Genomic DNA, 57,671 nt, shown 5'->3' on the forward strand with positions numbered 1-57,671 from the left:
CCCACGGACTCGACGGATCCAGCGACGATCACGACCACGATGGGATAGCGAACCTCCTTGAGTTCTACCTCGACGGCGACCCGCTGGCTGCCGACGGCTCCATCCGTCCGCTCGCGACCGTGAATGACACACACCTGGTGCTGACCTTCAGGCGCCGCGACGATGCCGAGGCTCATGCTGGCACCGGGTTCGTCCAGTGGGGATCGGACCTTGCCGGCTGGACGGATGTCGTCCTCGGAGCATCCACTGCCGGACCCGATGCCCACGGCGTCATGGTGGAAGTGATCGAGAATGACGCGGTAGCAGATGACTTCACCGTGACCATTCCGCGGACTTTGGAGACCGACGGAATGCTCTTTGCCCGACTGAAGGTGAGCGAATGATTTCCTGGCTCGTCGAAACGGTCGGCCGGCGGTACGGATTTCGCCGGTCGACCCTCCCCGCGTTAGCAAGCGGGTTTCGCGGAAAGCCGGTCAGGAGAGTGTAGTCGCTCACGCTCTTCCGTCCGTGCCAGGATGGGCTTCCGTCCCTCGAAGGGTTCGGGCGATGTTCGCAATTCACCAGTGGCGATGATCGCACTCAACAACCGGCCTCCAGCCGCGTAGAATGAGGGCGATGAATATCGGTTGCTTTGCCTTGATCCAGCCCTTTGCCGGGATGCGCCGGCAGTTCGAATTGATCCGCGAGATGGGGTTCCGTTTTGCCGATCTCACGGACAATCATGACGGGGCTACCCTCGGCACCGAGTACGGCTTCTCTGCTTCGTTCAGCCTCGATTCCCACCCGGCCACGATCTTGGACATGGTGCGGGAAAATGGACTGACCCTCACCAGCGTCTGCGCGCACGCCAACCTCCTCGATCCTACCTCCCCGGATCGCTACGCGACGACCCAGATCATCAAGGCGATCAAGCTCGCGCATTTCCTGGGGGTGAAGCAAGTCATCACGACCGAGGGGGATCCCAAGACATCCTTCGGCCACAAGCTTACCGACGACGAACGCCTGTTCAGCATCCGCGAGAAGCTTCACGAGCCGATCCGCTGGGCCGAGCAGCTCGGGGTCGAATTGTTGCTGGAGCCTCACGGCATCCTGACCGACACGGTGGAAGGCATGAGCCGCATTCTTGATGCGCTGGGACACGAAGAGACCGTCGGGATCAATCTCGATACCGGAAACTCATGGCTCGGCGGCGGCGATCCGCTCGCCTTCGTCAAAACCTTCGGGTCACGCATCAAACATGTGCATTGGAAGGACATGCCCGCCGAGTGGATCCCGAAGCGGGGTACCCTGTTCGGCTGCGGCATGGGCCTCATTCCGCTCGGCGATGGGGTTGTCGGCATCGAGCCGATCGTCCAGGCACTGCAGGAGATCGGCTTCGACGGGCCGACCACGCTTGAGATCGCTGGCGAAGCGGCGGTAAAACTTTCCGCGGAGCGCTTGCAGGCATGGAGCCAACAGGAAGCATACGCATGAAAGCATTCCACCTGCTTGTCGTCTGGGTCGCTGCGCTGATCATGCCGCTTCATGCGGAGCGGCTGCCGGTGCTGATCATCGACGGTCAGGACAGCCATCACGATTGGAAAAAGGTCACTCCGACGCTCAAAAGCGCCTTGGAGGAAACCGGCCGTTTTTCCGTGGAGGTTTTCAGCGCCTCTAACGACGCAGCCTGGACGGCGGGCGCTCCGGATTTCAGCCGCTACCGCACGGTGGTTCTCACCTACTGGGGCACGGATTGGCCCGGTCCGGTGTGGGCGAGCTTCGAGAAATACATGAAAAACGGCGGCGGGCTCGTCGTGGTCCATGCCGCGCTGGCGACCTTCCCGAAAAATGAGGAGTTCAACCGCATGATTTCGGTAGGCTGGCGCAATGCGGGACAGGGCAAGCGTGTTGGTTTCGACCAAAACGGCCGGGCCATCTCCGATCCTACGGGAGGAAATTCCAGTCACAACGCGATCGGCAACTTGATCGTGGATACCCGCATCGCGACCCATCCGATCATGGCGGGTTTTCCCAATCACTGGCAGCACGGACCCGACGAGCTTTACCACACTCTCCGAGGCCCGGCGCGCAATCAGCAAATCCTTGCCACCGGCCTCTCGTCCTCCACCAAGGTCCACGAGCCGGTGTTGTGGACGGTGGCTTATGAAAAAGGCCGCGTGTTCTGCACCACCCTAGGTCACGACACCCGCTCGACTACCAGTCCCACCTTCAAATCCAGCTTCAGCCGCGGTGCCGAGTGGGCCGCCGCCGGCGCGGTGACCTTGCCCGTCCCTCCACAGCTCGCCGCGGCTGGCAAGGAACCAAGCCGTGCTACCATCGAGAGCCATATCGACCCGAAAGTCGCAGTCACCGGTCCTTATGCCGCGGTCAAATTGCCTATCAAAAGCGGTCCTTTGCTACACAACCCGACCGCCATCACCTCGACCCCGGAGGGGCTCCTGTTCGTGTCCAACTACACCGGTGAAATTCTCACCATCAAGGACACCGATAAGGACGGTCTTGAAGATACCACGACCCTATTCATCAATGCCGCGGAAATCGGCCTTCCCCGCGGCCAGACCGTGCCGAAACCCGGCATCGTCCCCCCTGGCCCCGGCCTGCGTTACCCCACCGGCATGACCTACAAGGACGGTTGGCTCTATGTCGGATTCACCCAGGAAATCCGCCGCTTCGAAGTGAAAAAGGACGGCACCTGCGGCAAGCATGAAACCTTTGCCAGCGGCTGGCCCTACACCATGCATGCCTTCGATTGGACCTTCGGCGTGAAGTTCGGCAAGGACGGCCACCTCTACGCCATCCTCTGCACCGATTACCTCAACGGCAAGCCCGCACCGGATCCAAAGGGATTGCGCGGCTCGATGTTGCGGATCAGTCCCGATGGCAAGACCATCGAGCGCTTTGCCTGCGGTTTGCGCTTCGCCTACGATCTCGCCATTAACGAGGCGGGCGACATCTTCTTCACCGACAACAAAAGCAGCGGCAACCCCACCGAAGAACTTAACCATGCCGTGAAGGACGGCAACTACGGCCACCACCCCAAGAAGCCCGTCAGCCCGCCAACGCTTCCGATCCTGGACGTCGCCTCCGACGCCTCGCCGGACGGTTGTGAATTCAACCCCACCACCAACACCCGTTTCGGCAACACCGCCGGCGACCTGTTCATCGCCTGTTGGGGCAATGACGGACGTTGGGAGAACGGCGGCATTGCCCGAGTGCGTCTGACCAAGGACGCCAAGGGAACGTATGATGCGGTGGAAGAAGTCTTTTCCAAAGGCCCCGGAAAAGTTTCCGATCTGACCTTCGCACCGTCCGGAGACATGTATGTCGCGCGTTTTGGCCAGGAAGCTCCTGCCGAGCACGCCCCCTTGGCCACGCCCACCGGCGACGTCTATCGCTACATCCATGCCCCGTGGGTGAATGCACAGCAAACCCAGCCGGCCACCAATCCTTTGGTCTCGCTTCCCGGCGTTCCAGAGAAAGGCAAGGAGATCTTCACCCAGCGCAGCTGCGCAACTTGTCACACCGTGGATGGCAGCGGCAACAAGCTCGGCCCGGATCTGCACAACCTCGGCCTCACCATGGACCGCGCTGGCTTGCGCGAATCAATCGAGAATCCTGCCGCGAACATCAAGACTGACTACGACACCGTTCAAGTGACGAAAAAAGACGGCTCGGAGCTTGTCGGTCGCATCGACTCCTCCGATGAAGAAAAGATCGTGTTCGTCACGGCTGGAAGCACGGAAAACATTCCTCGCAACCAGGTTCTCAAGACCGCCATCATTCCCGGCTCCTTGATGCCACCCGGTCTTACTGCCGGGCTGGATGAAGCCGCACAAAATGACCTGCTCGCCTACATCGAGTCGCTCGGACGGGAAACGGCCGTGCGCCTGCACGCCGGTGGTGAGTTGGTCAAAGTGGCTGACAAGACCTACTCCTCCGACACCGCCTACCACAGTGGCAGCTACGGTTTCATCGGGGGCCAGACCATCACTGGCAGCGAAATTCCGGAAATCAGCACCTGCCGCTATGGAGATTTCTCCTATCGCTTCGATGCCTCGGACGCCGAGTATGAAGTCACCCTAACCTTCGGTGAGTGGTGGATGCGAAGTCCGGGCCAACGGGTGTTCAGCGTGTCGGCGAACAAAAGGGAGGTCATCAGCGATTTGGACGTGGTCAAGGAAGCGGGGTTTGGCAAGCCGCTGACACGAACCTTCCGGGTCAAAGCCAGCGGCGGCGCCATTGTTTTGGACTTTCAAGCCAAAGCAAACAATCCGATGGTAAGCTTGATCGAGGTCAAAGCTGTCAAACCGTCCCCATAGGTCTCGTTGTCCCCATGCCTCACGCGCGCCCAATCCCGTCGTATGCCGATCAGGAGCGTGTCTATATTGCCGACCGCTGCGAGCCGCTCATCTTCGCGGCACGGGCGGGGGAACTCGAGTTGCATGCCGTGGGCCGCCATGATTATCCCGGCGAGAAGCTTTCCGATAACGAATTGGTCGGCCTGAGCAGCACCGGCTTCTGGAATGCCGAGCACGGCCAGCAGTGGGGATTGCCAGAGCACCGGAACGAGGGCATCGAGTTCACCTTCATGGACACGGGACAGGTCCCCGTGCGGGTCGAGGGGCAGTCCACCACGCTTCACTTCGGCGAGTGCCTCATCACCCGGCCTTGGCAGCCCCACCAGATCGGCGATCCCCATGTTCCCACCGGGAGACTGATCTGGTTGATTCTGGATGTCGGTGTGCGTCTGCCTCACCAGGAGTGGTCGTGGCCGTCGTGGATAGTCCTTCACCCACCCGATCTTGAGGAACTCACGCGCTGTCTGCGGCAGAACGAGCAACACTGCTGGAAGACCAGCCCGGAGATCCGACGCTGCTTCCAGTCCCTCGCGTACGCGGTGCAGCAGCCAATTCCCGCCGGACATTCGGCCATCATCGTCAGCGTCAATGCGCTGCTGCTCGCGCTCTTGGAAATGTTCCGCTCCAAGAGCATCACGCTCGAGGAGTCGCTGACCGACAGCCAGCGGGGGGTGCAGGTCTTCCTTGATGACTTGCGTCACTGCTGCGGAAAGTCATGGGGCATCGAAAGCATGGCAGAGAGTTGTGGGCTGGGTACCACCCGCTTCGCCCATCACGTCAAACTGCTCACCAACCTCACCCCTGCGGGTTATCTCACCCAGTGCCGCCTGGAGTATGCCCAGGCGCTGCTACGGCAGACGCCGCCGGTGCCGATCGGGAACATTGCCCGCGAATGCGGGTTCTCCTCCGGTCAGTACTTCGCCACCGCTTTCCGCAAATGGACCGGCCTTGCGCCCGAAGAGTGGCGCAAGACGCAAGCATAAGATCCCGGCCTGCGATCACTTGAGGCGACGGCGGCGCAGGAGCGCAAGCGCGCCCAACCCACCCAGCAGGCAAGGAACGGACGGCTCGGGAATCGGCGTCAGCGACATCGCGCTGATATACGGGCTCTTGTCGCCCGCGTCCGTGCCGCCGATGAGCGACAGGGAGATGCCGTTTGCGTCGGCCATCACGTCGAACTCCAGCACGCTGCTATAGTGGTTTGCGGCGTTGGTCACCACGTTCCAGTTGGTGACGTAGGGGGTGCCGTTCGCCGAAACGTTCATTATCCGGATGGAGTTGCCGGCGCCGATTCCGATCGACAAAAGTTCCACATGATAAATCTGGCCGGTGGTGGCGACGGAATTGGGAATGACTACCGTCAATGTCCCTAACAGGGAGAACAACCCGCCGCCGTCATTGGCGATCTCGTTCCTCTCCGCGAGGTCGGTACCCGAATAGCCATAGCCCCAGCTATACGCATTGATGTCCTGAACCCGGGCCACTCCGCCGTTTTCGGAATTGGAGATGTTGATCGTAGGTGCTGTGCCTGAGCCGGGGGATGCCGCGCCGGTATTGGTCACCGCCTCGACGCGCACGGTGGAAAGCGCGCCGGAGGAATTGATGATGTGATCCGCGCCCTTATTGAAGCCCCACGCCACGGTGCCAGCGGTCGTGTTGTCGAGGAAGGTGGTGAAGCCCGCGGTGCGGCTTTCGGTGGCACCGTTCAGCAGCACCATCGCGGCCGAAGCGGGCGAGGAGATCGCCGCGAACGAGGCCGCGATGATGGCAAGGAGTGGGAGGGTTGCTTTCGCTTTGGTCATGGATTTGGGATAGGTGGAATCTTTTAGCTGAAGACTTCGTTTGGTGATATTTCGATGTAGCCCAGTGGGGAAAATCGAACGTGAGCGTCCGCCTGACTTTCATGCGCGCGAAGAGCTTGGCCCTGTTACCCGCCAGCGCTTTCGGACTCCTCACGGTGACGAGATCGAGAGCGGCATCCAGTTCCTCGGCGGTGATCGTCACTTTCGACTCAATCATCAGGTTGGAACTCAAGCGCCGCGCGGATTGCTCCGCGCGGCGCTCCTTCTCCCTTCTTGACCTCGACGGGAATTCATTTCGTTCGCTGCCCGCGAACCGGAAGGCTCAAGGCGTCACTTCCACCCGAAGGCGGGCGAACTTCGCGGTGTCCGGTGTTTGCGGAACCGTGAGGGTCACCGTGTCGGTGCCATCGAGGTTATCGATTACGGTCACCCCGCCGCCGGTGACGTCTCCGACGGTGAAGTTCAGCGGCCATGCAGCAAGCGTGGTGCCCACGTCGATGAAGACGTCGGTGTCCGGGGTCCTCGAATCCCGATCACGCAGGAAGGTGAAGACGAGGTTGCCGCCGGAGACCGAAGCGGTCGGAGCCTTGCCCGCGTCCTGGCTGGTGGCCAATCCGCCTAGGACGTATTCCACACCGTTGGCGATGCCGTCGTTGTCGAAGTCCTGATCGGGGGTTTGCGATGGCGCGTTGATGCTGGCCCAGGAGCTGTAACCGGCGACAGGCGCGAGAGCTTCGATGGTGACGGCATTGCTGTCGTCATAGCGGATCTTGAAGGTGTTGCTGCCGATCACCACCGTGGCTTCCTCGGCAAGCCCGTCGAACGTGCCCGTGAGGTTGCCGGTGTAGGTGATGAGCGTCAGCTTGGTGCCGAGTGTGACGATCGCGGGGTTGCCAGCGATATCGGTCGCGACGAGGGGCCCGTCCAGGTCGACGTCGCCAGTGACCTCGACAAGGTCCGCAGTGGGGCTGCCGGATGAGTCAATCTCGGTGGCGAGTGTGCCGCCGGATATCGTGAGGGCTCCCGTTGCGAGAGTTCCGACGGATCCCCCTGGAGCGATTGTACCACCGGTTTCCACAGTGACATCCCCGCTGATAGTCCCCATGCCGCCGAGCGTGGCGGTGGAATGGACGGTTACGGCACCCGTTCCCGTGGCCGAGCCCGTGGTATTGTCCGCCAGCAGGGTGCCGGCATTGATCATGGTGCCGGCCCCGTAGCTATTCGCGCCGGAGAGCGTCAGGATGCCGGTGCCGATCTTGGTCAACGCCACCGTGCCACTGCCATTCTCGATGGTGCCGCCAAACGCATTGGTCGCATTTGATTGACCGAGCGTGAGGGTGACGTCTCCGGCGGTGTTGCTGGTGACAGTGCCGGTGCCAGTGAGGCGGTTGAGGCTTTCGCTGTGCCCGAACAAATCCAAGGTGCCGCCACTCATGTTCACGAGGCCGTAGCTGGTCCCGGCTGAGGTAAGGCCGTAGATCTGGTCCGTGCCGGATCCCGTCAGCTTCACGGTTGCGCCCGTGGCAATATCCGTGATGGCCGCCACCGCGCGGATTGAGGCACCCGTTTTGTCGAGGAGCAGGGTGCCCGCTGCCACGTTGACAACCAGAGCGCTATCGTCAGCGGTGCCCGTGAGATTCAGCGTTCCGGGCCCTTGTTTAGTAACGACTCCGGCACCGTTGCCGACGAATCCGCTGTTGATGGCCAGGGTCGTGCCGACATCGGTGATTTCGATGGCATTGCCTGCCGTGGTGTTGTTGGCACTGTAAGCGCGCGTCGTCGTGGTGGTAGCACCAACGGCCGTGTATTGGAGCTTGCCGCCATTGAGGGTGACACTTCCCGTTCCAAGGTTGCTGGTTCCAGCATCCGCGATTACGCCGACGCTCAGGATGCCGCCACTGACGGTGGTGTTGAGGTAGGAGTTGCTGCCGGTGAGGGTCTGCGTGCCGGTGCCGACCTTGATCAGATTGAGACCGCCGGTGGTGATCAGCGAAGGGCCCAATAAGGTCGCACCATTGGAATTCGACACGATATTGCCGCTGAAGGTTCCGGAGCCGTTGTTGACACCCACGGAGAAACTGTGAGTCAGGTAGCTGTTGCCCAGCGTGCCGGTGCCGGTGAGCGCGTCGAAGACGACATTCTGCCCGCGGATGTCAAAGGTGCCCCCGTTGACCACATCAAGGCCGGCAAGGTTGCCGGTATAGTTGGCGGTGAGTTGGTCGTTGCCGACTCTGCCGACACCTGAAACCCGCAGAGTCGTGCCGGCCGAACCGGTCATGGCTCGTTGAATCGTGAAGAAGGCTCCGGTGCCGTTATTGTTCAATTCCAACACGCCACCGGCGATGGCGATTGGCTGGAGAAAGTTCCGTGTGGCGACTGCGGATGACGAAATGGCCAGCGTGCCGGCACCGGATTTCGTAAAGGTACCAGGACTAGCACCACCACCACCAGTATGAGTCCCGCCGCCTCCCGCCAGGATCGTCAATTGGCCGTTCACCTCGGTGATGTCGACATTTGCCGCGCCATCATTGGTATAGAAATCACGGGTATTCGTGGTCGAGGTAGCCGTCGTGCCGGTGTAGCGGAGCGTGCCTCCCTTTTGGACCGCTATGTAGTTAGAACCGCCCGAGCCATTGCCCAGTTGCGCGCCATTATTGATGGAGACCGTGGTGGCACCACCGCTCTGCCCGATGTAGAAGAATCCAGTGTTGGTGTTGGTTCCGGTGAGAGTGACGGTTCCAGCGCCGTTGAAGTTCAAGCTGCCGGCCCCGCTGATGGCGCCGCCAAGGGTCAAAACTTGGCTGGCGGCGGCGGTGAAAACCGTCGCGCCCGCACTGATGGCGGAGTTGATCGTGGCACTCGCATTGGTGGCGACCGTTCCAGTAAGCGCGAGCGAACTGCCGGCGATGGTGTAGCCTGCCGTATTGAAGGTGATCCCGTTTGCCGTGATTCCCGTCGTGAGATTGACCGCGCCGACACCGGTGGCGTCAAAGATGGCGGAATCAGGCGTGGCGTTGTTCCAAGTGGAGCCGGTCCAGTTGGCGGTCGCCGTGTCCCAGTTGTTGTCCACTGATCCGCTCCACGTCAGGCTGGCTGAGTAAGCATGGGAACCTCCAAGGAGCGCGACTAAAAGCAGCGGCTTGGAAAGTGCGGTTCGAGAATTGAAGGGGCGGACACGATGTGTGAGGTCGTTCATGGGTTTCGGAGTTTTTAATGAGGAGGTGATTGTCGGATAGCGGGGGCTTCGAACCGGCGATCATAGCGCGGAAAATCCCTCGGGATATTTCGATGAAGCTCAGTGACGAAAATCGAACGCCTTTGCCCCGACTGATCAGGTAAACCGGGCCTGCAAATGGCGGGTGCTCATTGGGAGCAGCTAAAGAGTCGATCTTGCACGTCTCAAGGCAGACAGATCTCGGAGTGGTAACATTGCCCAGCCAACGACCGGCTGCATTTCGCGCCTCAGCCTGTTTTATGCGACCTCGTGGGCGTTCGCCGTAGCGATCGAAACGTGTGGAAATCAGAAAGGAGTGGCCGAAGTCCGATCGTCCAAGTTCGATTTTCGTCACTGGGCAACATCGAAATAGCACCCAACGCCGTCCGCTGATTAAATCTCACCCTCGCACGTCCCTCTTCATCATTCCCATCCCCGGAGGTGAAATGGATGCTTGGGACGAGACGGCGGGCCCGATTCCAAATTCAATCCCACTGGCAGGCCCTCTCGTGGATAGCCACTCTGCCCCTGAGGAAATTTATCGATCTCACTGTGAAAAAACAGCTCATCGCTCTGATTCTTGTCCTTGCTTCGGTGTTGCTGCCCACTCCTGTTAGGGCTCACGGCATCGATGTCCTGGTCTTCAGCAAGACCACCGGTTTCCGCCACACTTCGATCCCGGCAGGAGTCACTGCGTTGACGGAACTGGGAGCGGCACACCATTTTGGAGTCACTTTCACCGAGAACTCGGCGGAGTTCATCTCCCAACTTCCCAACCACCAGGTGGTGGTGTTCCTGAATACGACGGGCGATGTTCTGGATGCCTCCCAGGAAGCCGCCTTCAAGACATGGTACCAAAATGGCCGCGGTTTCGTCGGCATTCATGCCGCGTGCGATGCCGAGACCGGCTGGCCGTGGTTCATGGATATGATCGGCGCCAAGTTTTCGGGTCACCCCGCAATTCAAACCGCCGAGGTGAAATTTCTCGACCGGGTGCACCCGATCACCAACGTGATCGACCCGGCGACGGGACAACGGATCGAGCGCTGGTCACGCAGCGACGAGTGGTACAATTTCACCGCCAGTCCGCGCGGTAAGGCACACGTGCTGGCGGTTCTCAGCGAGTCAACCTACACCGGTGGCGCACATGGTGACGATCATCCGATCGCCTGGTGCCGGGACTTCGACGGCGGGCGGTCTGCCTATCTGGGAATGGGTCATACCGATGAGACCTACAGCAACGCGATTTTCGGGGGATTGCTGACGAACGCGATCGAATGGGCGGGTGGCGAAATCCCGGCAGACAGCGATGCTCGATTCACGCGAACTACGAAAAGGTCGTGCTCGATCGCAATGTTTCTTCCCCCATGTCGCTGGACCTCGACTCGAATGGCAATATCTACCTCGTCGAACGCCGGGGCGCGGTGAAGCGGCACAACCCAGTGACAGGTGTCACCACCACGATTGGCACGATCAGCACGTATAGCGGCGGCGATTTCGGCCTTCTGGGAATTGCCCTCGATCCCGGCTTCGACCCCGATACTCCGGCCTCCCAGCACCTCTACATCAACTACTCGGTGAACCCGGCAACGGCCACCGATACCCGTTTATCGCGGTTCACCCTCAATGCTTCCGGCAACCTCGACCTCATGAGTGAAAAGATTCTTATGGAGGTGTATGTGAATCGTCCGTCCACTTACGGTTACAACGGCTATCACCAGAGTGGCTGCCTGCGCTTCGATGCCGCCGGGAATCTATGGATCGGCTGCGGAGACAATACGGACGCCTCGCAGTATAGTCCGCGCAATGCCGGCAACATCATGCTGGATGCCCGGAAGGGCTCGCCCAACACCGCAGACCTGCGCGGTGGCCTGCTGCGTATCAAGCCCGCGATCGGCGGGGGTCCACCCGAGCACCCGAACTACACGATCCCGGCGGGCAATCTGTTCCCACTAGGAACGCCTGCCACCCGTCCGGAAATCTACACGATGGGCGCGCGCAACTGTTTCCGCTTCTGCATCGACCCTCACACCGGGTGGGTTTACTACGGCGATGTCGGCCCCGACTCGAGCGTGGATGCTTTCGGAGTGGCGTTCGGTGGGCCGCGCGCTCATGACGAATTCAACCAGGTCCGCAGCCCGGGATGGTTCGGGTGGCCGTATTTCATCGGGGACAACAAGCCCTATTTGAACGGCTCAGCAGTCCCATGGACGATGAGCAGCCTGCGCAGCGACCTGGCGAGTTACTTCACCGAGCCGACCTTTTTGAACAACGGCGGCGTAGCCGGCAACCCGGCGCTGCTGCCTGACCCGACTCCCGCGTGGATCTGGTATCCCTATGGCGCGGCGCCGGCCCAATTCTCGGAATTCAACAGTCCGAATGGCGGCCGCTGCGCCTTGGCGGGTGCGGTTTACAAGTATCAGCCGGGCAACAACTTCCCGGCTTACCATGACCGCACTCTCTTCCTCATGGAGTGGTCTCGCAACGAGATCCAAGAGGTCAAGACTGACGCCGCCGGGGCGATTCTTGAAATCACCCAGTTCGCACCGCATCTGAACTTTTCGAGACCGATCGACATGGTTTTCGGCCGCGACGGCGCGATGTACGTGATCGAATGGGGCGACGATGCCTGGGGCGGCGCTTCTGCCGACACGGCACTGGTCAAAGTGCGCTATACCAAAGCCAATCTCACACCGAGCGCGATCGCATCCGTAGATGTGAGTTCGGGCACCCTGCCGTTGACGGTCAATTTCAGCTCGGCGGGAAGTCTGGACCCCGAGGACGAAGCGGGAGTGACCTTCGCCTGGGATTTCAACGGAGACCAAATCGTCGATTCAACCGAACCGAATCCGCAGCACATTTATACCACGGCGGGGACTTACAGCGTGCGCCTGAGTGTGACGGATACCACGGGTCTTGTCGCTTTTGACACCGTGGTCATCTCTGCCGGAAATCATGCCCCCGTTCTCAGCTTCAATGAGCCGGTGAATCAGGGCTTCTTTGACTGGGGCGACACGGTGGGCTTCGCTTTCTCAGTAACAGACGCCGAAGATGGCAGCAGTGATGCCGGCCAGATCACGAAGGACGATGTATTGTTGGAGGCCTCGCTTGGGCATGGCGACCATCAGCATACGGAGATTCAAGCCAACCTGTTGGCTGGAATCGCCACCACCCCCCGGGATGAAGGTCATGCGTTTGATGGGGATCTCGCCTACGTGTTCGATGGCTACTACACCGATCGAGGCGCGCCGGGTGTCGAACCGATCACCGGCAACACCAAGGCCGTCCTCCAGCCGAAGGTCAAGATGGCCCAGTTCTTCGACAATCAATCCGGTGTCCAAATTGGAACAACGGCGGACGCGGTAGGCGGGGGCGACGACGTGATTTCCATCGACCACGGGGACTGGATCATGTTCCGCGACTTCAACCTCGCGAACATCGATGCGATACGCCTGAGAGCCGCCTCGGCTGTCGGGGGAAGCATGGTCAAGGTGCGGCAGGACTCTCCCACCGGCAACCTGTTGGCGAGCGTCAACGTGGGATCCACCGGGTCTAACTCGGTCTATCAGGACTTCACCGGTCCGGCATCTGGCTCGCTTGCAGGAAACCACGACCTGTATCTCGTCTTCGAAAAAACCGCGGGCGCCAGCGATTTGATGCGGCTGAACTGGATCAACTTCCGGGGCAATGGGGTGACGCACAGTTCACAGAAACCGGCAGTCCAAGGTGTCGATGTGCTTGGGACTAACCAATTCCGCCTGAACTTCGACCAAGCCGTGGACGCCAGCGGACTCGGTAGCATGAGCAGCTACGCGATCAACAACGGTGCCACCATTTCCGGAGTCACGCCGGCAGCGGACCAGCGGTCGGTGACTTTGACAACTTCCGGCACCAGTGCGGGCACTTACTACACGGTGTCCCTGAGTGGCATCGAAGATCTTGCCGGCGATCCCATCAAGCCAAACTCCTCGGTACTGCTCGTTACGCCATCGGTGCCAATCCTGGGCTTCGCCTGCGGCATCAAGTGCGGCGTGACCGGTCCGGAAGGACTCTACATCGATGGGCAGGGCCGGGTCTATTACCCCGACCGCTATGTAGTCGGCGGCACCCCGTACAGCACGACGACCGCGATCGCCAACACCGTGGACGATACGCTCTACAGGACCGTACGCCACAACACCGGGTCGCTGACCTATGCGATTCCCGTCCCGGAGACCGCCGACTATGAGGTCACGCTCAAGTTTGCCGAAATCTACTGGTCGGCAAATGGAAAGCGCGTGTTCGACGTCAAGGTGGAGGGTGCGATCGTCCGGAGCGGATTGGACATCCATGCGACAGCGGGCGGGAAGGATATCGCGGTCGATCTTTCCACCACAGTCAGGGTCAGCGACGGCTTTTTGACGATCACTCTGGACAACGCCACCGTCGACAATCCGATGATCAACGCGATCTACGTCGAGCGAGCGGGCACCTTCAACAACGTTCCGCACTTGGCTTTTGGCATCAATGCCGGGGGAGCAGCTTACCAAAGTGTAATCGGCCAGACCCCGTATATGGCGGACGCGTTCTACGCGCCGACGGGGACCGTGACCACTTACACTGGGACCTTCACCGGTTCGGGAGGCGATGACATCCTCTATCGGAGCGACCGCTATAACAACGGCAACATCAGTTGGCAAATTCCCGCCCGGAACGGTCGCTACCAAGTCGTCGCCCAGTTCGCGGAAGCTTGGTCGGGCGCAAGCACGCCTGGCGTGAGGAACTTCAATGTCCTGCTGGAGAATCACCTCCAGCAGCCTGCTCCGCTGGACCTCACGGCCGTGGCTGGCTATCGAACGGTCTATGAAATGACCCGAACCGTCACTGTTTCCGACGGCACCCTGTCGCTGACCTTGGAGCAGAATCCGGGTGGCAACAATCCCAAGATCAACGCGATCAAGATCACCGGCGACCCAACCGGCGGGCTGACGATTCCCACTGGATTCTTCACCTGGTTGCAGGGCTATCCGGAACTCGGGATGAGCCCGGTGGGAGATACCGACCACGACGGCGTCGACTCACTCTTGGAATATGCATTGGCGGGCGATCCGCTGGTTGCGGACACCGGAATACTGCCGCGCCTTTTGATGGACGGCACCGGAGCCTGCGAACTCAGTTTTAATCGCCCGCAAGGAATAACGGATCTGGCCTATGATCTGGAGGCTTCTGGTGACCTGACATCCTGGATTGAGATCACTCCCGCCATTTTTGTCCAAGACCTCGGCAACGGGACCGAGCGCCTCACCTACAAGAATCTGCCCGCAGCCGCGGACGCCGGAGGCCTCAACACGGACAGGAAGAGCTTCTTCCGCCTCCAAGTCGGGTTAATCCCGCCGGGCTGATCGCTTCGACTCGTGCCACGACGGTGCAACAGAAGGCGTGTAAATCTCGATCTAAGGAATACAACGTCTCTCGTCCCTCGCCTTGCTGCTATTCTTGTCCTGGGTTGTTTAGGGGAAGTTTCCCAGTCTGCCGCCGCCCATTCCTGGCGCGGCTTTGTCTGTGGTTTGATGCTCCGGGCAAGTCCTGCCATGAATCCTGTGTTGGGTAGCAACCATTCCAGAGACTTCTCGATGACTCTTTGGACGAACGATGACATAGATGTGCCAGCAAAAAGAAACCGCCTTTCTCTCCGGGCGCACGAACGTGCGTCCGGAGAGAAGACGGGGATGTCTCTCAGATCGTTAGAACGGGTGGCGGCTGGTTGGGGTGAAGTTCTTCATCTGCCGGTTGATCGGCAAGTCTCCTGTTGATCCGCGCTGTCGCTCGCAGCGAAGGACGAGGACCCGGCGATAGCCGGGGATGAGGACGGAGCGGAGGTCGACAGCGCGGCTGCCAACCGGGGCAGATCCTCCGCGTGCCGGATCTTGCGGAAGCCAGCCTCCGCCCACAGCAGGCCGGCCGCCATCCAGCGCGGGACCATGTCCTGCTTCTCGTTCCAGCGCTTCACGTTGCCCGTCGCCTCACGCCAGTTGCGCAGCACGTTCTCGATGAGGTTCGTGCTCAAAAACGTCGTGTTGAGCGTCGAGGGCACCTCCATCCGGTGGAAGGCCAACAGGACGTCCCGCCTCGCTCCCAAGGCCAGCGCCGCAGCCGCGTTGCGCTCGCTGACAAACTCCATCAGGTCCTCGAATGCCTCTTCGCCCGCCGCCTTGCCCTGCGCCTCGCGCAAGGCCTTGAAGCGCAGGTCGAGGTCCGCGCGGTCGCGCTTGCGGACCGCATCGCGCAGGTTGGAGTGCGCGTGCACCAGGCATTCCTGTTGCACCGCATCCGGCCACAGCCTCCTCACTCCCGCCGCGATCGCGCTGCTGCCGTCGCGCAATACCAGCAGCCGACGGCCGGCTTTTGCTGCCAATCCGCGGCTTCGCAGTCGCTTGAGCAAGGCTTCCACCGTCGTGATGTTTTCCGAGGGGCCCTGCTCGAAATCCAGCACCCGCTTGTTGCCCTCCGTGTCGATGCCGACGGCCACCACCACGCACAACTCGCGGGTGAGCCACACCCCGTCGAGGAACACACTCAGCCAGTCCGCGTCGTCCAAGGGCCGCCCGCGCAGCAATTCAAGCTGCTCGCGGCTCTTTTCCGCCCACATCCGCGACGCTCCGCTCCTGCTCACTGCGCCATCGAGAGCCCGTTCCACGCCGCGCACCGGCAGCCCCTGGGCCACCGCCGCAACGACCTGCTCGAAGAGCCCCTGCGGGCTGGAAGCCGCGGCATAGGTCGCCAGCTTCACCTCGCCCTCCGTTTCGTGGCGCACCCGGGGCCGGCGGATTTAATCCTTCCCGCCGTCCAGATAAGCCACGCCCTTTTCCGATCCGGCACGTTGGAAATGGCTCTCCGGATCCGGCTTGTAGCGCGGACCGCACAGCCTTTCGACCTCCTCGGCCATCGCCTCGTAAAGCCCCAGCCGCACGCTTCGGTGCAGCATCTGGCGGAACAACAGCGCGGCTTCCCGCTCTTCGCCTTGCAAGAAGGCCTCTCTCAATCTTTCGTCAAACACGGTGGTTGGTTGGTTTTGGTTTCGCAACCCCACGCTGTCGCGTGGGACCAACCAGCCACCACCTATTCTAACGATTCAGGGGACACTTCCAGAACTTGGCCCGCACAATCCATTGGGCCGCCCAATGTGCCAACAGCGCAAATTTGATGTGACGAGCTCCGGACCGTCCGGGTCAGCGTTCCGCCGAAGTCGCTCTTTTTAAGCTGACAAGGATCGCCTGCCGGCCCGAGCCCCCCCCGACTGTCATGTCAGTCCGAGCTTGATCGCCTTGGTGACCGCTCCTGATAGATTATGCACTTTCAGCTTCGCGTAAATGTTGCGAACATGGGTATCCACGGTGTGATAAGAGATCTTGAGTTGATCCGCGATTTCCTTCTTGATGAGCCCTTTGGCAAGCATCGCGAGCGTCTCCCGTTCCCGATCCGACAGATCGATTTCCGGTCTCTCCGGTTTCACGGTGTTAAAGGTGGACAGGATCATCCGGGCGATGTGGCTGTTCAAAGGAGCACCTCCCGCGAGAGCTTCGTCAATGCCGTGAAGTATGATTTCGAGTCGGTCGGATTTCAACAGGTATCCACCCGCTCCGGCCGCCAACGCCTCCAGGACAATGGGCTTGTGATCGTAGACGGTCAAAACGAGGATCCTAGCGTTCGGGAAGCGCCGTTGTATCACGTCGATGCCCGCGACCCCGTGCATCCCCGGCAAGCCAAGGTCCAACAACACCACATCTACATGACTGCCCGTCTCGGTCTCGGCGATAAAGGCTTCGATCGACGAGAAAACAAGCTCGCAGCGCAGATGCTCGCTGGAGTTAATCGCGTTGCGGAGTACGCGGCGGTAGTCCAGATGATCTTCTATCAGGCATACATGTTTCGGGGCATGGATCACGGCGCTCATTGACAGGATTGGTTGGGGAACAGAAGCGTGATGCGAGTACCTTCTCCCGGTTTGGACTCGACGGTGAAGGTTCCGGCCAGACTGCTGGCTCGCTGACGCAGGGTGTAAAGTTTCGCAACCGCGTCAGAGGATGTGTTTTGAATTCCCAAGCCGTCGTCTTCAATGAGGAGGCGGAAGTTCGGCGGCGTCGTTTCAAAAGTGATCCGCACGTTCCTAGCCTTGGAATGGCGGATGATGTTATGAAGCGCCTCCTTGAAGAAGAACACCAGATGCTTCCGTTGCTCCAGATCGAAGACCGGGAAGGCGGAGATCTCGAAGCTCCACTTCTGTTCCCTCAGCATCAGGGACGCGATGTCGCGCAAGCGCTCAGGCAGCGGTTTGCGAGCGCGCTTGGAGGCGAGGTTGATCTCAACGATCTCCCGCAGCGCCAAAGAGGTTTCGCGCGAAAGGCGGTTGATATCGTCGAGATTCCCGGGCGTGGGTCCGAACTCGGAAAGGAGAGAGATGGTGGCGAGGTTGCTGCCAACTTCGTCGTGAAGGTCGCTGGAGATCCGGTTGCGAAGCGTGATCATGGTGGCGCGGGCGTGGAGCCGTTGTCGAACTTGCCAGATTAACAGGCCGATGATCGTCGTTGCCAAGACACCGAAGATAGTCGCGACGCGGAGGTTGTCCCAATATTCGTGCAGCCGGGCCTGCTCGGAGGCGAGGAGACTTCTCTCGCAGATCAGATCGAATCGCCGCGACAGACTTCGCACCCAGTCTCGCTCGTGGATCAGCCGACCGGTGGAGGAATGGCCGTCCGTTAATCCGGCGCGGCTCCAGACACGAGTGGCGTCGTGGGCCACGCTTGCGAAGCTGTCAGGTGTGGAGACGGGCCGCGAAAGCGCGATGTTCTCAAAGCCGTGCAGGACTTCGACTTCGGACAACAGGATGCGTGGCGTGGCGAACGCGTCCGTGGTGTGAATTTTGTCAATTGACACCCGAACATAGCGGCCCCGCGCGGAAGGAAAATGGATGGTCATCGGGTTGTATCCGGGATTGGTCACGTCGGAATCGCCGCTGCTCCACACAAGTTTCCAAGCCCCGTCCGCAGGTTCATCCGCCACTTCCACATGGAATCGCGCGGGGAAACCAAATCCCGGACCTTTGATCGGCGCGTCGCCCCGGGCGGCCACCAGGCGAACGGATTCAAATTCGCACGGAGTTCCGAGATCGATGATGGCCCACGTGGGCGTGGTGGCGCCGCGCGAAACGTCGCCATGCCAGCCGAGGCTTTTGCCGGGAAGGGGGAGCTCGGGCGGGCCAAGCGACGACTGCTCGTCGGTAAGGTAGTGGATATTCCAACCGACCTCGGTATCGATGCTGAAGTTCGCCCGGAGATTAGCGCCGCGGGCGATGTTGCGCTGCCCTTGATAGACCATTAACTCCGCCAGTGAAAAGAAGCGCACGTCTTTTCCCGGAAGTGTCAGAAGACTCTCGGGGATGAACCGCAACGCGGTGATCCCTGCCGCCTGTACGTCCAGAAACAGCGGTTCGCCGCGCCGTAGATCAAGTCGGGTCTCGCGAATCTCGGCGAGGATGAAGCGTTCGCTTTCGCCGTGCCGGGTAGCTTCGATGCGCAAACTCCCGGGAAACCCATAATTCGACCTTATCCCGCTCTGGGTCGTGATGCGCGTCGGAACCATGGCGATGCCGTCGAGGGTTTGTGGCGACTCCCAACTGACTTCGAACCAGTTATCTTCACTGCCAAAGGTGAAGTTGGAGTGAAATCCATGGCTCCCCCGGGCGTCGATATCGGACATGACGGGCAACGACTGAATCTCGGTGTTGATCTGGCGGAGCCGGGAATTGATCTGGCGAAGGCGTTCGGAAAACTGTTCGGGAAACTGGTATTGGGGCGGAGCTTCCTCCGCGTGCGAGATTGGCCCCGCCATGAAGAGGGCGAGCAGCGGGGCGTGTCTGAGGTTTCGCAACATCCGACTGAGGGGATACCACGAATCATTCGCACTGGCGACGGTGGAATGGACGATCATGGGTGAATGAAAATCAAAACCTGCCCGCCGCTCGGTCAGCGGATCGTTCCGCGGTGGAGGACGTGCTCCCATGTGGAAATCCCGATGGTCTTCAAATAGGGCTCTGCGGCGGCGTCCTCTCCGGAAGTGGCGAATGCCCGGTAGAGGTGCCAGATCGGCTTCTTGCCGGAGGGGTCGCCGGGTTCGTCGGGGAATTTCCGCAGGCCGATCCGGAGCCCGCCCTCTTTGCGGTTGTCGATCCAGTTGTGATATTGCCAGGACTCGATCGATGACAGGGCTGCCATTTTTTTCCAGGCCAGCGCCATTCCTGCAGCCTGATCCTCGAGTTGCTTGGGCGAGTAGTCCTTGGAGTTGAAACCGTTTTCCGAAAGATGCACCGGCCGGACTTTTCCCTTATAAAGAAGCGCGGGCTGTTTCATGTAGGCATCAAGGACTTCGAGATTTTTCGGGGTGATCTTGTGGGAATCGAAGCTGAAAGTGGCTTGCTCGTCTTCCCACGTGCGGGGATTGAACAAGTTTTGGGGGTAGGGATGGTAGGCCATGGCCCACGGGAAATCTCCTTCGGCGCGGGTGAACTCCACCAGCAAATCGACCAGACGTTTTGACCCATGCCAGTATTTCGCGCCGTGGTGGGCCCAGTGGTGGGTGAGGCTGATGAACGGGCGCGCGTTGGGATCATACTGGCGGGCGATGAGGTCCATCAAGCGCATGGACCGCTGGTAGAGGTCCAGATAGACGATGGCGGGCTTGTCCCCGGCGTTGGTCCAGACCCAGCCGGCATCGACCTCGTTGTGGATGATCCAGTGGTGGACGCGGCCGTATTTGCCGTCCGGCCGCGACCAGCGCTCCGCCATGAAATTGAGGATGCCGCCGTAGAGGGCGATGCCCTCGGGCGAGGTGACGTTGGGCATGGCGTAGGTGCCCTGGCGGACGGCATCCGGATGGCCCATGAGTTTGACGGCGGGTTCGGCGCTCTTCGCGGGGTTCACCAGCAGGAGGATGACCGACACCATCACGCCGTGCTTTTGCGCTTCGAGAAGCGTCGCATCCATGGCGGCGAGATTTTTCTCCCGCGCGTAATAGGTCCGGCCTTGCCACTGAAACGGAATCGTTTCGGCTCCTGGATTTAGTGAAACGTAAGAATTAACGATGAGGTTCACGGTGACGGCGGAAATGCCGAGCTGTTCAAGTTCGTCGGGAATCTTGCCGCGGTGCCAGCCGCCGAGGCCCTTTTTGTTCTTCGGCTTGGCGGCGGGAAGTTCCGGTGAGCGGCACTCGACCCACTCGGCGTAACGGGCGTGGGAAATGGGGGCGCAGGCTTCGGCGGATTTTCTAACGAGTTGCCAGCGGGAGGTAAGCCGGTCGTAGTCGAATCCGTCGCGCGGGCGGCGGCGCGGAACATCAATTGTGAAGCTGCCGTCGGCTTGCGGCTTCACCTCAACGAGCGTCTGCCAGCTCCGCGAGTCGCCGAGTACGATGTCCATAGGGATGTCTGCAAGATGGAGATTGCCGGTTTCCCCGCCGGTCTTGCCTTCGATGCGGACCAGGTCCTTGCCGACGGAGACCTTGTCGATGGATGCGGGAAACTTGCGGTCGAGGTAGGCTTGCAGCGCCTTCGGGGTCGAGGCGGCGGAAGGATGACTATCAATCGCGTCGAACTCTCCGGGTTGCTCGGGCCGGAGATGAATCTTGCGGACTTGCAGTACGCCCTGGGCGGGGATCGGGAAGTCCAAACGAAGTTCTTTCCAGTCGGAGGGCAGGGGTTTGTCCTTGGTCGCGATCCGGGCAGTGTAGGTGGTCCACGTTTCGCTGTGGCCGATTTCTGGAAGCATACGCGCGGTTTTCGCCTCGAATGGCGGACCGGGTAGGGCAGCGAAGGTGGGCACGCCGCCCGCGCAGAAGTATTCCATCTCCAGCACCAAATCGGCCGGTCCGGGAGGAGTGGCGGGCGTGGCGCGGATCGACATCGGCCCGTGTATTTCCACAGTGCCCGCGGTTTCCTTGAACGCGGGTGAGGGATCGCTGAAACGCTGGAGCTTCAGCGGGACGGGTGCTGCGTGAGCGGCGGCACTGAACAAGAGCAGGAAGCGAAGGAGTCGCATGGTGGAGTGATGGTTAGAGCGTGGCGCTGAATTGATAGGTGCCGGAGCCGAGGGTGAGTTGATTGCCGTTCGCCGCGCGGACGCCGGGCCGTCCTGTGGCGGGCGAGCCGCCCTCGGAGACCTCGCCCTTCACCGGCAGGACGACGTCGGCAGTGGTGTTGGGTGGGACGGTCACCTCGGCGAGGAATTTCCCCTTTTCGATTTTCCATGAACAGCCGAGCCTGCCGTGCCGCGTCTCCATGGACGCGGCGGCATGGGTGATGGTGCCGGTGGGACGCGGGGCGATTCTAACGCGGTCGAAACCGGGAGCGGCGCGGTCGATGCCCGCCAGATCGGCAAACATCCATTCGCAAACGGCGCCGAAGGCATAGTGCGAGAAAGAGTTCATGCTCGGTTCATGGACGCCGCTGCCCTTGATGTAGGAATTCCAGCGTTCCCAGATGGAGGTCGCGCCGTTGTCCACCTCGTAGCCCCAACTCGGGTATTCGCGCTGTTGCATAAGGACGCCTGCCAGATCGTGGTGGCCGCTGGCGGATAGGGCGGGCAGCAGCGGGCGGGTGCCGAGGAATCCGGTCGTCATCTTGTTGCCGTTTTCACGGATGAGGCCGGCAAGCTGCGCGGCAGACTCTCCGCTCGGAATGAGATCGAAGAACAGGGCGATGGCATAGGCGGATTGGTTATGAATGGTCAGCCTGCCGTCCTCCTGAAGATAAATTTTGCGGAAGGCTGAGGTGACCTTTTCAGCGAGGGCCTGGTATTTCGCCGCGTCGCCGGGCTTGCCGATCGCTGCCGCCATTTCCGCCATGAGCCGGGCGTCGTAGGCATGGTAGGCGAGGTCGATGAACGGGATGGGCGTCTTGACATTTCCAACGGACAGCCAGTCGCCGAAGCTGCAATCGTCGGTTGCGCCTTTCAGCTCCGGGTCCCGCGTGGCGCGCCAAGCCATGAAATCGTTCATTTTCCGCCAATGCTCGCTGATGACGCGGGTGTCGCCATAGACCTGCCAGATCGTCCACGGGCAGATCACCCCGGCGTCCATCCACCCGGCGGCGTGGTGCTCGTTAGGCCGGGCGAGCGGCCGCGGGGCGTAGGCCGGATAGGCGCCGTAGTCCCAGGCGTCGTCATTGAGGTCGCGCAGCCACTTGGTGTAGAACGAGGCGATGTCCGCGTTGAAGGTGGCGGCGCGGACGAAGATTTGGGCGTCTCCGGTCCAGCCCATGCGCTCGTCGCGTTGCGGGCAGTCGGTGGGCATCTCGAAGAAATTCGCCCGCTGCGTCCAAACCATGTTTTGATAGAGCTTGTTCAGCATCGGGTCGGAACATTCGAATGCGCCGTGCAGTGGGGTGTCGGAGTGGATGACGATTCCGGTGACCGCATCGAGGCCGGCCGTGCCGGGAAAGCCGGTGAGCTCGACGTATTGAAATCCGTGGTAGGTGAACTCCGGCATCCATGTTTCTCCGGCGGGATCACCTTTTAGTATGTAGGTGTCCACGGCGCGGGCGCAGCGGAGGTTTTCGGTGCTGAGGCGGCCGTCGTTGTGGAGGACCTCGGCATAGCGGATCGTCACTTTGTCACCGGCCTTGCCCTTCACCTTGAGGCGGACGACGCCGGAGATGTTCTGGCCGAGATCGAAAATGAAAACGCCCGGCTTGTGCTCGACGACGGTCTTGGCGGTCATTTGCTCGATCGGTCTGACCGGGACGCCGGGGTGGGGCTCGATTTTCGAGTCGGTGCCGGTTTTGCAAACGGCGGACTGCCAGTTTGAGTCATCGTATCCCGGAGCGGACCAACCGGTCAGCTCCTTGCGCGCGTCGTAGGACTCGCCCATCAGAATGTCGCTTTCGGTGATGGGGCCAGGCGAGGCTTTCCAAGTGGGATCGGTGATGATCGTCTCACTGCTGCCATCCGCCCGTTCCAGTTTCAACTGGACCCTCACCGCGGTGGAGACGCCGTAGCAGTAGCGGCCGTTGATGCCGGGGACGAGCCCCTCTTGGTCGGTTAGCAGGCCGTAGGCGACGTAGCCGGAATACCAGCCGTCGGCGAGCGTCGCCCCGATGGCGTTTTTGCCGTCCCGGAGCAGTTTCGTAACATCGTAGGTCTGGTAATGGATACGCCGCTGATAGGCGGACCAGCCGGGGGCGAGACGTTCGTCGGAGACGCGCTGGCCGTTGATTTCGAGCGTGTAAACTCCGAGGGCGGTGGCATGCACCGTGGCACGGACGACGGGCGCGGACTGGAATTCCTTGCGGAAATACTTTGCCGGAGTGACCACGAGCTTGCCGCGGCTCGGCTCGCCGATGAAATTTTGGACGTTCTCAGTGGTCGTGAACGATTGCTCGTTCTTCGCGCTGATCCACAAAGCGCTCCAGTCCTCCGGATTCAGAAGTCCGATGCTGAACGAAGCGGGCGGACTCCACTCCGAGGCCTCGCTCCCTGCCCCCCAAACGCGGACCCGCCAGGACGCCCGGTCGCCGGATGCCAGGGTCTCGCCCGCATAGACGATCTGGTCGGTCGCGGGTGAGGTGACCTTTCCGGATGACCAGAGTGACTTGGCTTCGAATCCCTCGGACTCGCTCGCGACCTGGATTTCATAAGCGGCCTGCCGGATATCTCGCGCGGCGGGATCGGTCGGAGCGACTTTCCATGAGAATCTCGGGGTGGGAGTGCAGACCGCCAGCGGGTATTGATGATATTCGCAGCGAAGCTCAAGCGGGGACAACTCGGCAGCCACTGGAAGGGCAAGGGCGATCAACACATAAAAATACTTCATCGGCTTGTGGGTTCCAGAATCGGACTTCGTTACGGAGTGAAAAATTACCCGGGAACGTGCAGGATTTCTTGCGCGGAGGTCATCCCGTTTTTACGTGAGGTCGACATTGCCCGATTTCGGCAAGGCTCCCGGCCTCCCGTGAATTCGGGATCAAGGATGGTTCGTAGATCTGACCTCCGACAATCATCATGAACGGAATGAGGCGCTTCCTCCCTTCCATTGTGACCTTCTGCCTGTCACTCACCTGCGGCCCCGTCATCGCTGGGGAAGCCCCTCGCGAATGGTCGTTTTTTCCCTTCGACAACGGAGTCGGACGCGGCGTCTGGCCCCCCGCGGTGCAGGCTGAAACCGTAAGATCGCTTGGTTACGAAGGCATTCATTACAACTATCTCGATCCCTCCGACTTCGCCGCCAAATTGACGGCATGCAACAGCGCCAAGGTGCCCATCCGCGCGGTTTACCTCTACACCTTCGTCGATAAACCCGCTGAGCCCTATGACCCCCGTTTCAAGGAGGTGATCCGCATGCTCAAGGGTTCGGAAACCATCATCTGGCTAACCCTGCGCGATGGAAAGCGTGGCAAGCAGGATGCGGACGCCGCGAAAATCGTCCGGGAGATTGCGGCTCTCGCTGCGGAAGCGGACCTCAAGGTTTCGCTCTACCCGCATGCCGGCTTCTACGTCGCCAGCGCGGAGGACGCCGTGCGCATCGCGGATCTCGTCGATCTTCCCAACGTCGGCGTGAGCGTGAATCTCTGCCACGAACTCTTCGCAGGAAACAGCGGTCGGCTTGGCGAAGTGCTCAAGGCCGCCGCCCCCCGTCTGAATCTCGTGTCCATCAACGGCGCCTCGCCCATCCCCGGCAAAGGTCCGACCGCATGGGAGACCTTGCCGCTGGGATCCGGTTCCTTCGACACCGCCAATTTCCTCCGACAGCTCCGCGACATCGGCTACCGGGGGCCGGTCGGCCATCAGTTCTACGCCGTGGCGGGTGACGACAGGGAAAAGCTCTCGAAGGGCATTACGGCGTGGAAGAGGATCAAAGCGGAGTTGCTGGGATCCGGTGCGGCTGTCGAACCCTGAGGAAGACATCCATGGACTGGGTGCAGCCGCTCCCGTCGGACGTTGCTTCGCCTCCCCCAGCAAGTCGGACCATCCGACAGCCGCGACGTGCCGCGTGCGGTCCACGGTCTGGGTCAGCGATCCGGAGTCGCGTTCGCAGTTGCTTTTTCCCTTTCCGCTACGAGGCGCATTGCGGTGTCGCGAGACGGACCTTCTGGAAACTCGGCCAGGCGGTTACGCACGGCGGCGGGCGGATCGAATTGCAATATCTGCGAAACGAGGCCTTCGGTGGCGTGGCCCTGCAGGCGGGGGTCGGCGATCTGCTTGATGGCGTGGATCATTTCACCGGTGTTTCGCAGGGTCAGTGCTCTCTGGAAGATGGCCGCCGCGAGTTCGGGAGTTTCGGGATATTTTTCCGCACAGTCGCGCAGGGCCTCCAGCGGCGCACTCCGCCCCCATGCGGAGTAAATGGAGGCAACGGCCTCGCCGCGCTGCTCGCCGGTGGGCAGCGTGTTCGCCCAATCGAGGGCTTTCTGCGGGCCCTCCCCGTGGGTGAGAGCCTCGGCCACCTCATTGACCGGAAGTTGGCCTTCGCCCGGCAGCTTGAAGGTCGCCAGCGTGGCGGCAGCGGCGGACGGGTCATTGTTCACCCAGGCACGGAAAAACGCTTGGGCATAGCGCACTTGGTCGGCGGGATCCATCGATTCAATGAAGGCCAGCCCGGCGGAGGGGTTCTTGAAATCCGACATCGCCGCAATGTGGCCAAGCGCGATCGACCGATTTTTCTCGGGGAGATGGGAGATGAGGGCTAAGGCGGCCTGCGGATCTATTTTCCCGTAAGCCCCGACCACCTCGTAACATGCCAGTTCGCCGTTGTCCTCGGCAAGAAAACCCACGGCCCATTTTGCGCCGCGCTCTGGATCGTGGGCGATCTGGGTGGCGGCCAGGGGATATATCAGGTCGGCGGGAATTCGGAGCGGATTGTCGGCGGCCTCCGCGATGAGCGGGATCAGTTCGGCGTCCGGCGAATTGGGAAGCCTCTTGAGCAGATCCCGCAAGGTGTTGGGCGAGCGCTGCCCCCATCGCTTGATCAGGATCCTGGCCAGTGCGAGGCGTCTCTTGGGGTCGGTGACGGCGCCAATTTCCCTGAGCAGGTCGGGAAATTCTGAAGGCAGTGCTTCGGAGACGCGGGCGGCCAGGGCGTCGTCCGGGCGGGAGGGGCGAGGGGAGGCGGGCGCGGATGCCTCGGAGGAAATGGACACGCCGAACGTGGCCGGGGTGGATTTGGAAGCGGCAACTGTTTTCCTCGCCCCGTCTGGAGCTGCCGGCGCGTAGTAAAAGTAAATGGCGCCACCCAGCGCAAGGGTGCCGAGGGCCGGAAGGATCCAGGAATTGGCGGAAAAGTAAGGCATGGCTGTGATGCGTTGGGATTTTAGAGATGAAGGCAGGGACGGCCTCTCCGAGCCGTCCCTGCCATTGATGGCGATTACTCCGAGCCGAATGCGCCGGCGCGGGTGAGCGACATGCCGTTCGGGAAGTTTGAGGAGGTATTGCCCTTGTTGATGAAGCGCACGTAACGGGCGCCCTGGCCGCTACTGAAGAGGAAGTCTTCGTTCCACTTCGTGACGCCGTTGGTCTGCGCGCCCGTGAGTACCGTGGTCCAACTCGTGCCGTTCGTGGAAAGCTGCACGTCGAAGCTCTGCTGGCGGGTGTTGCCGTTGTAAACGGCGACCGTCACGCCAGTCAGCGTCCTCGTTGTGCCCAGATCGATCTGCATGTAATTGTTGATGCTTTCCACCGAGCAGCGCGTGGAGAAAAGTCCGTCTTCGTCTACGAGGTTCGAGGCCGGATAGCCGGACTGGGCGTTGGGCGCGGTGGCGGTGATGCCCGCGAAGAAGGGCCGGGTGAGGCGCCAGCCCAGGCAGCGGGCCTCGTGCAGGGCGAGGAAGTTGTTCGCCGAGTTGCCGCCGTTGACGATGCGCACGTAGCGGGCGGTGACCTCGGCGAAGTAGAAATCCTCGAGGCCAGCGCTCTCGCCGGAGCTCACGACATTGGTCAACCGGTTCGTCCAGGTCGTGCCGTTCGTCGAAGTCTGCACCGTGAAGGTGTAGTTCCGCTGGTCGCCGAGGTAGAAGGCGAGGCCGACGCCGCTGACGGAGCGGTTGTGCCCGAAGTCGAACTGGTAGTAGTGGCCGAGCTGGTCGATGGAGCCATAGTTCCCCGTGACCACGCCGTCCACGAGATACTGGGGATTGCGGTTCGAGTAGGTCGAGTTCGTGGAAGCCGTGTCCACAACGAAGCCTTCTTCGAACTCCGCAAGGCGCAGTGCCGTGTAGTTGCCGGAGGAGGCGCGTTTTTCATCGCCGATCGGGGTGAAGGGATTCGCGTCGCGGTTGCTGTCGTATTGGTGCGGAGTCCAGTCGGTCACGCGGGCGCCGCGGGCGATGAGGTCCGCCACGTAGGCGCGCGTGTCGTCGTAGAACCAGCCGGTGTCGCGGGCGTAAACGAGGCAGATGGTGCGCAGGTTGTTCCCGTAGGTCCAAGCGAGGAGATCGGCGGTCCACTGGCGATAAGGGGCTCCACGGTCGAAGTAATACTGCGGCGGGGCGTCTGTCGCGACGCCGCCTGCGGCGAGGATGTTCGCCCTCAGCAAGTTGAACGCGGAGCTTGAGAACGGATTGCTGGTGAGATAACTGTCCGAGTAACCGTTGGCCGAGGCGATGACGGCGATGGCCGAGCAACGGGCCGCGTAGGAGTTCCGCGCCGCGGTGGTCTGCGCGGTGGGCTGCGACTCGAGATTGTTCACGCAGACGGTGTCGAGCGTGCTGTAAAAATTATCGACGTAGGTGTTGTAGAAGCCGTAGGCGCTGGCGCCGTTGCCGGTGCCCGCCGTGGTCTCGATGATCGGAGGCGCGGGGAAAAGGCTCACGATGGTGTTGCGCTGGGCGTCGGACGTCGCGCCCGCGCCACTCCAGCCGTTCGGGTGGATAAACAACTTGCCGCCCTTGGCTCGGAAGTTCGTCGTGTTGCCCGAGACGGTGTCGTCATCATAGCCGACCTCAAGGACGGATTGGGTGCCGCCGGAACTGACTTCGACGGCGTGGGCCTGTAGGAGGGCGGTGAGTGCGAGGGCGCCCGCAGCGAGGCTGCGGAACAGCGGACTATGGGTTTTTTTTGTTTTCATAGGATTTTGCTAGATGACCGGAGCTTGGTGGAGTCTCCCTCCCGCCGGTCACGGGAGGAGAAAGTGATGAAAAGGCGAAGTCCGTTGCGGAAATCGGAGTTGTGGCTGGTCCTCCGGATGCGGCTGAACCGGCGGATAACATTATCTTGGGTTTTTGAAGGCGATGACTGTGAACCGGGTTAAGTGATCACGAGGATTCAGCACCACGATGAGATGCTACACAACGGGGAGGCCGGAAATCATCCCGTGTTCGCGGGGTTTCTCGCAGGACAGCAAGCACCGGGGAAACGGGTACCACTGCCAAGGAATAGCCTCACATGGTAGTGTCCTAATTTGGAAATTAGGACACTACCCCTCACATCGTGAGGAATCGGCTCGCGGCAGCTCAGCGGGGCAGCTCGACAAGCCGGCCTGAGCGCAACACCACCGGTCCGGCGAGGCCGGACGTTTCCAAGGGCGCGGTGGCGGCCGGGGCGCGGATGGTCCAGGTCTTGCGCCGGTCCGGCGGCAGGGAGGCATCGTAGGCGAGACGGTTGAACCAAGTGTTGGTGACCTTGATGGAAATCACATTCGCGCCGCCGGTGAGGTGGGTCGTGATGTCAGCCCGGAACGGTGGTCCCCACAGGGTGGCGGCCAGTTTTCCATTGACCACGACTTCGGCGATCACCGACACGTGCCCAAGGTCCAACAGGTAACGTGTGTCGGCGGCGGGGGCGTCAAGATTCACTTCGCAGGTATAGGTCGCGGAACCGGAAAAGGCGCGTGCCGCCGGATCCTCAAGGTCTGACCAAGGTTTGAGCTGCGGCAGGTCGATCCGCTCGGGAGCATCCCAGCCAGGCGGGAATGACAATTTCCACGGGCCCGTTAGAGGAACCGCAGGCAGGGGCTCGACCGTTACCTTGGCGACGAACTGATCGCCACGCCGGAGTTGGTAGTCGCCGGCCTGCCAGGCGAGCAATCGCTGGCCGCCATCGAGAATTTCCGCAGTCAGGGGCGGGCTTTCCACGAGCGGTTGCACGGGCTCACCGGACTTCAATCCCTGGGTCGCCTGGGGCGGGTGCTTGTCCACGCGTTGCGGATCCGTCAGATCGACGAGGGTTTTCCCGTCCCGATCCATCCGCACGAAGCCGGGATTGCTCTTCTCCTTGCGGAAAATCACGAACACCGAGCCCGCCGCCGGAAGGCTGATGTGGACTGTGGTTCCATTCCCCGCGATCTGATGGAAATCCGCAGGCCTGCCGGTGCCCAGGAGGGGATTCCACAACTCCGGCACGCCTTGGCTGGCGAAGCGGAGATTGGCGTTCAGCGGGAACCTGCGATCGGCCGCGACGAAATAAATTTCCGCGTTGTCCGTCCGCCGATGACACCAGGTGGCGGCACCCGCGCCGGTCACGTCGGGCTGGACGCCGGCCTTCTCCAGCAGGGAAGCGAGGGGATCGCCCCAGAGGAGGCGGCCCTTGCCGAGTTTCCGATCACCGGTCGCGGCTATCGTTTCTCCCCAGAGTTTCCGGACGATTTGTTTGAATTTCAGTTCGTCCGCCGCGCCGCCGCTGAGCGAGGGGTTTTCAAACGCGGGGAGGCCGATCACGATGGCGCCCTGTTGGACGAGGCCGTGCAGGCGGGCGAGCGATGGCAAGGTGAGCCGGGTTCCGCCGGGCAGCCAGAGGGCTTTCCATGTGACGCCTTCGGGAGATTTCAAAACACCATCGGCGACGCTGATGCGGTGGATGAGGACGTCGGGATTCAGATAGTCGAACTTGATGCCCTCGGGGAAAACCTGCTCCTGGCGCGGCTTGTGATCCAAGTCATCGCCAAGATACCAGAGCACGTCCGCCACCGGCCGCCCTTGTTGAAGCATGAACTGGCAGCGGGAGAGGTAGCGCGTCCATTCCGGCATGTGCGGCCACCAAGTCTGGCCGCGAATGAACGGCGTGCCGATCTGCGCCCCAAAGGAGGTACCGGGCACGACATCGAGCCGCGGGTTGTGGGTGTAGGTGTGGAAGACCAGGTGATTGAGGCCCTGCGCGAAATGCCGGTCCGCCAGGTGTTTCAACATGAAGGGGTGCTCGTTCCACTTGATGTCGATGTTGGTGAACGCCTCCGCAGCGACCTGCTTTTTCCCGTAAATATGGGCGGCGGAAACGGCTGGCAGAATCGGCTTTGACTCCAGGCCGCCCCAGTGCGGGTCGTTGGGATGCCAGAGTTCGCACATCGGGATGTCCGCCTTGCCATAGTATTGCAGGATGTCGCCGGTCGGCACGTCGCCCGGACCGGATTCGAAGGAAAGCTTCAGCCCGCGTTCCCGGCCGAGCGTGGCAAGGCGTCCGTAGTAGTTGGAAACGAGCAGGTCGTTGAGGGTGGCGCGCCAGTCGCGGAGGAAGCGCCGGCTGGTGAGGTGGTCGCCGATCACCCAGCCGGCCAGGGCGGGCAGCCACGGTCGGAGTGCGTATCCCCGCAGTCCGGCGAACTCGCGCTCCATTTCCGGGGTCCACGTCTGGGTGTGGCATTCCCAGCTATCAATCACCATGCCATTCAAGCGTCCCGCATCCGCAGGGCCGCCCGCCGCGGAAATACGGCCGATGTAGCCGGCGAAATGGACGTCTGCCCCTTTTTTCGAAAGCTTGTCGCACTCGAATCCGGTGGCCTCCTTCGGCGCGGGGGCGTTCCTCGCACCAGTGTTGACGTGGCCGAAGCGCACGACCGTCCATTTTCCCGCCAGTGCCGTCCACTCCAGCTTACCGCCGGAGTCCATGTGCTTGGAAAGATCGACCACACGGGCGGGGGCGATCCAAGAGGCCTCGTCCTGCGGCGGCGGCGGGCTTCGGTTCAGACTCCGCAGCACGTAGCCCGCCTGGCCGTGCCAGTCATCGACGCGGGCGGCGGACGAAAGGCGGAAGCTGGAGAGTTCCAGCGCCGTCTTGTTTTCAAAAGTGAAGCGGAAGGTGCTGGCGGTGGCGTCCGGCAGGGCGAGGACGAGCGGTTGATCATCCTGCCAGTTGCTGCGAGGAATCTCTCGGCGCGCGATTGGCACAAGTCCGTTTGGCCCGACCGCCTCAACGCGGATCGCGGCTCCGGGGTCGAAGTTCCGGCGCCTCGCAAGCTTCTCCACGGACGGCAGCTCCAAGGACCGCAAAGTCACCGGTGTGGCGAACGAAACCTCGACCCAAGCATGATTTGCCGCGGGCGCCAACTGAATGGAAACTCCCTTTGCTCCGTGCAACAAATCCGCCCAAGGCAGCTTTTCGTTACTTCCACGCACTGCGGAGGGAACTAGATTCGTCCCGTCGTCGCCCGCCGGAGTGGGAAACGCGAGCACCGCAATATCGCGGTAGTCGCGCCAGTCCTCGGCGCTCGGCTGGGGCTTCGGCAAGTGGATAGAAACCTGGTTTCCGCCGACCACATCCGTTCGGCTGAATATCAGGTCGCGCATGGAGTTTTCAGGCTTGATCCACGGGCCGCCGGACATCGCCCATCCCGGACAATTCTGCATGGTGAAGCTCAGGCCAAGGCGGCGGCAATCATCCGCGGTGTGCGAGATCATGCCGTCCCATGAAGGACTGAGGCAGGCGATCTGCGGCGTGACGCCGGGCCACGGTCCGCCGAACTGGCCGTGGAAGAGCTGGATGCCGCTCAATCCCGCGTCGGCGACCGCCTCCAGGTCGGCGGTTAGTCCGGGTCTGGCCACGTTGCCGCCGATCAAGTGAAACCATGTCTCCGGCCGCGATTCGCGCGGCGGCGTGGCAAACCCGGAGGACAGCGGATCGGCCGCCAGCAGGAGGTTTACGCCAGCGAAGATCGATGAAACGACGAGAGTGGTTTTCAAGAGCATGGGAGGGGGAATTTACAGCGCGTAGGGGCGGATGGCTTTGAGGCCCGCTGGAGTCGCGGGCACGAGGCGGATCGCTTGACAGTAGCGACATCCTGCCGGACCGCGATCCGCGCGGCGGTCTTGCCGTCCGGCGAGGTGTGGTCCTCCGCACAAACAGGCGGGATGATGCTGGGCAGGATTGCCGCGCAAGCGAGCGTGACGGAACGGTCGACCGTGGATTCAAACAGACGTGGGCGCATTGTGGCAGTGAGACAATCTTCCCGGGTGATGGGAGAACAGTATCATCGTGCCAGGAATCGCGGCGAACGGAACATCCCGTAAATGCGTGATCAGGCGGATATGGACTGGGCGTTTACAAACATAGTATGCTTGCACCTGTATAGTCGGCTCGGATCGAACTTTGAATCGAGTCGCCCACACGGAAAAAACCCACATATCATGAAATCCGGAATTCGCATCATCATCGCCAGCCTGATAGCCTCGTGTTCGTCACTGACCGGGGCGGAGGCAATCGAAGGATTCCTGGGCTTGAAGTTCGGGGCAGATCGCGAGACCGCGAAGACCACGATGGTGGAACGGGGATTCAAGCTCAAGGATCACAAGTCGGAACACAAACTTGAGTTCGAGAAAGGTAGCTATGCGGGGCAGCCTTTGCGATCACTCGTGATGGAGTTCACGAACAACCGGTTCAATCGCGCCACAGCGGTGTTCGAAGTCAGTTCCGGCAAACGCGAGGAATGTGTGCGGCTGGGATTGAAAGCAAACGATAGCGTGCGGGACCAGCTGACCAGCCAGTATGGAAATCCCACCTCGGTGAAGAGTGTATCAAGGTCAAAGCTTCGCGACGGCAAGGACGCGGGGAGTTCGATGTTCAGTGCCGCTTGGCGGAGCAAGGGTGCCGTGAATGGGGGCGAGCGCTCCATCACGCTTAGCACCGTCACCATCGGACTCTATTCCTGGGTGTTCAACGTGGTTTATGATGACGGCGCGCCAAAGGCGGAACCGCAGGGAGGTCTCTGAGTGGTGGGGCCTATGCTCTCCCGATGAATTCCGGACAGTAGGAAATGAGTGTGCGCAAAACATACCTTTTCGCGTGCATCCTTGCGTTCGCGTTTACGTCTTCGGTCGTCGCCCAGACCTTGATCACGGGACAGAAGGCCGATTATGAACTGGCTCCGGGGCCGGTCGTCGGCAGCACGACAGCCGTTACCGCCCGCGCGGGGGCGACCAATGCGGCGAGTAGTCCGGGGTTTCGCAATTGTGTCTATATCTTCGCGCTGCCCCCGGTGCCTGCCGGTCAGGTGGTGACGTCCGCGACGCTCGCCCTCACCTACGTGTCGAAATCCGGCGCTTCCACTTTTAACACCGACCTGTGGGGGATCGGTTTTCAAGCGGGCACGACGCCGGTCCTCAATGCGCTCGCGGCAAACACCGCTTCCGAAGGCGTGAAATTGCAGGACAACATCATCGAGCCGACCACCGCGACAGGCCGAGTCACCTCGACGAATTTCATCTCCTACCTACAAGACTTCTACGCCGCGAACCCCGCCTACGCGGGCGGCACCAACGTCTTTCTCCGTCTGAACCCCGACGTTGGCTCGACCTCCATCATCGGCTACAACCTCGCCACCGCCGACGGCGCTGCGGCCGACGCGCCCGTGCTGCGCATGCAGTTCGGCGCACCGCTCGCCGACGTCCATCCGCGCCTCATGGCGGGTCCGCCGGACCGTCCGCGCATCATCGAAAACATCCGGACCGTGCCGTGGTTCGCGACGGCCTACCAAGCGATTTACAACGGTGTCGCCGCCGACGTGAACCGCCACCGGACCGACCCGAATTACATCCTTTCCCGGATGCAGATGAACTGGGTGAACCGCTACACCGTGGATACGGTGAATTCTTCCAACCGCTGGCAAAGCGGCAGCCACGGCGCGGCCGGAGTTCCGCCCGTTCCCACGCCTCGTTTCGCCGGCGCGCGCGACTGGGCCACCGACTATTCACTCGACAGCGGGAGTTCGGCGCTCCCCTACAACGACGATCCGGCCGGCACAGGCAAGATCTGGATGAAGAACAAGACGACCGGCGTCTATGCTTGGACGGATCCCGGGTTGACCGGCCAAGCCATCGAGAAGGCAAACGCGGACCTCATGGCCAAGGCGCGGGACGCGGCCTTTGTCTATTGGCTGACCGGTGATGAAGCCTTCGCGAAGTTCGCCACGGACATCTTCTGGCAGTTTTGGTACGGCTACTCGTTCAAGCAGACGATCCCGACCGGCGCCGCATCCATCTGCGGCACCGTCACCTTCGAGGTCATCCACGATGAAATGAATCGCGCCTCCGCGATCACCTACGATTTCCTGCATCCCTACCTTGTGGCACAAGGCAAGGACACGGTCTTGATCGAGGCACAGTTCAGACGCGTGGCCAACCGACAGATAGACGGAGGAAACCCCACCGGAAACTGGAACATCATCCAGGCCATTTACATCACCCATCTCGGCCTCGTGCTTCAGCCAAACTCCGCCTACCCCGATGGCAAGGGCCGCGAGTACTACGCCGACGTCGTCCTGAACGCGGCCCTGCCGAAACAAACCGGACTGACGCAAGTCATTCAAACCGGCTACGATCAGACCACCGCGCTCTGGCCGGAAGCGTGGGGCTACGGCATCGATGTGACGTCCAACCTGACCGACATCCTCAGCCTTCTGGACCGCAGTGGCTTCGGCACCGGCCTGCTCGCGTCTGGCATTTTTCCGCGCGCCGTCATGGTCCAGAACCAGATGCTCTATCCGCACGGCTGGGCCGCCAACTGCGGCGACACCGGTTCCCGGACCGTGGAGACGGAGCCAATGGAGCTTCTCGCCGCCGCCGCCCAACGTCGCGGCGACACCGCCACACTCGCCCAAATGGTCGGCGCCCTCCGCACCGCGGAGGGTCTCAGCAGCCCTTACAATCGCACCAACAACCGCGGGCTGGTGCCGCTGTGTTTTTACTCCGGGGAGTTGCCCGAAATCCCACCCACGCCGCCCGTGCAAAGCCGGCATTTCCATGCCGCACCGCTCAACCAATGGATCATGCGCACGCCGACAGCCGACTACCGCTATTCGCTCGGCAGCAGCCTGGCGGGCACGGCGGGCGGGCATGCGCAGAACCAGGGGCTCGCCCTCGAACTCTACGGCGCGGGCATGACGATCGGGCCGGACCCGTCGCGCGGCAGCAGCTACTGGCAGCCGGATTACCACGATTACATCAAAAAGCCGCCGTCCCATAACACCGTCATCGTCGGCGGCCTGTCCACCGCCGGCGGTGCCTTCACCACCCGCGCGGTGGAACCCGCGACCACTGCTGCGGCTGTCTCGCCGAATTTCAACTTCGTCTACGCCGATTTGTCCAACACGTCGCCCTCCAGCGTCTCGGCCGACCAACGCCGCCTGGTCGCCAACGTACTCACCGGCAGCCAGAGTGGGTTCTACTTCGATGTCTTCCGCAGCAAGCTGAAATCCACCACCGCGACCACGCAGTCGCATGATTATCTCTACCATTCCATCGGCCTGTCCGCCACGGTCTCCGCTGTTAGTGGGACGTCCCCGATATTGGCATCCTCCGGCGTGCTCACGTCGGCGAACGGCAATCAAAAGGGTTACGACTACTTCAAGGACGAGAAATCCGCCGCTTTCTCCGGCGATTTCAAGACCGAGTTCGACGTCAACACCGGCAACGCCGCGACGGCCGCGAAAATGACGATGTGGATGCTGGGTCAGCCCAACCGCACCATTTTCTCGGTCAATGGGCAGACGGCCGTGCTCCCCGGTTCTTTTCCCAGCACCTTCAACAATCGCGTCATGCCGACCATCCTCATCCGGCAGAACAACAACGCCTGGACGAATCCATTCATTTCCGTCTTCGAGCCCTCGCTCAATTCCGCAGGCCCGAAGGTAACGGCCGTCCGCGCTCTGGACGGATTCTCCACCGGCAACACGATCATGGTCGCGGTGAACAGCGAGCTCGGCAATCCCGCGCTGGCGGACACGACCTACCTTTTCTCCGATGACAACGGCGCGCGGCAGACTTCTGGAAACATCGCTTTCAAAGGGATGCACGGCGCCATTCAGGTGCGGGACGGAGCGGTCAGCGAACTCTATCTGGGCTCCGGCTTTGAGGTCGCGCGGGGAGTTCACGGCGTGAAGGCCGTTAGCACGACCGCCGCCACCGCTGCCTCGTTGCGGACAGCGGGAAATGATTGGTTCTGCGCGGCGCTCGCCCCCGTGACGGTCACCCTGCCGCGGCCGGGTGCGCGGCTGCCGCGGGTCACGCTTCACAACGGCGCGACGCAGACTTTCCCCGCAGGACTGGTGGCGGGCTCGACCTCCGACGGCGCTACCTATTCATTCACGGTCCCGGCGGGCAACTACACGATTCAATCGGACTTCACCCTGCCGAACGTTCCCGGCTATCAGGTAACCGATGTCGGTGCGCTCTCCACGCCGACTCTCGCGGGCGTTTCCGGAGAGGTTTACACCGTGAGTGCGAGCGGCGCGGACATCGGCGGTTCCGCGGATGCCTTCGGCTTCGTCCATCAGACACTGGCCGATGAGATCACGCTGATCGCCCGCATCGCCAGCCTCGACAATTCCAACCCTGCCGCCAAAGCCGGGTTGATGATCCGAAGCGGCACAGCGGCTAACGCAGTTTATGCCGGAGTGTTTGTGACGCCGAGTTCGGGCGTGCTTTTCCAACGCCGCACGTCCGCAGGAGGCACCACCTCCACAACGACGACCGCAGGCCTCCAGGCACCCGTCTGGCTCAAACTTGTGCGGCAAGGCAGTCTCATTTCGTCCTTCTTTTCGGCAGATGGGATCGCCTGGACCTCGGCAGGCACGGCGACGCTCACGATGCCGGGGGGACTGGAGGCGGGCTTTGTCGTCACGGCAAAGGACAACACCAAGGCAGCCCAAGCGGTGATCGACAACGTATCCATCTCCGGTTCGTCGATTACCATGCCGCCACCCGCACCGGCCGACTTTACCGCGACGGCCACATCAAGCAGTCAGATCGCTCTCGCGTGGTCCGCCGCGAGTACCGCTACGACTTATTCCGTCAAGCGCGCCACCGTCAGCGGCGGACCTTACACCGTCATCGGCACGAATTTGACGACGACCACCTATCTCGACACCCGCCTCAGCACCGGTTCGACCTACTATTATAAAGTCAGCGCCTTAAACTTCGTCGGCGAAGGCGCGGACTCTTCTGAAGTCGGCGCGACTTTATTTCCGGAGCCAGACTCCGCCATTTACCCGGTGGAGGATCCGAGCCATGCCTCATACGGCGGCGGTTCGACACTCGACAGCAACAACATCGGCTTCAATGGCACTGGATTCATTAACTTCCCCGTGACGGGCGGGTTCCTCCAGTTCGTCAACGTCGGGGGCGGCGGCGGTGGCAATGCGTTGCTCTCGATTCGCTACGCCCTGCCCACAGGCACGCGCACCGGGCTCCTGATCGTCAACGGCGTGAGCCAGGCCATCACGTTCGACTTCACCGGCTCATGGACCACCTGGCAGACCAAAACCGTCAACGTGACGCTCACCGGCGGCGCGACCAATACCATCCGCTTCGAAAGCAACGGGCAGGACCTCGCGAACATTGATGAGATCAGAGTCGCGCCCACGCCGTCCGCTCCCGCGAGCCTGGCCGCCACCGGCGGCAGCGGCCAGATCGAGCTGGCGTGGACGCCCGTCGCGGGGGCGAGCGCCTACCTCGTGAAACGATCCGACACCAGCGGCTCCGGCTTCACCACCATCGCCACGCCCGCCGCGGCCACGTTTACCGACATCGGACTTGGCGATGCCGTGACCTGCTACTACGTCGTCTGCGCCGTGAACGCCAGCGGCACCGGTCCGGCCACCACCGAGGCCCCGGCCACGACCTACACCTCCGTCGAGAACTGGCGTCTCGCGCATTTCGGCGTCGTTGGCGACACCGGCACCGCCGCTCCCACCGCGGACCCGGACGGCGACGGCTGGCTAAACGCTCAGGAGTTCATCGCGGGCACCGATCCGGGCGACCCCGCCAGCCTGTTGAAAGTCAGCGAAATGGCGCCAAGCGGGGAGGACATGTTGGTGAGTTTCCCATCGGTCGGTGGCATCACCTACCGCCTCGAATGCTCCGCCACGATGGAAAGCGGTTCATGGACCATCGTGGAGGACGACATTACGGGCACGGGCGAAATCATCCAAATCACCGACCCGGGCGGAGCCGCGCAGCCCCAGCGTTTTTACCGCATCGTGGTGCCTTGATGGGGTTGCGATTGCCAACATCCCACCGATCCTAGGACCCATGTTCAATCTTCGCCCGCAGGTCCTGCGGAGGTGACGGACCTCCGCGTCGAGTAGTGGCGTGGACCGCTGGGGCTAGGCGAGCAGCAACCGCGCCTCGGCTGGACCGGAATTTTCAGTTCTCGGGGGCTGTCCGCCCTCAGTCGGTTGGCGACGCGACTGGTCGATGCGCTTTCTGAGCCGGTAATTTGTCGATGTAACTGGGGATCTGAAATTGCACGGCTTTCGATTGGCGGGCAAACTCCGCCTCCAGTTCCATCCTCAATGATTGATTGCCGACCAAATTGGTGGTTTCGAAAGGGTCCAACTTCAGATCGAACAACTAATGGTGTTTTCCGCCAGCCCGAGTTCATCTAGCGCGGCCAGCAGACGACCTGGATTCTCATCCGCACCGGCCACGCAGCGGAAATAATCCAGGTGGGAATCAGGTTTCAAGGGATCCTGTTTTCTCGCCTTCCCTGAACCTTGCTCATCCGTCAAATACGGAGGTGTGAATTGCTCATTGAAAGCGGGACGGCAGCGTTCTCCGGCAAAAGCTTCTCTTAGTCGCGCTGGTGGCAAGCAGACAGCGTGCGGCGACTTGAAACCCACCGTCAGCAAGAACGGCCGGCTGCGGTTAATGCGCATGTATGATATCGCAAAATCAGTCGCCACGTCATCCACCCAGCCTGTGGTTGGTTCTTCAACGCCATTGATTTCAAACGGGCAGTCAATGTAAGTTCCATGCTGAATGTAGCAGGCGGAATAATCAAATCCCGGCCGCTGTCCGCTCTACTGCCCCATTTGCCACTTACTTACGTAGGCGGTTCCATACCCTGCCGCGCGCAGCAGGGTGGCGTAGGTGACGCTGTCTGCGGGAAACTCCGTGTGGTTGTTGGCCACGCCGTTGAGATGATTGTAGCGGCCCGTCAACATGACGGCCGGCTCGGTGAACAGAGCGAACTCGTGACAAAGGCGTTGCGGAATCGAACCCCCTCGGCCGCTAGGCGGTCTGTATATGGCCTTTCTAACCAGGGAAATCTCGCCTGTTCGCCTTGTTCGCGTTGCACCACTCCCATCGCATCGTATCAATGGTCGTCGGTGCAAATGAAGAGAATGTTGGGTTTGCCTCCTGTTACCACCGGCACGGCGGCGTGGATTTGAGCGGCCAGCACAGGAAGGATTAGGACGATGGAAAGCCTAGGCCTCATAGGAAATATCCGGTGGTGCGGCCACTGGCCGGAAATGCCAGCCGCCGCGGAGAAACCCATTACTCCGCGACGGCTGACGATATCCCGCTGGGAAACGTTTTACTTCTCTGCTTGAAGGCGGCCGAAGAGCTTGGTGTTGGCACCCTTCGCCACGGTAACAGTGACAGTCTGCGTGTTCGGGCTTCCTCCGGTCGGCGTGCCGATCACGACTCCGGCAGCCGGCGTGCCCGGGGAGATGTTGAGCGAGGTCCAAACGTCCAGATTGGTGCCGTATTGGAACGTCTGGGTGGTGTCCGGAGCGGAATCCACAAGGCGGGTGAAGGTGAACACGAAGTTCATGCCGGATGCGTTCAAGGTGGGAAGGATCTCGGCAGGAGACTGCGCGTTCAGCGGATCACCGTTGAGGACATATTCAAGGAGGTTGGCGATGCCGTTATGGTTCGGATCGTCCAGTTCGTCGCTGTTCGTGCCGTCGAGGCCCTTGTCCAACGCCCAGGAGTCGTAGCCAGAGGCGCTGGTTTGCACCAAGGCGATTTGGGTTCCTCCATTATAGCCGTAGTCGATGTCATAACCGACAGGCACTCCGCTTTCCGAGGCAAATTCGGCGCCTTCCAGCGACGTGTAGTCCGCCAGAACGTACGCCCCGTCATCTAGGGTAGCGGTAGGACTGATGACAACCACGGCGCCGTCGATATCCAAGGCGGCCGCCTGAATCCTGCCACTGGAGCCGGATGCGGACGGGTCCACGTTGAAGGTGACCGGCTGGTCTCCTGCCATCACGAACGATTGGTCAGAGGTGTTGAGCACCGCACCCGCCCCGATGGTGATGCTGGCGCTTTCGGCGACGGAGCCCGTTGCGCCGAGAGACAGGGTGCCGCCGGTGATGGTAGTCGCACCGGTGTAGGTGTTGGTCCCGGTGAGGACCTGAGTGTAGGCGCCGCCTTTGGTGAAGAGCACTTGCCGCGTTCCGTCCTGCATCACCCCGGCAAAGGTCGTCATTCCCGAAGTGCCGCTGGTCACAATCCTGCCGGAATTGATGCCGGAGGTGGATAACACGGTGGACGTCGTGGTGATGATTCCCGTGGATGCGCCGCTCAGGGTTCTGATCGTTTCGTTGCGCGGACGCGCGGCGCCGGCATTGGTATCGTTATTCAGATCGAACGTTCCGTTGACGCTCACGTCCGCGGAATCGTTGATCTGATTGTTAGTCCGACCCAATGAGAGGGTAGCCCCCGGGTTGACCGTGACCGCGCCGGTGATCGGAGTGGCGGAGGTGGACGCGAGATTGAGAATTCCCTCCGCGACCGTGACGGTTCCCACGTAGCCGTTGGCCGACTCCCAGGACAAGATTCCCGGTCCGACCTTGCTCAACGAGACGGGACTGCCAACCGTGCCGCCGGTGATGTTATTGACGATGTTTCCAGCGCTCGTCCTCGTCGATCCGAAGGCGGCCGAGTCTCCGTTGGCGATCGTCACAGAACCGGCGGTGAAGCGTGAATTGGCTCCGGTGGAACCCAGGTTGAGGGCACCCACGCCGCCCACGCCCGCTCCGCTGATCGTAAGGTTGCCAGTGTAACTGCTGGCTCCGTTATCCACCAAGAGCGTCGCGCCGTTGGCGACGGTTACTCCGGATGAGGCACCCAGCGCGGCAATATTTGTCAGAGACAGCGTGCCCGCGTTCACGAGCGTCGCCCCGGTGTAGAGATTCGTCCCGCCCAGAACCTGTGTGCCCAAGCCCGACTTCGTCAGCCCGAACGAGTTGCCGGAAACCGAGGCGAAGGTGCCCGAGAGGGCGGTGGCCCCACCGAGAATGCCGCTGAAGGTGGTCGATACGCCGCTGGCTTGGTTGACGGTCAGCACCGGAGTGCCGCCGCCGGTGTTGACCACCGCCGCATTGCCTGCGGTGCCGGCCGAGATCAGGCCGGCGAGGGTCTGATTCTGACCGCCGAGGTTCAATTGCGCGAGGTTTGTGCCCGAGCCGGAGATCGTCACCGTGGTCGTCGTCGGCAAACGGTCCGCTCCGCCCGAAAGTAGGATCGTCGCGCCGGAGTTGGTCGCCGTGATGCCAGTGCTGCCAGCATAGGTATTCGCGTTGGAAAGGGTCAGAAAGTGCGAGTTCTGCGCGCCGCTGGCCGAGAAGGTCAGGTTGCCCGTGCCGCTGATGACTCCGGACAAGGCCAACGTGGCGCGAATGGGTGTGACCGAGATCGTGTTGCTGCCGGTGAGCTTGATATCGCCGGGCAGATTGTATTTACCGTAGTTCGAGCTGGTAACGGTCAGGCTGGTGCCGCCGTTGAGATTGAGAGCGAAGTTGTTGAGGTTGACGGTGAGTTGGGTCGCTGGGGTGCTGCCGCTGGCGGTGTTGGTCAGGTTCAACACGGAACCATTCGCCACGTTGACTGTCGCGCCGGTCGGAATGGCGTTGTTCGTCCCGGTGCCACTTGCCACGACGGAGGTTTGCAGGCGAAGAGTGCCGCTGTTGACGTTGAACGCTCCGCTGAGCGTGTTAGTGCCCGAGAGGGTCAGTGTCCCCGTGCCGCTCTTGGTCAGGCCTGCGGAACCAGTGAGAATCGCGCTGACCACCCCAGTGACCCCGCTGTTCACCGTCACGATCGCCTCGTTGCTGCCGAATGCCAGGGCACCCGTGCCCGCTCCGGTGATATTCGTGGTGCCCGTCGTGCCGCCGAAGAGTACGGAACCACTTGCGTTTGTCAAAGTGACGTCAGTGATTGACAGAGTGGGCGTCCCAGACAGCACTAAGGAATTGACGGAATCGTTCGTCGCCGCCGTGTTGGCGGTAATGTAAGTATTGTTGCCGGCAATTGTGGCGTTGAGCGTGAATTCGTCCTCCAGGTTCAGGGGCCGCAGGCCCGTGGTTGAGTTGTGGGTGAGGAAGGTGTTGACGACACCCGTGATGACGCCCGCTCCGCCGGTGGCCGCCGTCACGTCTCCGACCAGGAAGGGGACGATCGCGGTGTCCTTGGCCGCGCCGTTGATGCCGGTGCTGAAGGCTGCCGTGGTACCCACCAAGGTTGGCGGCGAGGTGACAATGATGCGGGGAATGTCGCTCGTGGAATCGGTGCCCAGTTCGGTGCCATTGACCAGCGGCACCACGCCGCCCGCGCTGCGCGTCAGGCTCGCCATGGTCAGGGTTGAGGAGTTTGTCACCGTGCCAGTCATGCCGATCCGGGCTTGGCCACTGCTTGCGGCAGTCCCGAGCGTGAGCGCGCCCACCGTTTCCATCGTAGCGCCGAATTCATTGCCGATGAAATTGAGGAAAGCTCCGCCGTTGAGCGCGATGGCCTGGGTGTTCGGGATGCGGTCGGTGTTGATGTCGATCGAATTGTCCAAGCGGAATTCGCCCGCATTGAGGGTAATGGGCGTTGCTGATGAACCGCTCAGATTATTGCCGGCGCCGGACAGCACCAGAGAGCCGGCACTCAGCGTCGTCGCCCCCGTATATGTGTTCGTCCCCGACAAGGTCGCCGTGCCCGAGCCGATCTTGGTGATGCCGAGCGAGCCTACCGAGTTCTGGATCGTTCCGGAATAGGTCGCGCTGCCATTGTTTGATCCCAAGGTCAGGACGGCGGCTCCCGCTGCCGTGTTGTCCACAGTGCCGGTGGCCCCCGTGAGATTGTTGATCGTCTCGCTCGTTCCGTTGAGATCGAAGATGCCTCCATTGATGGTGACGGTGCCGTTGTTGAAGATCTGGTCGCCTCCGGTTCCGGCGAGTTTCGCCACGGCTCCGTCGCTGATGGTGACGCCAGTCGTGCCGACGACATGCACGCTTGCCGTGCTGTCTTTCGCCAGGATCGCGGTGGCCCCTGGCTCGACGACCATGGAGAAGGCGCTGTTGTCGTCGGTGCCTCCGAACGTCACCGTTCCGGAGCCGGTGATGGGCACCGAGGCGCCGGTCAGTTTGGCGTTGATGGTGGTGGAGGTGCCCGTATCGCCGGTCTCGATCAATTTGTTGCCACCGATGGTGACGACTTGGCCGCCACCGCGCTCGATGGTGTAGCCGCTGGTCGAGAAGATGAGGGCATCGACGTTAATGGCGGCGCCGATGGTGACGGTTCCGGCGGTTCCTGAGAAGAGCGCGGAGTTGGGAGTTGTCGCATTGTTGATCCAAGCGACGTCGGCCACTCCATCGTCCCAAACGGTGCTTGTGGTGTCCCAGGTGCCGGTTGAGCCAAGGGTTCCGTTATTGAACAGGCCATCCGCATCCCAAGTCAAGGTATCGGCGTGAAGACTCGCGGTCGCGACGAAAGTCGCTAGTGAGGCGGTGAAGAAGTGGCCGGAAGGGCGCGAAGAGTTTTTACGGGGTTTCATGGTGGGTTCTTTGTAGAAGTGAGGCCGAGGATGTTGACGTTGAACGATGGATTGATGGATCTCGGAATGGTCTGAACGAACGATGTTCCGATTCACTTAACGGATGTCTCGTTCGACAGGAGCCTCGCCGCTAATTGGGTTGTAGCGGGATTCGATGCGGGTTTTTGAGGCAGGCCTCCGTGAAGATAGCAGCGTCGGAGGTTACGAACATCCCGTGTTCACGGGAATCCGGCAGGTATTTCGAGCGGCAAGGCCAAGAGCGTCTCGAATCCCGAGAGGGGTGCCCGGGTCCGGATTGCGGCGCCCCACGCCGCTCACGGTTCGTAGCGCACGCGGAAGAAGGCGGCTTCCCCGACGAACGGGAAGCTTGCTTCGTAGGTGGCGGCGTTTCCGAGGTCCTGTAACAGCTCGATGCTGGTGGGGGAGACGGACGGCCAGTCCGTCAGATTGCTAGAATGTTGGAAAACACGCGTCACGCCGCCGAGGTCCTTGCGCTGGCGGAATTGGAGGCGGAAAGACGGGAGATCGTCCTTTGTGCCTTGGACGCGGTTGAGACTCCGGTCGTCGAGGTGGGGGTTGAGGTCGGTGATGAATTCGTGGAAGTTGGTGAGACTGTCGTTGTCGGGATCCGCGTCGTCGCCGGAGATGGCGGGGTTAGAGAGATCGGCGGGTGAAAAGATGAGGGCACGCCAGCCGGGCAGGGAGTTGGCGGATTCTAAACGAAGATCGCTGAAGGTGGCCGTCGTGCTCTGGGTGTCGTCATGCGAGGTGACGGCGAGGCCGGCCGGAGCGGTGGCGGCGAGGTTGGCGGTTTTGGTGCCTGCGCTTGTCCATGTCGTGCCGTTGGTGGAATACGCGGCGGTGAAAACGTTCCCCTGGCGACTCAGGCGCAGCCACACCGGCGCGCTGATCCCGGTGACTGCGGTGCTGGTGGAAGCTGCACCAGAAGTCGGACGGATTTGAAATCTCAAGCCATTTGATGCGGTGACGACGAGAGCGACATTTGCCGCCGCCGGGTCCACGCTGTCGCGGAAGATGAGGCCCGCCTTGGAGAAGGGATCGATGTCTGCAAGGCTCTCCACCTTCACGACTGCCACTGCGTCGCCCGCCACCGGCATCGTCACGATGCCGCCCTGGTCGGCGGTTCCCCAGAGATCAGTGCCCGCTGCTCGCACGGTGTAGGAGCCCGGCGCGGTGGCCCGCACGGAAAAACGCTCGACCAGCGGACTAAGCTCGGTGAGCGCGAGGCCGGAGCCATCCGCCAAGCCCACGGCGATCTGGCGAGTGGCGGTGCCGGTGTTGCCATCGTTGGCGGTGGCGGTGACGGATAGATCGTAGAGTCCCGCCGCGAGGTCTCCTAACTCGGCATCGCTGGTGGCCGACCAGTCGTAGGGCGCGATGTTTTCCTGATGCATCAGGACGCCGTTGACGGAGAGTTTCAGGTTGGAAATGGTGCCGCCCGTGGCGCTGGCGTTGACCGTGAGGTTGTTTCCTTGGACGAAAGTCGCGCCCTCCGCCGGGGTGTTGATCGTGACGGCCAGCGGCACGGGTGCAACGGTCGCGCCCCAAGCTCCGGCCCGGGTGAGTGCCATCGCATTCGGCGCGGTGGTGTCGTTGTTCCCGCGGTTCACAAAGCGCACATAGCGGGCACTCCGCGCGACGCTGAAGAGGAAGTCCTCGTTCCATTTGGTGGCGCCGTTGGTCTGCACATCCGAGAGCACGGTGGTGAAGTCCGTGCCGTCCGTGGAGACCTGCACGTCGAAACGCTGCCGGCGCGTCACGCCATTATAGACGGCGACCGTCACGCCTTTGACGGTCCTCGTCGTGCCCAGGTCGATCTGCATGTAGTCGTTAATGTTTCCCACCGAGCAACGCGTGGTGAAGAGCCCATCTTCGTCCACGAGGTTCGAGGCCGGGAAGCCGGACTGGGCGTTTGGCGCGCTCGCGGTGAGGCCCTTGAAGAACGGCTGGTCGGGGTGCCAGCCGAGCGAGCGGGCCTCGTGGAGCGCGAGGAGGTTGTTCGCCGAGTTGCCGCCGTTGACAATGCGCAGGTAGCGGGCGGTGACTTCGGGGAAATAGAAGTCCTCGAGGCCCGCGCTGTTGCCGGAACTCACGGCGTTGGTCCGCCGGTTCGTCCAGGTCGTGCCGTTCGTCGAAGTCTGCACCGTGAAGGTGTGGTTCCGCTGGTCGCCGAGGTAGAAGGCGAGGCCGACGCCGCTGACGGGCCGGTCCTGGCCAAAGTCGAACTGGTAGTATTGTCCGATCCGGTCGATGGAGCCGTAGTTGCCGGTGAGGTCGCCGTCGATGAGATACTGGGGATTGCGATTCGAGTCGGTGGAGTTCGTCGTCGCGGAGCTCACCGGAAAACCTTCCTCGAACTCGGCGAGGCGCAGGGCGGTGTAGTTGCCGGAGGAGGCGCGTTTTTCATCACCTAGCGGAGTGAAGGGATTGCTGTCGCGGTTGCTGTCGTATTGGTGGGGTGTCCAGTCGGTCACGCGGGCGCCCCGTGCGATGAGGTCGGCGACGTAACTGCGCGTATCGTCGTAGAACCAACCGGTGTCGCGGGCGTAAATGAGGCAGATGGTGCGCACTTCGTTCGCGTAGGCCCACCCGAGCAGGTCGGCAGTCCATTGGCGATACGGGGCTCCACGGTCGAAGTAATACTGCGGCGGGGCGTCTGTCGCGACGCCGCCTGCGGCGAGGATGTTCGCCCGGAGTAGATTGAACGCCGAACTGGAGAACGGATTGCTAGAGAGATAGCTGTCCGGATAACCATTGGCCGAGGCGATGACGGCGATGGCCGAGCAACGGGCGGCGTAGGCGTTTCGGGCCGCGGTGGTCTCCGCGGTGGGCAGCGACTCGAGGTTATTGATGCAAACGGTGTCGAGCGTGCTATACCACGCTTTGACAAAGGTGTTGTAAAAGCCGTAGGCGCTGGCACCGCTTCCGCCGCCCGCCGTGCTTTCGATGATCGGGGGCGCGGGGAAGAGGCTCACGATGGCCGCGCGTTGGGTGTCGTTCGTCGCGCCCGCGCCGCTCCAGCCGTTGGGATGAATGAACAACTTGCCGCCCTTGGAGCGGAAGTCCGACGTGTTGCCCGGGACGGTGTCGTCGTCGTAGCCGACTTCGAGCACCGATTGGGTGCCACCGGAGCTAATCTCGACGGCGTGGGCCGGGTGAAGGGCGGAGAGTGCAAAGGCTCCCACCACCAGCCTGCGGATCGGCTGATTGAGTGGTTTTTTTGTTTTCATAGGTTTTTGAGGACGGAATTCTGTAGGATCGCCCTCCCGGCGGCCGAGTGCGACCACGGCAGCCAGCAGGGGGAACTGGGCAGATGTTTTCATTTTGGGTTTTGGTTTCTCTGATCGATGCTCTGGCAGTCCCGCTTGCGTCGGCCGGACTTGCCGGCGCTTCAAGGATTGTAGCGGACGCGGAAGAACGCATGTCCGCTGGTCAGCCGGTTTACCGAATGAAACTGGCTTGAGCGCCAACGTAGAAGCCGGAAGCCGCGGGATGGCTTCCGGCTTTGTCGGAATCGCGGATGCGATTTTGGAACTTAGTTCACCGCCCGGAGGCGGCCGAAAAGCTTGGTGCTCGCACCCTTCGGTACGGTCACGGTTACAGTCTGGGTGTTCGGGCTTCCTCCGGTCGGCGTGCCGATCACGACTCCGGCGCCCGGCGTGCCAGGGGAGATGTTCAGCGTTGTCCAGCCGGTTAAGGTAGTGCCGTATTCAAACGTTTGGGTGGTGTCGGCGGTGGAATCCACCAAGCGGGTGAAGGTGAACACAAAGTTTGAACCCGAAGCGTTCAAGGTCGGCAGGATCGCAGCAGGGGACTCGGCGAGCAGCGGTTCGCCGTTGAGGACGTATTCGAGGAGATTGGCAATCCCGTTGAAATTCGGATCCTGCGTCGCGCCGTTGTTCGCTCCGGTAAGGCCCTTGGAGGTGGCCCACGCGGCGTAGCCCGCGGGCACGACGACTCCGACCTGGATGGTGCCGGTGCCGGTGATAAGACCGCCGGAATTGCCCGAACCATAGATGCCATCATCTTGGGGCAGCCCTCCGATAAACAACGCGCCCACCACATCGGTGCCGGAAAAGTTCAGATCAAGTTGGCCGCCGATGAGAAGGGAGACGGAGGAGGCGTCGTTCAGACTCGGACTGGTGAGGCTGAGCGTGCCTTCGGTCACACTGGTGATGCCGCTGTAGGTATTCGCTCCGGAAAACGTCTGCGTGCCGGATCCCACCTTGGTCACCCCGCCCGTGCCGCTGATGGCACCGGAATAAATCGTGTTTGCAGCGCCGCCGACAGTCAGCGTGCCGGAGCCGAGGGTTACGTTGCCCCCGATCGTTCCGCCGCCCGCGAGCGAACTGACGGTCGTGCTCGTGTTATTCAGGTCGAGAGTTGCGCTGGCTACGTTCGCCAGGGTCACCGTTGCGCCTGTCCCAAAGGCCGAGGACGAGCCCGCACGGAGAATGCCTGAGTTCACCTGCGTCGGCCCGGTGTAACCATTATTTCCGCTCAACACCAATGTCCCCGCGCCAGCTTTTGTCAGGGCGATGTTGACTCCGGGGGCGGTCCCATTAGTGATCAGGCGAGCATCGGCGCCGATCCGGCCGGTGTAGGTATTGGTCGTGCCGGCGGCAATGTCGAGTGTCAGCGTCGCCCCCGTTGCGTTTGAGTTGACGACGGCAGTATTGGCTACCGTGCCAGTGGCGAGCAAGCCCGAGAGACCTTGGTTCTGACCGTTGAGATCAAGTTGGGCGTTGGTGGTGCCTCCGTTTAGAGTCAGCGTTGTCGTCATCGGTAAACGATCAACTCCGTCGGAAAGTTGGATCGACATCCCTCCACCGCCGGAAGTGATTGTCGTGCTGCCGGTATAAGTGTTCGCGTTGGAAAGCACCAGAAAGTGCGACTGTTGCGCGCCGCCACCGGTCGCGACCAGATTGCCCGTGCCGCTGACCACCCCGCTCAGAGTCAACCGGTCGCGGATCGGGGAAAAACTGAAAGTGTTGGTTCCCGTCAAGTTCACTGATCCGGGGAAGGTCGCTCTATTTAGGTTCGCTCCGTTCATGTTCAGGGTGGCGCTGGTGAGGTTGAGCGCGAACTCAGGCAGCAGCAGCGCTTGCGTTTGAGCATCACCGGAAGAGGTGGTGAGTCTGAAAGTCCCACTGTTCACGTTGACCGTCGCGCCGGCGGGGACGGCGTCGAAACTAGTTGCGCCCGCTGCTGGATTCAGCGCCAACGTCGCTCCGGGAGCGACGTTGAAAGTGCTGAAAGCCGTCGTATTCTGAAGGATGGTCGTCCCTTGATTGGCGTTCAGCGCGCCGGTCATCTCGTTGAAGGCGGAAAGCGTCAGCTGGCCGGATCCGCTTTTCGTCAAACCGCCCATTCCGCTGAGGACCGCGCTAATAACGGGGCTTGATATGCCTGTGCCACTGGTGGGATTGACCGTGAGGACCGCCTCGTTGCTCCCAAAGCCCAATTTGCCCGCACCTGAAATGACCCCCTTGTTAGCTCCCGTGGCACCGGAGAACAGCACCGCGCCGCTCGTGTTGGTCAGCGTTGTCTCAAGCGGAATATCCAAGACCGGTGCGGTCACCCCGCCCTCAAGCACGAGCGAATTGATGGTATCGTTCGTGCCGCTCGTGCCTTCGGTGATAAGAATATTTTCGCCCGCCGTCGTCCCGTTGAAAGTGAACTCGTCCTCAAGGTTTAAGGGCCGCAAGCCCGTGGTCGCGTTGTAGGTCACGAAGGTGTTGGCCAAGCCAGTTACCGTGCCCGCTCCTCCCGTGGCCGAAGTCGTTTCCCCCACCAGGAATGGCACGATATGGGTATTCGTCGCCGCACTGTTAATGCCCGTGCTCAGTGCCGCCGTGGTCCCCACCAGAGTCGGCGGTGTGGTGACGATGATGCGTTGAAGGTCGCTCGTGGAATCGAAACCGAGGTCTGTGCCATTGACAAGTGCTACCACGCCGCCCGCGTTGCGCGTGAGACTGGCCAAGGTGAGTGTGGCGATGTTCGTGGGAGTGCCGGCCATGCCGATCCGGGCTTGCCCACCGGCACCGAGCGTCACCGGACCGATCGTTTCCGTGGAAGCACCCGCGTCACTGCCGATGTAATTGAAAAAGCCGCCGCCGTTGAGCAAAAATCCCTGTGTGTCAGCAATGCGGTTGTTGTTGTTGCCGCCCGCCGCCGTCGTGTTGTTCAGCCGGAACTCGCCACCGCCGAGCGTGATCGGCGTGGCCGATGCGCTCAGGCTGCTGGGGGCGCCTGACAGCAGCAATACGCCGCCATTGACCGTGGTAGGACCGGTGTAGGTGCTGACGCCCGACAACGTCGCCGTGCCGCTTCCTATTTTTGTCAGGCCAAGCGCTCCGCCGGTGTTCTGGATCGTTCCGGAAAAGGTCGCGGTTCCGTTGTTGGATCCCAAAGTCAGGATCGCGGGTCCCGCAGCGGAATTATCGACCGTGCCAGTCGCGCCCGCAAGATTGTTGATCGTTTCGCTCAGCCCACTGAGATCAAACGTTCCCCCGGCGAGGGTCACGGTGCCGTTGTTGAAGATTTGATCACCGCCGGTTCCGCCGAGTTTCGCCACGCCGCCTGCATTGACTGTCACCCCGGTGGTCCCGACCACATGGACGGTTTCAGTGCTCGCTTTTGCCAGGATCGCCGTCGCTCCGCTGTTGACGATCATGGAGAATCCGTTGTTGTCGTCAACGCCACCGAAAGTGACTGTGCCAGCGTTGCTGATGTTGACGGATGCGCCGGTCAATTTGGCGTTGATCGTGCTGGAGGTTCCGAGCACACCCGTGTTAACCACTTTGATTCCACCGAAAGTGAGCACGTGCGTGGTATTGGTGCTGCGCTCGAGCGTGTAGCCGGAGGTGGAAAACGTCACCGTGTCCACGTTTATGGCGGCACCCGTGGTCACAGTGCCGGCGGTTCCGGAGAATACCGCGGAGTTGGGAGTCCCAGCGTTATTGGTCCAGACCACATCGGAAGCTCCATTGTCCCATCGAGCGCTGGTGGTGTCCCAAGTGCCAGTGCCTCCAAGCGTGCCGTTGTTGAACAGGCCATCCGCATCCCAAGTCAAGGTGCCGGCGTGGATGCCCGCGGTCGCCACAAAAGTCGCTAGCGAGGCGGTGAAGAAGTGGCCGGAAGGGCGCGAAGAGTTTTTACGGGGTTTCATGGTGGGTTCTTTGTAGAAGTGAGGCCGAGGATGTTGACGTGGAACGATGGATTGATGGATCTCGGAATGGTCTGAACGAACGATGTTCCGATTCACCTAACGGATGTGTCGTTCGACAGGAGCCTCGCCGCTAATTGGGTTGTAGCGGGATTCGATGCGGGTTTTTGAGGCAGGCCTCCGTGAAGATAGCAGCGTCGGAGGTTACGAACATCCCGTGTTCACGGGAATCCGGCAGGTATTTCGAGCGGCAAGGCCAGGAGCGTCTCGAATCCCGAGAGGGGTGCCCGGGTCCGGATTGCGGCGCCCCACGCCGCTCACGGTTCGTAGCGCACGCGGAAGAAGGCGGCTTCCCCGACGAACGGGAAGCTTGCTTCGTAGGTGGCGGCGTTTCCGAGGTCCTGTAACAGCTCGATGCTGGTGGGGGAGACGGACGGCCAGTCCGTCAGATTGATGGAATGTTGGAAAACACGCGTCACGCCGCCGAGGTCCTTGCGCTGGCGGAACTGGAGGCGGAAGGACGGGAGATCGTTCTTTGTGCCTTTGACGCGGTTTAGGTTCCGGTCGTCGAGATGGGGGTTTAGGTCCGTGACGAATTCGTGGAAATTGGTGAGGCCGTCGTGGTCGGGATCCGCGTCGTCGCCGGAGATGGCGGGGTTAGAGAGATCGGCGGGTGAAAAGATGAGGGCACGCCAGCCGGGCAGGGAGTTGGCGGATTTTAAACGAAGATCGCTGAAGGTGGCCGTCGTGCTCTGGGTGTCGTCATGCGAGGTGACGGCGAGGCCGACCGGGGCAGTGGCGGCGAGAGTGGCGGTTTTGGTGCCTGCGCTTGTCCATGTCGTGCCGTTGGTGGAATATGCGGCGGTGAAAACGTTCCCTTGGCGACTCAGGCGCAGCCACACCGGCGCGCTGATCCCGGTCCCTGCGGTGCTGGTGGAAGCGGCACCAGAAGTCGGACGGATTTGAAATCTCAAGCCATTTGCTGCGGTGACGACGAGAGCGACATTTGCCGCCGCCGGGTCCAGGCTGTCGCGGAAGGTGAGTCCCGCCTTGGAAAAGGGATCGATGTTTGCAAGGCTCTCCACATTTACCACGGCCACGGCGTCCCCGCTCAGCGGTTTGGTCACGATTCCGCCTTGGTCAGAGGCTCCCCAAAGATCCGTGCCTGCGGCTTGCACGGAATACGCGCCGGGCCCGGTGGCGCGCACCTTGAAATGCTCTATCAAGGGACCGATTTCGGTGAGCGCGAGGCCGGAGCCATCTGCCAGACCCACGGCGATCTGGCGCGTGGTTTTGCCATGGTTGCCACTACTGGAGATGGCGGCGGCGGAGATATCGTAAAGACCCGCAGCGAGGTCACCGAGCGCGACATCGCTGGTGGGCGACCAGTCATACGGCGCGCCGTTTTCCTGGTGCATCGTGACGCCGTTGACGGATAGATTGAAGTGGGAAATCGTGCCGCCGATGGCGCTCGTGTTCACCGTCAGATTGTTTCCCTGCACGAGATTGGCGTTGGCGGCCGGCGTGTTGATGGTGACGCTCAGCGGCGCGGGATCGACCGGCAGGGGATTCAGCGGACCGGCATCCACCGTGAATTTCTCCGAGGAACCGACCGTGGTCTTGTCGCACTTGAGCGGATCGGCTCCGGCGGTGGGAGTGGTGACGTAGAGATTACTGCTGCTGTCGAGCAGCGAGATCGTGGCGTCCGCATTGAGGCGGACGCGGAATTTCTCTGTGTTTCCGATGCTGGCCTTGTCCGCCTTCATGGTGGTTTGCCCGCCGCCGCTGGAGACAAACAAGTCATTCGCGGTCGCCTTCAACGCGATCTGTCCCTTGCCCGCATCGATCACGAGGAATTTCTCGCCGTCGCCGGCGGTGCTCTGGCTTGCGATCAGCGGGACGTTCGGATCGACAAGATTGGCGGAAACATATTTGCCGTTCGAGTAGGCCTTGAGCGTGATGGTCTTGCCGACAAGGATGGCCCGCTCGGCGAAGACGCGGGCGGTGTACATCATGGTGTCGATGTCGTTCTCGCTGCCGATGGGGAGGCCCTGAGAAACGCTGCTATTGTAGCAGTTGAAAGCAAGGATCTGCGGGAACGCGCCCCGCTTGGCGAGATCCTCGAGGTATTCGCCCGTTTTCTGGTAGAACTGGGTGCCGGAATAGTTCTGAGGAAAGATGATGACGATGGAGACGAGTCCGTTGTCATTGGCCCAGCGGATTTCGTCAGCGACGTATTGTCGGTAGTTGGCATTCCGGCTGAAGTAGAACTCCGGGGGGGCATCGGTGCACATGGTGCCTCCGAGGATCGCCGTGTTGCGTCGGATCGCGAACTTCGGATCCGTGGCCCAAGGGTAAAGCTCTGGGTGGGGCTCGCCGTTGGGAGAATAGATCGGCGAGAAAGTCGACGTGTTGTAGGGATGGAGGCTGCTTTTGAGGAGGTTCGGGTAGGATGGGTCGGACCATCGGTCGACGAAGTTGATCACGATGTACCTGGCGGATGACCAGTAGCCGGGGCCTTTGAAGAGCCGTTGCATGTCGTCGGCCGGCGTCAGGTAGTCGTTGGTGCCCACGGCGGATTCGAGGATGAAGTCCTTGCCACCGAAGCGGGAATAGATGCCGTTGCGGATCGGGGTCGAACTCAACGACCAGCCGAGCGAGTGACAGTAGTACTTGCCGCCGGCCGCGCGGAACCTGGCCGACGAGGCAGGATTGGCGAGGTCCCGGTTGTCCATGTAAGCGGCCGCGGAGGAGCCGCCCGTGCCGTCGGTCGAGGTGGTGCCACCGGCATAGACCTGATACTGCGCCCTGGCGGTAAGGGAGAGAGCGAAGGAGGCGAGGACCGCCAGGGCGTGGAGAAGAATTTTCACTGAGTGGGTCCCGGGTAAAGCACGCGGAAGAACCCGCCTTCGCCGGTGAGGGGGAAGCGTGCTTCGTAGATCGCGGCGTTTCCGAGATCCTGAAGCACATCCACGCTCGAGGGCACCACCTCCGGCCAGTCCGAAAGATCAGTCGATTGCTGGAAAACGCGGGGCGCGCCGCCGAGGTCTTTGCGCTGGCGGAATTGAAGGGTGAATGTCGAGAGGCCGTCGGTGGCGCCTTGGACGCGGTTTAGGTTCCGGTCGTCGAGATGGGGGTTTAGGTCCGTGACGAATTCGTGGAAATTGGTGAGGCCGTCGTGGTCGGGATCCGCGTCGTCGCCGGAGATGGCGGGGTTAGAGAGATCGGCGGGTGAAAAGGTGAGGGCGCGCCAACCAGCCAGGGAGTTGACGGTTTCCAGACGGAAGCCGCTGAAGGTGGCGGTCGTGCTGAGGGCGGCGTTGTGGGAGGTGACCGCGAGGCCGGCTTGGGCGGTCGCGGCGACGGTGGCGGTTTTCGTGCCCGCGCTCGTCCAGGTCGTGCCGTTGGCGGAGAATGCGGCGGTGAAGTTGTTTCCCTGTCGGGTCAGGCGCAGCCACACGGGGGCGGTGATGCCGCCGAACGCTGTGTAGGTGGTGGCGGCTCCGATGGTTGGACGGACCTGGAAGCTCACGCCGTTGGCTGCGGAGAGGATGAAGGCGACGTTCGCTGCGTTGCTCGCCGTGCCGTCGCGAAAGGTCAGGCCAGCCTTGGCCCAGACGTTGGTGTTTGCGAGACTCTCCACTTTGACGATTGCCACGGAGTCGCCAGTTATTGGTCGGGTGACCAGGCCGCCCTGATCCGAGCTTCCCCACAAGTCGGTCCCTGCGGCGCGCACTGAATAGGCAGCCAGCGCGGTATTGCGCACGGTGAAATGCTCGAACAGCGGGCCGAGTTCGGTGAGCTGGAGGCCGGAGCCGTCGGCCAGACCCACTGCAATCTGGCGGGTGGCAGTGCTGGTGTTGCCACCGCTGGCGGTGGCTGTGACGGAGAGATCGTGAAGGCCTGCCGACAGGTCGCCGAGCGCGGCATCGCTGGCCGCCGACCAGTCGTAGGGCGCGGTGTTTTCCTGATGCATCAGGACTCCGTTGACTGAAAGCTTGAGGTTGGAAACGGTGCCGCCGGTGGCGCTGGCGTTCACTGTGAGATTATTACCCTGAACCAGACTGGCGCCTTCCGCTGGCGTGTTGATCGTGACCACCAGCGGCACGGTTGCGGTGCCGGATCCCACGCCGGACGCGGGACCGGTAACTCCCAGTCGCTCGCCCAACACCTTGTAATAATACGGGGTGCCGCTACTCAGTCCGGTGTCGGTGAACGTGGTGGCCTCCACTCCGGTGGCGATGGTCGTGTAAGTTCCGCCGGAGGAGGTGGCGCGCTGGACCTGATAGCTCGAGGCCTCCCACGAGGGAGACCATTCCAATGTCAATTGCCCGCTGCCGGACGTGACCGCGGGCATGCCCGGCGTGGCCAGGGTGGCTCCGAAGGATGTCTGGCTGAAATTCGCCTGGCTGACGGTGCGATATTGGCGCGGAGTGAAGGCAATACTGCCGTAGATGGTGCCACCAAGATCGACCGTGGTGGATTCCACGGCGGTCCACGACGTGCCGTTGGTCGAATAGGAGGCGGTGTGGGTTGTGCCGTTGCGTTCCAAGCGCAGCCAGACGGGCACGGCGATGTTCGGAATCGTTTTCACCGTCGTGGGACTGCCGTTGCCGGTTGCGCGCACTTGGTAAAGGAGCCCGGAGGTGCCGTTCGCGTTCACCGTGAGCAGCGTCATCGGGTTGCCGCCCGGCCGCCCGGCCGTGCCACGGAACATCAAGCCCGCCTTTCCCCCCGAGTTCTGAAAGCTGTCCACCCGCGTCACCAGAGTCGTCGTCCCGGAAATGGTCCGGCTCAGGATGGCTCCTTCGTCGAGATACGCCTGGAAATCCCGCCCCGCGCCGGTCAGCACGTAACTCCCCGGCCCGGTCGCCCGGCTGGTTTGATAAATTCTTTCGTCGGAATGGGTTTCACGCGAACTCAGGCCGCTGCCGCTGGGCAGGTTGATATTGACGCGCTGCACCTCGGTGCCGATGCGTCCCAGCGCATCGGTCGCGATCGCGGAAAAATAGTAACTGCCCGACGGCAGATCGGCCAGCAGGGAGGAATCGGCGGCGTTCCACGTGTAAGGCGCGGCCGTTTTGCGGGCGATGAGGTGGTCGTCGAGGTAGAGGTCCACCGATGAGATTGCCGTGGAGCTCGCGCCCACGGCGGTAACGGTCACGCTGAGGTCCGTGCTCTGCGGCAGCGCGGCCGGCGGGGTGACCGAACTCAAACTCGTGAACGTGACGACCGGTGGTGGATTCTCCTGCCGATACGCCAACTGCGCGGAGTAAATGTCCTGCGGGCTCAGGTTGGCCGGCGTTATTTTCTCGTGCCAATAGTCGGTCAGGGGCCCGGTCCACAGGTTGCCGAAGGCACCGGTCCACTGCATTGCGGTGGCGTCCGCCGTCTTGGTGCCGACTGACACCGTGCGCAGCCACTTCGCCACGGGCTGATTCGCTGCGGAGCGGATGTTCCAGTAAACCGTGCCCATCGTCGTGCCGGTGCTGGCGGAGTTCTCCGGCTCGGTCACCGTGGCATTGCTGGTATACGGATTGCCTGTGCCGCAATCGATGTCCGAGTACAGGTTACGCACCGGATCTTCGGCACCGATGTTCGAGTGATTGTCGAGCGCGACGTTTACCCCGCTGCCCGAGGAAAAGACGTTGTCGGTGGCATTCGCCTCCACTGAAAGCTCGTGCAGCAGGTCGCAGTTGAAGCGAAACCCGCGCACAAGGTTGTTATCGCCATAAAGATCGATCCCGTGGTGCCCCGTGCTGCCGTTGGCGGTGCGCCCGGACTCTACGTCGAATTGGGTGTCCAGGATCGAGTTATAAGTCCCGCCGCCGTCGATTCCGTAGTCCACGTTGATCATCCGGATGTTTCGGATCCAGCAATTTGTAGCCCCGGCAAAATCAATTCCATTCTGCCCGATCTCATTAAAATGTCCCGCGTAGGGCGTGGGCGGAAATTTGATCGTCAAGCTCTCGATGCCCTTTTCACTCCCGCCCTGGATCCGGAGAAATCCGCCGCCGAAGCTGTAGTCCCCGCCGTATTCCGCTGTCAGGTTGGTGTTGATCTTGATGATCACGCCGTCCCGGCTTTCCCCGCGCAGCACGGTGTTATTCTTGGAGACGTTGACGTATCCGCTGATCAGATAGTTTCCGTTGGGTATGTGGACGGCCTTGTTGGCCGGGCACGCCGCCAGCGCCGCGTTAAAAGCCGCCGTGCAGTCCGTCGTGCCGTCTCCCACCGCCCCGTGGTCCGTCACGTCCACCCCCGTTGACCAACTCGGGATTTCCTGTTCTCCCGCGCGGTATCCAACTTTCGACCAATCCTTGAGCACCGCCCGATTCCAAG

At 61.7% G+C, this 57,671-nt stretch carries 27 protein-coding genes (2 of these 27 cut by a window edge); 9 read left to right on the forward strand and 18 right to left on the reverse strand.

What is annotated here, in order from left to right:
* The 4 genes from OKA05_RS24300 to OKA05_RS24315 all read left to right on the forward strand — a co-directional run.
* On the forward strand, positions 1–383 hold the 3' portion of the coding sequence (locus OKA05_RS24300; protein ID WP_264489806.1) for a hypothetical protein. 55 nt of this gene lie to the left of the window's left edge; 383 of the gene's 438 nt are visible here — the last part of the coding sequence; its start codon lies beyond the left edge, outside the window; the stop codon is at positions 381–383.
* A gap of 232 nt (positions 384–615) precedes the next feature.
* Complete coding sequence (locus OKA05_RS24305; protein ID WP_264489807.1) at positions 616–1,473, forward strand: sugar phosphate isomerase/epimerase family protein; 858 nt, start codon at positions 616–618, stop codon at positions 1,471–1,473.
* On the forward strand, positions 1,470–4,319 hold the full coding sequence (locus OKA05_RS24310; protein WP_264489808.1) for a ThuA domain-containing protein: 2,850 nt from the start codon (positions 1,470–1,472) through the stop codon (positions 4,317–4,319). The genes OKA05_RS24305 and OKA05_RS24310 overlap by 4 nt, the downstream gene beginning before the upstream one ends.
* Before the next feature lie 14 nt (positions 4,320–4,333).
* Complete coding sequence (locus OKA05_RS24315) at positions 4,334–5,341, forward strand: helix-turn-helix transcriptional regulator (protein ID WP_264489809.1); 1,008 nt, start codon at positions 4,334–4,336, stop codon at positions 5,339–5,341.
* Positions 5,342–5,356: 15 nt separating this feature from the next.
* Here the strand turns inward: OKA05_RS24315 and OKA05_RS24320 are convergent, their stop codons facing one another.
* Together OKA05_RS24320 and OKA05_RS24325 are read right to left on the reverse strand one after the other, a co-directional pair.
* The gene (locus OKA05_RS24320; RefSeq protein WP_264489810.1) at positions 5,357–6,160 is read right to left on the reverse strand and encodes a hypothetical protein; all 804 of its coding nucleotides are present in this window, start codon (positions 6,158–6,160) and stop codon (positions 5,357–5,359) included.
* A 322-nt stretch (positions 6,161–6,482) separates the two neighbouring features.
* A complete protein-coding gene (locus tag OKA05_RS24325) occupies positions 6,483–9,356 on the reverse strand; it encodes a beta strand repeat-containing protein (RefSeq protein WP_264489811.1) in 2,874 nt (957 codons plus the stop codon).
* 570 nt (positions 9,357–9,926) lie between these two features.
* On the opposite strand from OKA05_RS24325, the gene OKA05_RS24330 reads away from it, so the two are divergent.
* Positions 9,927–10,802 (forward strand): ThuA domain-containing protein, encoded by an 876-nt coding sequence (locus OKA05_RS24330; RefSeq protein ID WP_264489812.1) that lies wholly within the window; start codon positions 9,927–9,929, stop codon positions 10,800–10,802.
* Positions 10,742–14,755 carry a malectin domain-containing carbohydrate-binding protein gene (locus tag OKA05_RS24335; RefSeq protein WP_264489813.1) on the forward strand — a complete coding sequence of 1,338 codons (4,014 nt, stop codon included), beginning with the start codon at positions 10,742–10,744 and terminating at the stop codon, positions 14,753–14,755. Before OKA05_RS24330 ends, OKA05_RS24335 begins: the two co-directional genes overlap by 61 nt.
* 377 nt (positions 14,756–15,132) lie before the next feature.
* On the opposite strand, the gene OKA05_RS24340 is transcribed toward OKA05_RS24335, so the two are convergent.
* From OKA05_RS24340 to OKA05_RS24365, 6 genes are all read right to left on the reverse strand, one after another.
* Positions 15,133–16,182 (reverse strand): IS256 family transposase, encoded by a 1,050-nt coding sequence (locus OKA05_RS24340; protein WP_439331386.1) that lies wholly within the window; start codon positions 16,180–16,182, stop codon positions 15,133–15,135.
* Positions 16,183–16,410 carry a hypothetical protein gene (locus OKA05_RS24345; RefSeq protein ID WP_264489815.1) on the reverse strand — a complete coding sequence of 76 codons (228 nt, stop codon included), beginning with the start codon at positions 16,408–16,410 and terminating at the stop codon, positions 16,183–16,185. It lies immediately after the preceding gene.
* Positions 16,411–16,653: 243 nt separating this feature from the next.
* Positions 16,654–17,307 (reverse strand): LuxR C-terminal-related transcriptional regulator, encoded by a 654-nt coding sequence (locus OKA05_RS24350; RefSeq protein WP_264489816.1) that lies wholly within the window; start codon positions 17,305–17,307, stop codon positions 16,654–16,656.
* Positions 17,304–19,340 (reverse strand): ATP-binding protein, encoded by a 2,037-nt coding sequence (locus tag OKA05_RS24355; RefSeq protein WP_264489817.1) that lies wholly within the window; start codon positions 19,338–19,340, stop codon positions 17,304–17,306. The genes OKA05_RS24350 and OKA05_RS24355 overlap by 4 nt, the downstream gene beginning before the upstream one ends.
* Before the next feature lie 35 nt (positions 19,341–19,375).
* On the reverse strand, positions 19,376–21,442 hold the full coding sequence (locus OKA05_RS24360; protein WP_264489818.1) for a DUF5722 domain-containing protein: 2,067 nt from the start codon (positions 21,440–21,442) through the stop codon (positions 19,376–19,378).
* Positions 21,443–21,455: 13 nt separating this feature from the next.
* On the reverse strand, positions 21,456–24,212 hold the full coding sequence (locus OKA05_RS24365) for an alpha-L-rhamnosidase (RefSeq protein ID WP_264489819.1): 2,757 nt from the start codon (positions 24,210–24,212) through the stop codon (positions 21,456–21,458).
* 197 nt (positions 24,213–24,409) lie between these two features.
* Between OKA05_RS24365 and OKA05_RS24370 the strand changes: the two genes are divergently transcribed.
* Positions 24,410–25,294: a sugar phosphate isomerase/epimerase family protein gene (locus tag OKA05_RS24370; RefSeq protein WP_264489820.1), complete on the forward strand. Its 885-nt coding sequence runs from the start codon at positions 24,410–24,412 to the stop codon at positions 25,292–25,294.
* 113 nt (positions 25,295–25,407) lie between these two features.
* Here OKA05_RS24370 and OKA05_RS24375 read toward each other — a convergent pair whose 3' ends face one another.
* From OKA05_RS24375 to OKA05_RS24385, 3 genes are all read right to left on the reverse strand, one after another.
* Positions 25,408–26,685: a hypothetical protein gene (locus OKA05_RS24375; RefSeq protein ID WP_264489821.1), complete on the reverse strand. Its 1,278-nt coding sequence runs from the start codon at positions 26,683–26,685 to the stop codon at positions 25,408–25,410.
* A gap of 74 nt (positions 26,686–26,759) precedes the next feature.
* Positions 26,760–28,457 (reverse strand): discoidin domain-containing protein, encoded by a 1,698-nt coding sequence (locus OKA05_RS24380; protein ID WP_264489822.1) that lies wholly within the window; start codon positions 28,455–28,457, stop codon positions 26,760–26,762.
* Positions 28,458–28,842: 385 nt separating this feature from the next.
* Positions 28,843–32,286 (reverse strand): glycosyl hydrolase, encoded by a 3,444-nt coding sequence (locus OKA05_RS24385; protein WP_264489823.1) that lies wholly within the window; start codon positions 32,284–32,286, stop codon positions 28,843–28,845.
* Between the two features lie 438 nt (positions 32,287–32,724).
* Here OKA05_RS24385 and OKA05_RS24390 point away from each other — a divergent pair, with 438 nt between their 5' ends.
* Positions 32,725–33,306, forward strand: a complete 582-nt coding sequence (locus OKA05_RS24390) for a hypothetical protein (protein ID WP_264489824.1) — start codon at positions 32,725–32,727, stop codon at positions 33,304–33,306.
* 44 nt (positions 33,307–33,350) lie between these two features.
* A complete protein-coding gene (locus OKA05_RS24395; RefSeq protein WP_264489825.1) occupies positions 33,351–38,582 on the forward strand; it encodes a fibronectin type III domain-containing protein in 5,232 nt (1,743 codons plus the stop codon).
* Positions 38,583–38,930: 348 nt separating this feature from the next.
* Here the strand turns inward: OKA05_RS24395 and OKA05_RS29380 are convergent, their stop codons facing one another.
* The 7 genes from OKA05_RS29380 to OKA05_RS24425 all read right to left on the reverse strand — a co-directional run.
* On the reverse strand, positions 38,931–39,248 hold the full coding sequence (locus OKA05_RS29380; protein WP_439331385.1) for an alkaline phosphatase family protein: 318 nt from the start codon (positions 39,246–39,248) through the stop codon (positions 38,931–38,933).
* A 144-nt stretch (positions 39,249–39,392) separates the two neighbouring features.
* On the reverse strand, positions 39,393–39,536 hold the full coding sequence (locus tag OKA05_RS29385; protein WP_343226995.1) for a sulfatase-like hydrolase/transferase: 144 nt from the start codon (positions 39,534–39,536) through the stop codon (positions 39,393–39,395).
* Between the two features lie 374 nt (positions 39,537–39,910).
* Positions 39,911–44,140 (reverse strand): beta strand repeat-containing protein, encoded by a 4,230-nt coding sequence (locus OKA05_RS24405; protein WP_264489826.1) that lies wholly within the window; start codon positions 44,138–44,140, stop codon positions 39,911–39,913.
* A gap of 314 nt (positions 44,141–44,454) precedes the next feature.
* Positions 44,455–47,391 carry a discoidin domain-containing protein gene (locus OKA05_RS24410; protein ID WP_264489827.1) on the reverse strand — a complete coding sequence of 979 codons (2,937 nt, stop codon included), beginning with the start codon at positions 47,389–47,391 and terminating at the stop codon, positions 44,455–44,457.
* Between the two features lie 305 nt (positions 47,392–47,696).
* The gene (locus OKA05_RS24415) at positions 47,697–51,332 is read right to left on the reverse strand and encodes a beta strand repeat-containing protein (RefSeq protein WP_264489828.1); all 3,636 of its coding nucleotides are present in this window, start codon (positions 51,330–51,332) and stop codon (positions 47,697–47,699) included.
* 314 nt (positions 51,333–51,646) lie between these two features.
* A complete protein-coding gene (locus OKA05_RS24420; RefSeq protein WP_264489829.1) occupies positions 51,647–54,199 on the reverse strand; it encodes an Ig-like domain-containing protein in 2,553 nt (850 codons plus the stop codon).
* A protein-coding gene (locus OKA05_RS24425; RefSeq protein ID WP_264489830.1) for an Ig-like domain-containing protein crosses the window boundary here: on the reverse strand, positions 54,196–57,671 show its 3' portion. Its footprint extends 850 nt past the window's final position; the window shows 3,476 of its 4,326 coding nt (coding positions 851–4,326); the start codon falls outside the window, past its right edge — the gene reads right to left on this strand; its stop codon occupies positions 54,196–54,198. Before OKA05_RS24425 ends, OKA05_RS24420 begins: the two co-directional genes overlap by 4 nt.

It is taken from the genome of Luteolibacter arcticus (genome assembly GCF_025950235.1).
In the GTDB taxonomy this organism is placed as follows: domain Bacteria; phylum Verrucomicrobiota; class Verrucomicrobiia; order Verrucomicrobiales; family Akkermansiaceae; genus Haloferula; species Haloferula arctica.

What these genes read in the sequence shown, in the direction of transcription:
- OKA05_RS24325 (WP_264489811.1), bottom strand. Translation starts at nt 9,356, where the DNA reads ATGAACGACCTCACACATCGTGTCCGCCCCTTCAATTCTCGAACCGCA.
- OKA05_RS24410 (WP_264489827.1), bottom strand. Translation starts at nt 47,391, where the DNA reads ATGAAAACAAAAAAACCACTCAATCAGCCGATCCGCAGGCTGGTGGTG.
- OKA05_RS24390 (WP_264489824.1), top strand. Translation starts at nt 32,725, where the DNA reads ATGAAATCCGGAATTCGCATCATCATCGCCAGCCTGATAGCCTCGTGT.
- OKA05_RS24305 (WP_264489807.1), top strand. Translation starts at nt 616, where the DNA reads ATGAATATCGGTTGCTTTGCCTTGATCCAGCCCTTTGCCGGGATGCGC.
- OKA05_RS24370 (WP_264489820.1), top strand. Translation starts at nt 24,410, where the DNA reads ATGAGGCGCTTCCTCCCTTCCATTGTGACCTTCTGCCTGTCACTCACC.
- OKA05_RS24375 (WP_264489821.1), bottom strand. Translation starts at nt 26,685, where the DNA reads ATGCCTTACTTTTCCGCCAATTCCTGGATCCTTCCGGCCCTCGGCACC.
- OKA05_RS29380 (WP_439331385.1), bottom strand. Translation starts at nt 39,248, where the DNA reads ATGCGCATTAACCGCAGCCGGCCGTTCTTGCTGACGGTGGGTTTCAAG.
- OKA05_RS24365 (WP_264489819.1), bottom strand. Translation starts at nt 24,212, where the DNA reads ATGAAGTATTTTTATGTGTTGATCGCCCTTGCCCTTCCAGTGGCTGCC.
- OKA05_RS24315 (WP_264489809.1), top strand. Translation starts at nt 4,334, where the DNA reads ATGCCTCACGCGCGCCCAATCCCGTCGTATGCCGATCAGGAGCGTGTC.
- OKA05_RS24395 (WP_264489825.1), top strand. Translation starts at nt 33,351, where the DNA reads ATGAGTGTGCGCAAAACATACCTTTTCGCGTGCATCCTTGCGTTCGCG.
- OKA05_RS29385 (WP_343226995.1), bottom strand. Translation starts at nt 39,536, where the DNA reads ATGTTGACGGGCCGCTACAATCATCTCAACGGCGTGGCCAACAACCAC.
- OKA05_RS24380 (WP_264489822.1), bottom strand. Translation starts at nt 28,457, where the DNA reads ATGAAAACAAAAAAAACCCATAGTCCGCTGTTCCGCAGCCTCGCTGCG.
- OKA05_RS24335 (WP_264489813.1), top strand. Translation starts at nt 10,742, where the DNA reads ATGTCGCTGGACCTCGACTCGAATGGCAATATCTACCTCGTCGAACGC.
- OKA05_RS24360 (WP_264489818.1), bottom strand. Translation starts at nt 21,442, where the DNA reads ATGCGACTCCTTCGCTTCCTGCTCTTGTTCAGTGCCGCCGCTCACGCA.
- OKA05_RS24385 (WP_264489823.1), bottom strand. Translation starts at nt 32,286, where the DNA reads ATGCTCTTGAAAACCACTCTCGTCGTTTCATCGATCTTCGCTGGCGTA.
- OKA05_RS24405 (WP_264489826.1), bottom strand. Translation starts at nt 44,140, where the DNA reads ATGAAACCCCGTAAAAACTCTTCGCGCCCTTCCGGCCACTTCTTCACC.
- OKA05_RS24320 (WP_264489810.1), bottom strand. Translation starts at nt 6,160, where the DNA reads ATGACCAAAGCGAAAGCAACCCTCCCACTCCTTGCCATCATCGCGGCC.
- OKA05_RS24415 (WP_264489828.1), bottom strand. Translation starts at nt 51,332, where the DNA reads ATGAAACCCCGTAAAAACTCTTCGCGCCCTTCCGGCCACTTCTTCACC.
- OKA05_RS24310 (WP_264489808.1), top strand. Translation starts at nt 1,470, where the DNA reads ATGAAAGCATTCCACCTGCTTGTCGTCTGGGTCGCTGCGCTGATCATG.
- OKA05_RS24350 (WP_264489816.1), bottom strand. Translation starts at nt 17,307, where the DNA reads ATGAGCGCCGTGATCCATGCCCCGAAACATGTATGCCTGATAGAAGAT.
- OKA05_RS24355 (WP_264489817.1), bottom strand. Translation starts at nt 19,340, where the DNA reads ATGATCGTCCATTCCACCGTCGCCAGTGCGAATGATTCGTGGTATCCC.